This window comes from Pantoea folii, from assembly GCF_056678875.1.
In genome coordinates, this window is sequence record NZ_JBWXON010000014.1 from 114,775 (window position 1) to 171,694 (window position 56,920).

Consider the following 56,920-nt stretch of genomic DNA (forward strand, 5'->3'; position numbering starts at 1 on the left):
CCCTCACGCGCCTGTAAAAAATCTCCTGTCGATCACATGAATAAACATCACGTGCTGGCGGCCGCCACTTTTCTTCCGGTGACCGTCTGAGGTCGGTAAATCATCTATGATGACCAGAAAGTTATTAGCCCGCACCGCGCTCAGGTGCGGGCTAATATTTTTCTGGCGGAAGCCAATTGGCTGCGCGGTTTCAAGCCATCGAGCGACTGTTTAATGGCAGCGCATGAAGCAGAGCGGCACAGTGCTATCATTTGCGCTACCTGGCAGATGAGATTGCATGGCAGAATAGCCGCTGGTTTAACAGGAGGGTAGGTGATGACCGACGAAATCGACCAGCGTATCTACGAATTAGTGCGACGCTACGACGGTGTCTATCTGTTTAAACAAAAAACGTTAACACCGCAGATTGATATCGATACCGATCTTAACTTCGAACGAGAAGAAGCGCAGGCGTTGATGGACGAGTTCTTCAGCGAATTTGCGGTAGATCGCGGCGGTTTTTTGATTGATACCTACTACCCGGACGAACCGTCACTGGCGCAGATCCTGAATCCCTTTAACAAGCGTGAAGTCCCCGTAGTGCCTGATTTTACCCTGAGCATGCTGATTGAATCCGCCAAAGCGGGGCGTTGGCTGTATGAGTAATACCAACGCCGCGCGATCATTTCACATGCACGGCAAAACCACTTTCTCCTTCCGCTAACGACTCTTTCAGTGTTAACGCGGGAATTGTGTAGTCGCCGCCATTCTGCTGACGAAAGGTAATCGGTGCCGTGTCCGCCAGCGTATCCAGCCGTGTGGCCAGGGTATCGCACCAGCCAGCAAAGCGTTCTTGAGCGGACTTTTGCACCCGATAAAAAACCAGCGGCGGCAACACGCTAAAGCCAGGATAGAACAGCATGCCGTGCTGAATCGGGAATAACAATTGATCCATCGGCCCGTTGATACCGCGAGGGCTATAATGCGATTCCCAGCCACCGGTGGTCACCACCAGCATCGCGCGTTTGCCTGCCATATTGCCTTCGCCGTAACGATCCCCCCAGTGCTCTTCATTGTGTTCGCCGACACCGTAAGCAAATCCATTGGCATATACCCGGTCAAACCAGCCTTTCAAGATGGCGGGCATGCTGAACCACCACAGCGGAAATTGGAAAATTACCGTATCGGCCCAGCGCAGTTTCTCCTGCTCTGCGGCAATATCGGCAGGCTGTAACTGTTGCTCAAAAGCAGAACGGGAATCCAGCGTGGCGTCATAGTGTGCGCCCACCAATGGCGCCAGTGTATCTGCAGCATCAAGCTGAGCTTTCCACTGCATGGCATAAAGGTCGGATACCTGCACCCGGTGGCCCGCTTGTTGGAGGTAAGTTACGGCAAAATCCTTCAACGAACCGCTCAGTGAACGCGGTTCTGGATGGGCATACACAATCAGTACATTCATGGCTGAGTCCTGTGAGTTGAAAACAGCTGCAGGTTATGACGCTGCTGGATATAGTGGAAATCAATTACTCAAATCGCAGGTATAGTCACAGTGAATATCAATGCGCTGGATTTGAATCTGCTGCAGACACTGGATGTTCTGCTGCAGGAGTTGAACGTAACGCGAGCGGCGCAGCGGCTGAATTTATCGCAACCCTCGGTGAGTGCGCAGCTGGCGAGGTTGCGCACGGTATTCGATGATCCTCTGCTGTTGCCGGGGCCGCGCGGTATGTTGCCCACTGCGCGCGCTGAAGGTCTGCGTGAACCGCTACGAAAGGCATTGGAGGGATTAACGCGTGCCGTGGCTCCGCTGGAGGCCTTTAACCCGACCAATGCTGAAGACACCTGGCGAATAGCTGCCACCGATTACATGTCCACAGCCTTAGTGCTGCCCGCGCTCAATAACATTCGCGAAGCCGCGCCACAAAGTCGGATGGCGGTCTTTGCGCTTCACCCACCGCAGGTCGCTCACCAACTGGAGAAAGGGGCGCTGGATGTGGTGTTTCACACCGGTGACAATGCGCCAGCGAACCTGCATCAACGCAAGTTGTTCAGTGAGCGCTACGTGCTGGCGAGTCGGCGAGACCATCCACAGTTACAACTGGCACCGACGCTCGATCAGTTCTGTCAGCTGGAATTTGTGCTGATCTCGCCTGATGGTGGCGGGTTCAATGCCGCAACTGATACCGCGCTGGCAAAAGTGGGACGCTCGCGTCGTGTCGTGCTGTCGGTTCCGCATTTCCTGTTTATGCTGGAAGTGCTGGCGAACAGTGATTTGGTCGCTGTGCTACCCGAGCGGCTGGTGCGCAGTGCCGCACATCTTCACGTCTTCACTCCACCACTGGAGATTCCCGGCTTTGATATTTTAATGTTGTGGCATCAACGGCTCCACCGCGATCCTGCCCAACAGTGGCTTCGCCAGCAAATTGTGGCATCGCTGTAGATCGGATATCAGCGCAAAAAATTCACTTCTCCCGCGCACTAAAAATCATCACACTAGCCACCTTTACCGTTATGGAGTGATGGCATGAAAACCCGATTGCTGCTGGCGTTCGCGCTGCTCACCAGTTTGAGCGTGCCATTGCTGGCAGATGAAGATGGCGTCTCCTTCAGCCATAAAGACTGGGAACTCGCCTGCGACAATACCTTAACCTGCCGCGCTGCGGGTTACAGCGCTGAAGAGGGCGCGGGTGGTTCAGTCCTGCTCACACGTGAGGGCGGGCCCAATGCACCGACCCATGGACGCGTGGTGCTGGCCGATACTGGCGATGATGACTCCAGGCAAGTGGATGCACTGGCGCTGTGGATTGATGATCACGCGCAGGGCGAGGTCACCAAAGCCGAGAACGATGAGTGGACGCTGACCGATGCGCAAACGCTGGCGCTGATTAATGCTATCAAAGGCAGTGGCAAAGTGGAGTTTCGCGGGGGCGAGGAGCCGTTCGAGCTTTCCAGCAATGGTGCCTTTGCCACGCTGCTGAAGATGGACGATGCGCAGGGCCGTCTGAGTACGCCAGGCGCACTGGTGCGCAAAGGCAATAAGCCTGAAAACAGTGTTCCCGCAGCAGTGGCGATGCCGGTGATCCAGCAGGTCAAGGTCGAAAAAGCCGCGCCGCGTCCGTTGAGTGCGGATGAGCTGGCGTTGCTCAAGCCGAAGCTGATTGCTTCGCTGACCGATGACGACAGCTGCGATAATCTGGACCCTACGGATGATCAACCTGAAGAGGGCGCTGAGCCGCTCACGTTAACGCCAGTGGATGATACGCATGTGCTGATTGCCGCGCTGTGCTGGCGCGGTGCCTATAACGAAGGCTATGGCTATTGGCTAATGGATCGTGCGTTGCAGGGTAAACCTCAACTGATCACCGATTCCGGTTCAGATTACAGCGAAGGCATGATTTCCGAGGCACAGAAAGGGCGCGGCATTGGCGACTGCTGGAGTACAGCGGCCTGGGTATGGGATGGCAAGGATTTTGTGCAGAGCAGTGATGCTACCACCGGCATGTGTCGTGCGATTCGCGCTGGCGGTGCATGGCAATTGCCGACGCTCGTTACTGATGTGAAGCCCGCATCCTGAGTTTACGGGGCGTGCTCTGGCGCGCCCCTCTCATTATTTCGCGTTATTTACCGCAACACTGCTTGTACTTTTTGCCGCTGCCGCACGGGCAGGGATCGTTACGACCGGTTTTCTCGCCCGCGAAGTGTGGCAGTTGGGGTTCCGGATCGGGCTGTGCCATGCGCTGTTCCTGCCAGTATTCATGCAACTCCAGCGCCGCCGGGCGAATGGCGTCAATGCTGGCCTCAAACTCCTCTGGCGAGAACGCTTCACGCTTTGCCAATTGCGCTTCACTGCCGTGCAGCGTGATGGCGGCCATCGCCGGGTGCAGGCTCTCTGGCAGTTGATCCCAATCTTGATCTAACGCTACGCCGCGCAGATAGCCATAACACCAGTCTTCCACTACGGTGAACTCCTGACCTTCCATCTCCTGCATGCCAAACAGCGGGTCAAACTGATCCGGGAACTCCGCCAGACGTTCGGCAATGTCGTTAAAGTGCTGGAAAATCAGCGACATAAAGCGATCCATTTCACGCTCGTTGGACCATTTTGGAATGTGCTTCTTGTCACCCCACATCGCCACCAGCCACTCGCTCGGTTCGATATCGTTCGGGCCGGAGAGCAGAGCCGTCAGCATGCCATCCAGCTCGGAAGTATCCACCACCGACTGTTCATTGCCGTATTTCTCCAGCATATCTTCCAGCCAGTTCAGTTCTTTCTCGGTTAACGGGCCTTGGTTCATACGGCATCTCCTGTGCGGTGCGGGTAGGCAAAGTTTTGACGGCGCGATTATAGCGGGAAGCGGCACGGATTTACCGCTTTTTGCATATCGATTGCTGAAGCTTTCCTAAAAATCATTCGCCATAACATATTGCGCAACAGTATTGGCTGGAATGGAACGCCAATGGCAGCGTAAACGCAGAACTTTACTGCGTTAAGGACCAAATTGTATGGCAGAAACATTGCCGGTGCTGGATTTGGCACTGCTGGAACTCCCGGATGCTGACCAGTCGCCTTATCTCGCCGAACTGCGCACCACGGCGCGCGATGTCGGTTTTTTCTACCTGATTAATCATGGCATCAATCCACAGTTGCTGCAGAACGTGCAAAGCATCACCCAGGCGTTTTTTGCCCTGCCGGATGAGGAGAAGCAGCATGTCTCGATGATCCACTCACCGCATTTCCGCGGCTACAACCGGGCTGGCGTGGAATATACCCGTGAGCAACGCGACCAGCGCGAGCAGTTTGATATTGGCGCGGAACGTGTGGCGTTAGTGTTACAAGCGGGCGATCCCGCCTGGAAGCGTCTGCAGGGGCCAAATCTATGGCCAGAGGCGCTGCCGCAACTCAGGCCAGTGATCCACGCCTGGCAGCAGGCGATGACCGGGATTGCACTGCGCCTGTTGCGTGCGTTTGCCAAATCGTTGTCGCTGCCGCCAGATGCATTTGATGCACTGTACGGCACGCATCCCAACGAGCATGTGAAACTGATTCGTTATCCCGGCCAGGCCAGCGATGCCAGCCAGCAGGGCGTCGGCGCGCACAAAGATTCAGGCTTCCTGACGTTTCTGCTACAGGATGAGCAGCCCGGCTTACAGGTTGAAGTGACGCCGGGTCACTGGGTGGATGCATTGCCGAAACCGGGCGCATTTGTGGTGAATATCGGCGAATTGCTGGAGATTGCGACCAATGGTTATCTGCGAGCCACGGTTCACCGTGTGGTATCGCCACCTGCACGCAAAGAGCGTGTTTCCATCGCCTTTTTCCTCGGTGCACAGCTGGATGCCGAAGTGCCGATTTATCAATTACCGCCGCAGCTGGCGGCAGAAGCGCACGGGCCGACCAGCGATCCCACCAATCCCTTGCTGCGTGAAGTGGGCTGGAACTATCTCAAAGGGCGTTTGCGATCGCATCGTGACGTGGCAGCGCGTTACTACGCCGACGCCCAGAACACCGTTCAATCATAATAAAAGTAAGGAAAGCACATGACTAAAAAGGTGATAGCAACCCTGGCACTGCTCTCGGTATTCAGCACTTATGCTTCGGCAGCGGCTTTGCGTGTGGCGGCCGATCCGGTGCCACACAGTGAAATCCTCAACCACATCAAACAAACCGATAAAAAGCTCGATCTGAAGGTGATTGAGCTCAACGGCAATCTCAACGCCAATGAACTGTTAGCGCGCGGCGATGTGGATGCAAACTACTTCCAACATGTGCCTTATTTGCGCGATCAAGAAAAAGCGTTGGGGGAGAAGTTTGCAGTGGTGGCGACGGTGCATATTGAGCCGTTGGGTATTTACTCGCATAAAGTTAAATCCCTGAAAGATCTGCCTGATGGCGCGCAGGTCGCGGTGCCCAATAATGTCACCAATCTCAGCCGTGCGCTGTATCTGCTACAGGATAGCGGTCTGATTAAGCTCAAGGGCAGCAACGCCAGTTCGCTGGTGACGACGGCAGACATCAGTGACAATCCGCATCATCTCAAGATCATTGAAATCGAAGCGCCACAGCTGCCGCGTGCACTGGATGATGCGCAACTGGCGATCATTAACGGTAACTACGCGTTGCAGGCGGGGTTAGTGCCATCGAAAGATGCGCTAGCGCTGGAGCAGGCAAAAGATAATCCGTATGCGAACGTGCTGGTGACGACGCCAAAACTGGCCCATGATCCGCGGATTCTCGAATTAGCCAAAGATCTGGAGTCAAAGCAAACTGCTGAATTTATCAACCAGCACTATCAAGGTTCGGTGATTCCGGTTAACCCATAATCCCCCCTCGCCACCTGTTTCTGGCAGGTGGCGATTCACCTCTTCTGTGTTATATTTCGCCACAAACACCCATCGCACGTTTTGCTAAAAATAAAAAATATCTTATAAATCAATTGCTATGAAAACTTTCACCAGGAATAATCGGTGATGCGCTGCATCATTCCGCGATCGCTGCTGTTGTGCTTCAGTTTGCTATTGAGCGCCTGTGGCACGCTGTCACAAACTTCTGCGCCGGTCGGCGATAAAGTCTATCTCTCCCATGCGACTTTCAATGAAAACGTCGATGACATCGTGCGGCACTACATGCAGCAGAAGCAGGTGTCGGGCATCAGCATTGCGATTATCCATCAGCGTCAGCCTGCAAAGTTTTACAGTTTTGGCGTGACCGATGCGGTGCACCGTTATCCGATCACGCCGGATACGCTGTTTGCGCTTGGTTCGCTCAGCAAAGGCATAACGGCGGAGGTGATCATTGAGCTGGTAGATCGCGGCGAGCTGCGCTGGAACGATACGCTTGCTACGCTGCTGCCGCCGGAAGTGCCGCTCAGTGAGGATGCAAAACGCATCACGCTGCTGCAACTGGTCACGCACACCTCTGGCCTGCCGCGTCAGGATATGGATTTGCCGATGTTTATGAAATTCATGGCGTATCTGCGCAGCGGTGAGAATTTTTACGGCAACCTCGATAGCGATGCAGTGCTGAGCTATCTGGCTGATTTTGACGCACCAGCAAAACCCGCGGCGCAGTATTCCAATCTGGGCTATGCGCTGCTCGGCTATATTCTGAAGCATCGTCTGCATCAGGGCATCGAAAGCCTGGCGCAACACAATCTGTTCCAACCCCTGGGCATGACCAGCAGCAGCTTCAAACCACAAAGCCTGCGTGGCTATCCGATGCGTGCGCTGGGCCATGCGGGCGACCAGCCAAAGCTGATTCCGCGTGGTGAGTTGACGCCGGATTGGGCATTCAGCAATAACATGGTGGCCGCCGCCAGTTTGTATAGCAACGCACGTGATTTAATCCGCTATCTGGATGCGCATCTGCACAATGACGCCAGCGCACCCATCAACGCCGCTTTTGCTCAGGTTAATCAAGGCTATGAGCAGCATGGCAACCAGTCTCAAAATATTGCCTGGGTCACGGACACCTACGGTCAGCAAAAAATCACCTATCAGGTGGGCTATATTGGCGGCTACTCCAGCTTTATCGGTTTTGATAAACAAAATGGCAATGCGATTGTGGTGCTGCAAAATGCCTTTAACTGGAGCAACTATCTGGGCATTGCTCTGTTGATGGACCTGGCACAGAAGAATCAGGCAGAGTAACGAACATGGTTGCTTGCAATTTTACTGCGCCAAAAGTCGCTTTTGCTGAGGTATGCTGTGCAGCGAAATTTGACGCGCAAAGCGCGCCGGGGGAACCTTCTGCGTGCTGCACTTGTCAGTAAATTGGACAGTTAATAATTAACCAGAGTGGAAATCACCAATGCGCAGGACACACGTCACCCTTCTTTCTGCAGGAATTTTTCTGGGCGCTTTGAGCCTGACTCCAGCCGCACTGGCTGAAGGCGAGCAAACGGATAACGTACCACCGCCACCTCAGGTGCAGCAGACCGCACCCGACGCACAAACTCAGGCTCCGGCAGTGGATGCCCCGGCCAGCAATGAACCCGCGGAATCCAGCGGCGATGTGGCACCGATTCGCCCATCGCAGAACGGGATGCAAGATGCCCCTGCCGGGCAAAATAATTACGACCTGAATACCATCATTATCGACTACAAAGAGTACAAAGTCGGTGATGTGGTACCTGATGAGTATCGTAAAAAGCAGTACACCATTGTGGAGTGGCAGCCACGCCACCTGCCAGCACCGCAGCCTGGTACACACTGGGCTTATATCAATGCCAACTACATCCTGATCACCGACGACAGCGGCAAGATTGTGATGGGTAAATCTGGCGACATCTTCTTCAAGGGTTAATCCCTCCCTTTGTGTGGCGGCCGTCAGGCTGCCACGCTTCCTACCGATCCCTCCTCCTTCAGATTCATCCTCTCGGGTGCTTTTTAATGCGCCGGAAAAGTGGCACGCTGCTCATTACGCTTTCACTGACAAAGGAACTGAACCATGACGCAACACATCAATGCCTACGGACAACCAGTCGGTGCACCATTGCCAGATTGGCAACCGCGCAGCTGGCCCTCTTATGAGACTTTCAACGGCCAATACTGCCGTCTGGAACCTTTAAGTGCGGAACGCCACGGTCGCGATCTTTACGCCGCCTATGCGCTGGCCATTGATGGCGGTGACTGGACTTATATGTTTGCTGAGCCCTTTACCCGTGAGGCGGAGTATCTGGCTTATGCGCGCAAGATTGAGCAGGGTAAGGATCCGATGCATTTTGCGGTGATTGACCTGCGCAGTCAGCGTGCGGTGGGCACATTGGCGTTGATGCGCATCGACACCGCGCACGGCGTGGTGGAAGTGGGGCATGTGGCATTTTCACCGCTGCTCAAGCAAACCTCTATGGCAACAGAAGCGCACTATCTGCTGATGCGTTATGCCATTGAACAGTTGGGCTATCGTCGATACGAATGGAAATGCGACAGCTGTAATCTACCTTCACGCAAAGCGGCATTGCGGCTGGGATTCCAGTTTGAAGGCCTGTTTCGCCAGGCGATTGTTTATAAAGGGCGCAGTCGTGATACCTGCTGGTTCTCGATTATTGATGGCGAATGGCCGCCGCTTAAGCAGGCATTCGAACGCTGGCTGGCAGCGGAGAATTTCAATGCAGAAGGGACGCAGCGCATGAAACTGGAAGCGCTGCGTTAAGGCTGTGAAGGGCCGGGCTGCCCGCCTGGCTCAGCTGTTTAAGAGATATTTTGTCGTCATGGCAATCAGTGCGGTGGCGATTGTGAGCAGAACGCGTCTGATCCAGATGTTGTCTTGTTTTAACTCGGTAAAACCAATTTGCATACGTTGGTCTAACGCGTTGATTTTAATGTCTTGCTGATTGAACCGTTCGTCGATTTTTTCGAATTTCTCATCGATTTTTGCGAATTTCTCATCAATTATTTCAAACTTTTCATCGATTCTTGCGAATTTCTCATCGATCTTCTCAAACTTTTCATCGATTCTTGCGAACCTCTCATCGATTTTATCGAATCTTTTATCAACTTTATCAAACCGCTCATCAATACTTTTTTCGAGCACATCAAACCGCTCATCTATACTTTTTTCGAGCACTTCAAACCGCTCATCAATACTTTTTTCGAGCACTTCAAACCGCTGATTCACGCCGTGAAATTGTAATTTAACCTCGTTTTGAAATTGGTCTAAGCGGCCTTCGAGAGCATCGAGTCGGTTATTTGTCGCGCTTTGTGCCCGGATCAGGCTTTCTGTTGCCTGTGACAAATCAAATTTGGTTAAGGCATTTTCCTGCTGCATATCAGCAAAAATCTCCACCATTACCTCAGCCTGTCTATCGGCGACGCCTGCATCCTGTAACGCTTTATAGGCTTTATGCGTGTTAATCATGGTCAGTATCATCCTTTCATTCCTCTGGTGTCCTTCCGTGAAAATGAAAGCCTATCCAGCAGGTGATAGTTTCACAATGTGATGAAATGGATTTTGCGCGGCATCTCGAAAAAAATCAATGCTTACAATAAGTAACGAAAACAACTAATAAAAAAAGGCCTGCGCATTGGCAGGCCTGCATGGGGGGGAAATGGCTTAATTTTGCAGATGTGGAATAATTTTTATCTCCACCATACCAATGCCCAATTTGCGCGGATCCTGCCCGGTAATATTGCCAACGTTAGAGAGTTGCGGCTCCGGTGGCGCAATAATCAGGTTGTGACTGCCGTTGGGATTGCTGAAGTGCAGTGTGGTGGTTGAGAAATCATCGCCCAGATTCAGCATCTGCTCTTCATTACCGACGCGAACTGGAATCAGTCGATGCGCATTGGGTCCAAAAGCGCGCGCGGTGATCTGCACATCAAAGCGAGACGGTAAAGGTTCGACATATTCTATGTTCACTTCAGGTGCCAGATTCGCATTTGACCAACGTCCCCAGCTTTCGGGGCGCGAAATTCCAGTGAAATGCTTCACGCTGTCGGGTGCGCCTGGCACCGTCAGCAGGAATCGGTCGGCGTTATAGCGAATCGCATTATCTTCCACGCGAATCTGCTGCTCGTTGAGTTGATAAGTCGCGGCACTCACCTCGACTTTCGGGAATTGCGCTTTGCCCTTCCACTGCGGTTTATCGATGCGCGTTACCGTCGGTTTTGCGCCCATCTGGCCCATGGCGACACAGAGATCGGTAGAGAGGGCCAAATCAGGCTGCCATAAGCGGCCCATCTTGAAGCAGCGATCGACCCAGACGAATTTATCCGAGGCGGTAAAGTCCGCGAGCTGGTAGCGCAGTGGAGCAGAATATTCACCTTCTGGCAGTGGCTCGACGCGATCCTGCCCGACGCGGAACAGAATCGGCAATTTGAAGGTTGATCCCGAGAAGCTGAAGGTGTTTTTGGGCTGATCGATGGTGAAGACATCCATCTTACTGGGGAATTTCCACAGCTGAATGATATCGGCTTTCCATGCCGTCACCTTCTGCGCCATGTCTTCAAACTGAGCCGATAAAGATGTTGAAGAGAGGCCGCTGCGGCCGAGTCCAATTGCCTTATCACCACCCAGAATATCCAGCACCGTGGCACCGTTATCCAGGGTGCTGCGTTTGCCATCCAGCACTTCCGCCTGTGGCTCGTCACCACGAATCACCATAAACAGATCGCGGCGCGGCTGCTTAATCAGATACTGATGCGCAGTGTTATTCATGGCCAGATGATCCGAACTGACCACGATGATGGTGTTTTTAAACCATGGCGACGCTTTGATACGCGCAATCAAACGCGCGACATGCTCTTGTGAGCATGCCACAGCGCTGAAGGATTGATTGGGTTTTCCATCGTAGCTGTAACTTTTACGCTGACAGCTGCGCGAGATAAAGCCGTCAGGATGATGGGTGTCCACCGTCAGGGTAAATAAGGCAAAACGCTTTTGCTGACGTGAAAGTTCTTCATACTTCTCAAACACTTCGTCCATCACCGTGTCATCGTAAAAACCCCAGTTGTTGCGGTAGCCAGGATCGGCAACCCGGCTCTTTAACTCTTCTGAACCATACATATGTGCGGGCGAAAAGCCGTGTGACAGCAGGAAGGTGTCCTTGCCCGCAAAGCGTAAATCCGCGCCCTGAATAAACCAGTTTTCATAACCGGAGTTCTTCAGGATATCGCCGAGGCAAATATTCTGTGGATAGAAGCTGGAAAGCGAGGCCGAGGCGTTGCCATCAAAAGGCGCAAACAGGGGAATACCGCATTGCGAAGCCACCATCCCCGCGATGGTGTAATCGGTGCCTGGCAACTGTTCGGTTTCACTGAAATCGATGCTCTGGTCTTTTTCGCGACTCAGTTCCGGCGCGAGTCCGGGGAAAGCATCTTGATCAAAATAGGTGCGTTCAAGGCTCTCCCCGTAGATGTACACCAGGTTAAGTTTGGGTTCGGGAATGGTTTTATTGGGCCTCTTATAATAGTTATCGAAATCAGAGTCGGCCAAACGTGAGTGCGAGGCAATAAGATCTTTCACCTGACGAAAAGCAGGTGTGGTTTGCACCGAACCTGCAGCGCAGGCGATAGCCAGTAAACTCCAGCCTAAATGATGCGGCCGTCTACGGCGGCGTAGCAGCCAGGAAAGCAGGCAAAACAGCAAAAACAGGCCAATGATTAATCCAATGGCGGGCACCACATATTTACTGACGCCGGCACCTGTCAGGCTGTTGGTCAGGGTATACAGCACCGCATCGGTGATGCCATCGCCGGTAAAATAGTTGCTGGCAAACAGCGTGGCATTGAGCACGATAAACAGCGTGAGCAACACTAAGATCAGGATAAACCAGAATTTATTTCGCCCGGCTTTACAGGAGTAAACGGCGATTGCCGTTAAAAAGAGTACAACCGAAACCAACTCGGACAAGGTTTGATCCTCACATAAATTAGTGACGCCATCCCTGCGCCCTCGGCCCTCTTTGGGGGTTATGCGTCAATTTATATGGGCTGTCACAGTGCTGCAACATAACCACACAGAATTGTGCGGCGGGTTCCGATCCGTTTAAGGCAGGTTTAGATTGACTATGGTTTGACCTGGCAGCAACGCACGCGTCGCTGCCAGCGAGGGGCGAGGAGGGATCAGAGCTTGCCAGTCAGATACTGCGCTTCGCCGTCGGCAAAGCTCCAGTCGCCTTTGCTGTTAGTGATAAAACTGATCATCAGATCGTTGCCCTGCACGCCACAATTTTCCTGCAACTCGCGCGCTAGCTCTGCCATGAAGAGCGTTTTCTGTTCTTCGCTTCTTGGGCTGGTGTACACGCGCACCATCACCAGGTTATCGGTCCGCTCGAAACCCAGCCCGGTATCCTGAAACACCATTTGATAGCGTTTATTCTCATGAACAATCTGATAGCGATCCCGCGCGGGTACTTTAAACGCGGTTAATACCGCGCGGTGCGCAGCGTCCAGCAAGGTACGAATTTCTGATTCAGAACGGCCCTGAATCACATCAAAAGTCAGTAACGGCATAAATAAACCCTCGTTTTTGCTCACAAGATAAGAGTAGGATGTGGCTTTATGCTGCCGCTTGCTGCAGGAAAGAAAAAGCGCGCTGGTTGAAATGATTATTTATTATTTTGAACAATCCATATGAAAGAAATCAAAACTGATGCACTGTGGGTGCATTTGCACTGGCTAACGGTGCTGGCTGAACTGGGCAGTTTTACTCGTGCAGCTGAACGATTAGATGTCAGCAAAGCGGCCATGAGCCAAAAGATTAAAGAGCTGGAAGAGATGGCGGGGGTGTCGCTGGTGCAGCGCACCACGCGCAGCGTGCGTCTAACCTCGGCAGGCGAGAAGCTGGTGGATGAGTTGCGCGATCCTTTCGCGCGCATCGCCCAGAGCTTTTTCAGCGTGCGCGATGAGGCCGGGCCAGTCCGCGGCCTGGTGCGTGTCAGCGCGCCGGTGGCGTTTGCACGTCAGCAGCTGGTGCCGATTATCGGTGATTTTTTGCGAGAGTATCCGCAGGTGCGGCTGCAGTTGGATGTTACCGATCGCTTAGTGTCGTTAGGCAGTGAAGGATTTGATCTCGCCATCCGCCACAGCCAGACATTGCCCGAAACCCATGTGGCGTTGCCGCTGTGTGAGACGCGCGCGCTGTTAGTGGCCTCGCCGGCTTATCTGGCGCAAAACGGTGTGCCTCAGGTGCCAGAATCGTTGCAGCAACATAACTGCCTCTACTACCCGCGTGGTCTGGAATCCCCACAATGGCGTTTCCGCCCGGTGAGTGGCGGCAGTGAATCCGTGCAGGTGAAAATTCAGGGTAATTTTGCCACCAATAACAGCGAATCAATCCGCGATGCCGCGTTGCAAGGGCTGGGCATTGCCATGCTGCCCGATTTCAGCGCCGCAGCGGCGCTGGCAGCAGGCACGTTGCAACAGGTTCTGCCGCAGTGGCAAACCGTGGATGCTTTTGCCGATCGGCTGTGGGTGGTGCGCCCGTATGCGGCACAGGTGCCACGGGCGGTGACCACCTTTATCCACTGGCTACGCGCGCGCTTTGTTGATGGGTGAAGCCAACGCCATCGCCGCATGCGGCTGCATCATCTCACCCAGCAGGCTGCTGCGGTTGTAATTGCCTAAACGCAGGTTGAAGTCGAGGTGCATCTGTTCGTTACCGCTGAGCTTAATCACCGGTGGTGGCGTCATAGGACGCTGGTTGAACAGGATGGCCTGTGCAAACGCCTCGCTTTTCCAGCCGCTCAAACGCTGATAATAGTAAGCGTTGGCTTCACATTTGCGCAGATAGAGATTCACCCGACGATATTCCCGCATCGCCGCCTGTTGTGCCAATGAACCCAACTGCTGCTGCGGTTGATCAATTTTCTGGGTCAGGAGTGAAAAGTCATCGCGCTTGTTGAGCTCGTTGAAATAATTCTGCTCACCCAGATGTTTGATAGGGGCGTATTGCTTCTGCCATTCACGAATAAACGGGTTATTCGGAGCCGCCGCCAGAAACCAGTTTTCAATCACTGGCGCCAGATAATTGACGGTGGAGTTTTCACGATAATAACCAATCACATCCATGCAGCGCTCTTGATGAGCACGATGTACCCATGAGAGATCTTCAAATAACAGCGTGCTGCAATCAATGGCAATACCGCCGTAGCGCAACAGCAGTTCCAGACGAATGACTTCGCTTTTTTGCTGTTCGCTTAATAATGTTGAGGTGAAAATAAAATCAGGTAAAACTTCTTTTACCGTTAATCGATTGAGCAAATAGATATCGTGATCAGGATTATCTTTGCGCAGCTTTTGAATATTTAACATCATGGATTTCGGTAAATATTCATTATCCCAATACATCCACACTTTTTTCGGTATTTCTGGCAGCGACTTTTCGCCAGAAAACAACACGATATTGTCCTCTTCGCTAGGATCGTACTCCGGCGCGCAGAGCGCAGTATGCTGTTTTTTCTGCAGTAATGTCTGGCTGGTAAAAGCGATTCTTTTCCAGTTCTGCCAGAGCGCGAGCGCTGGCTGGAGACGTTTTTTATTCATGGTGCACCTGATTATTGTGATTATGGTGGCAAGGATTCCCTGATGCTGGCAGCTTATGCGCTCTTATGTTTCCTCACGGCTGTGTGTAAAAAGTACTCACATCAGCTTAATAAAGCATTCTGGCCTTAGAGGCTATGACTTTTTTTTTCTTTCAGATAAAACGGAAAATGAAGGATCCGTTAAGGGTAAAATTTCCCGGAAATAATTGAATGGCCGACTGATTTTATAATTAATCATCATTAGGACTATTCCTAATAAAATAACTTGGCCTTGGCGCTGGCTGCGGCTTAGATAAAAAATACCCGCATTCAAATGGTTTAAAGCGGCTACATTTTTCGCTGGCCTGGCAGGGATTTGCCCCTTCCTGATGCAGGTTAACTACGCTTAGACGAGGTGGTTAACACAAAGGAGGCACTATGCAGCCACACAACCGTGGATTACTGGCGGTCGATAAGCAGGGGAATCGGGTTCTGTTTCTCGATCCCGACACCTTTGCCGTGCAACAGGAGCTGAATGCGTTTCCGCCGCGTCCGCATGAGCTACTGATGTTGCCTGAGCAAGAGAAAGCCTATGTGCCGATCTATGGTGACGGCATTCATGGAGACAATCCCCACCCCGGTCACAAAGTGGCGGTGATCGATCTACGCAAACGCCAGATCAGCGGTTTTATCGATTTATCTCCGTTGCAGTCGCCCCACAGTGGCCAATTGGGCCGCGATGGAAAAGTCTACCTCTGCTGTGAAAACAGTGCGGCCGTGGCAGTCATCGATCCCGTTACCGATAGGGTGGAGAAAATGATTAAGCTGCCATCGCACAATGCGCATCGTCTGACGCTCTCACCCAGCGGGCGTAAATTGTTCACAGAGAACGAAGAAGACGCTAGCATCACGGTGGTAGATCTGTGCGAGGCAGACGGGCGCATTATTGACAACATTCTGCTGCCGGGGCCGATCTCCGGTATTGCGGCCTCGCCGAAGCATCCTTATCTGGTCGCTAGCGCGGCCGACGCGCCGTTACTGTATGTGGTCGATCGCCAAAGCCATCGTATTCGCCAGCGCATTAAACTCACGGCCCATCAACAGCCCTGCCAGGTGGTACGTTTTAGCGCCAACGGTGAGCGATTGGTAGCAATTGGCGATCAGGAGCCGCTCATCACACTGTTTGATGATTTACTCAATCCGTTGGGGGATGTTCCGGTCGGCAACAAACCGATGGATGGCTGTTTTAGTGCTGATAATCGAACGCTGTTGATTGCCAATGAAGGCGATGGATCATTAAGCGTGATTGATTTGCTGCAAATGAAAGTGATAGCGACCCCGAACGTCGGAAAAGGCTGTGAGGTGCTGAGTTACTTCCAGTTGAACTGACGGCGGGGCATCTCCTTGTGGCAACGTTCGCCAGGCACCTGATCGCGACGTTTGATTGGACGTAACAGGGTTAAATAAACGGGCGGTGGTAAATCGCGCTGCTCCAGTGGCGGCTGCTGGCATGTTTTTCCGCCTGCCAGCCGCGTTTACGCAATTCCCGGGCGATCATTTTGTTCATGATGCCGTGCCCCACCAGTAACACCGTTCCCTGTTTTGATAACGTGACCAACTTATCTGCCGCCTGACGCGCCCGTGCTCGGGCATGAGTCAACGATTCCACATGCCCGGCGTAACCGCATAACCATAACAGTCGCAAAAGCGCGAGCCAAACGGTCAGCGGCAGGTGCAGGCGTTCGAACGGCAGCAGCGGAATGGCCACTTCACTGAAAACCTCATCCACCTCATGCGGTTGCAGGCCGAGACGCGTGAGCGATGAACGCGCGCGGGGTAGCGGGCTGGAGGCGATCACGCGGGCCATTCGAGCGATGGCCATACTGCGTGGCGGCGGCGAGTCGCAAATGTCAGCCAGGTCATAGCCTTCACACCAGTCGGCCAGCGCTCGCGCAGTAAAGCGCCCGCTGACCGGATGGTCAGGTTTACCGTGTCGCATGAGGATGATGGTCATAGGCGCCCTGTGTGATTTTTACCCAGTGTAATGCAGGTTATAGCTGAACCGCACTGGCGAAAGGGTTTTAAGATTAATTCGCAATTGTCATTAAAGCTTAACTGATTTGTGCGAAAAAAAGCGCGATGAAGGATCAGCCACAACTCAGCTAATGATAAGCAACGCTCGTTAATTACATTGAGGTTAATGCGCTGCTGTTGGTTTGGATGAGCTGTAATGTTATGAATTAACGCCATTTTTGCTTTCTAATCCCGAGCTACAGTGAAGATAAATTAATTATTTTCACTTTTATCACTTGATTTATCTACGCGCGTAGATAGACTGTGTCCACAGTGATAACTCACGGTGCCAGAGACAAAGTTGGCCTTGAGATGACGTGGTTACATTTGCCTTACTAATGCGATCGATGAAAAAAACATCGACGAGAACAGGCGAATGAGTGAATTCCAACACCAGGGAGTTCTTTGACTTTCATCCAGGTTTGCCTACTGAACGTCTTCACCGGGGAGTTCCGCTTGTTGCAAGGGAACCGTCCCACGGAAGGGCGTTTGCTGTTTTCACCTATATCAGGGAAAAGGTCATGACGGTACATCAGTCCGTTTCGCAACAAACTTCACTGAGCACCTCTTCAGCTGCTGACATGCGGCTGGAAACCTCTTCTGGCCGCAAAGATTTCTGGCGCGCCACCTTCTCTTGCTGGCTCGGCACGGCAATGGAGTATGCGGATTTCGCACTCTATGGCCTGGCAGCAGGCATCATCTTTGGCGATGTGTTTTTCCCCAATGCCACACCCGCTATGGCGCTGCTTTCCAGTTTTGCCACCTGGTCCGTCGGGTTTATTGCACGTCCAATTGGTGCGCTGCTGTTTGGCTGGATCGGTGACCGCAAAGGTCGCAAGACCGTGATGATCGCAACCATCATCCTGATGGGCGCATCGACAACCTTGATTGGTCTCATCCCTTCTTACGCCACGATCGGCGTCTGGGCACCCGCTTGTCTGGTGCTGTTGCGCTTTACCCAAGGGTTGGGCGCCGGTGCGGAACTGTCTGGTGGCACCGTGATGCTGGGCGAATATGCCCCGGTTGCGCGTCGCGGTCTGGTCTCTTCCGTGATTGCCCTCGGCTCGAATAGTGGCACGCTGATCGCTTCGCTGGTGTGGCTTGCCGTGATTCAGATGGATAAACAAACCTTGCTGGATTGGGGATGGCGTATTCCGTTCCTCAGTAGCGTGCTGATTGCCGTGGTCGCGTTATGGCTGCGTCGCCATCTGCGTGAAACCCCGGTGTTTGAGCGCCAGCAGGCGCAACTGCAGGCAGAGCGTAGCGCCACATTGCAGCATGCCGCCTCCGAGGTTGATACCCGCAGTTTCTGGCAGCGCAGCCGTGCGTTCTGGACGATGGTCGGCTTACGTATCGGCGAAAACGGTCCTTCCTATCTGGCGCAGGGCTTTATCGTCGGTTATGTCGCGAAAGTGCTAATGCTCGATAAGTCGGTGCCAACGACGGCGGTGTTTATTGCCTCGCTGCTGGGTTTCCTGATTATTCCGTTTGCCGGTTGGATGTCTGACCGCTTTGGCCGCCGTATCACCTATCGTGGTTTCTGTCTGCTGCTGATGATTTACGCCTGGCCGGCATTCAGCCTGATGGACAGCCGTGACCCGGCGATTGTGATCCCGGTGATGGTCGTAGGCATGGCGCTGGCCTCGCTCGGTATTTTTGGGGTGCAGGCCGCGTGGGGTGTGGAAATGTTTGGTGTCAAACACCGTTACACCAAGATGGCGGTGGCAAAAGAGCTGGGGTCTATCCTTTCTGGAGGGACAGCACCTTTGGTGGCTGCGGCGCTGTTATCGTTAACCGGACACTGGTGGGCGATTGCCGTGTACTTCTCGGCGATGGCGACCATCGGTTTTCTGACCACGTTTGTGGCACCGGAAACGCGTGGGCGCGATCTGAATCTACCGGAAGATGCGATCTGACGCGCAACACGCTGTAAGTGAAACAGTGCCATTGGCCGGTTATTCCGGCCAATGGCATTCATGCAGAGGCAAGAGCATTGGCGAAATCCCCAGGCGGAAATGTAACACGTAGCGATGTGGCGAAAGCCGCCGGCACCTCAGTGGCAGTAGTGAGCTACGTGATTAACAACGGACCGCGCCCGGTGGCGGAAGCCACGCGGCTGGGCGTGCTGGAAGCTATTAAACAGACGGGCTATCGACCGAATGCGGTGGCGCGAGCATTGGCATCCGGCAGCACCAAAACCTTTGGCCTGGTGGTGCCGAATATCAGCAACCCCTTCGTGGCTTCGATGGCGCATATGCTGCTGCAGGAGTCGCTGGATCACGGCCACGTGATGCTGCTAGGGGATGCCGGAGATGATCGCAAGCGTGAGCTGGAACTGATTCAGGGCTTGCTGAATCGTCAGGTGGATGGCCTGTTTTATACCAGTGTCGACCGCCACCCATACATTGATGTGATTCAGGCCAGTGGTACACCGCTGGTGATGCTGGATCGCGTTGCCCCCCGTCCTGGCGTGAGCATGTTGCGGGTCAATGAGCGCGAGGCCTCGCGTCAGGTGACTGAACATCTGCTCAGTCACGGTTATCAGCAGGTTGGCATGATCAGCGGTCCGCTGGAGATGCTGAATGCCCAGGATCGTATTCAGGGCTGGCGCGATGCCATGGCAGAGAAAGGCCTGCAGGCAGATGAAGCCCTGATTTTTCCTGCCAGCTACTCGCGACAAGGCGGTTATGACGCTACAAAACGTATGATTGCCAGCGGACAGGTGCCGCGCGCGCTGTTTACCAGCAATGAGGGCCAGGCGATTGGCTGTATCCGTGCGCTCTCTGAACACGGTTTGCGCGTGCCGCAGGATGTCGCCCTGGTGTGCTTTAACGGCACCGATCAATCCGCGTTCCATGTCCCGACATTGACGACCGTACGTCAACCGCTGCGGGAAATGGCACGCAGCGCTATCGCCATGCTGAAAAATGGGGATGGCGAAGCCCAACTGGCAGAGTTCCCTCACTATCTTGAAATCGGTGAGTCCTGTGGCTGCCTGCTTACTCAACAAAAATAAACCTATAACATCATGAAAAGACTGATTATTGATTGTGATCCGGGAAACGGAATTGCAGGGGCGAATACCGATGACGGCCTGGCGCTGGCACTGGCGTTGGCATCACCTTCGCTGTCGGTTGAACTGATTACCACCGTCACGGGCAACACGCCGAGTGCGTTAGGGGCGCAGGTTGCCAAAGATTTACTCCAGCGATTAGGACTCAATGTTCCCGTGGTGCAGGGCGCGTTACAGGCACTCCGCGAAGACCCCGCCCCCTGGCGCGCACGCCTCGATGGCGTCAAGGATGCGAACCTCGCTGAACTGTGGCGGGGCGTGCGTAAGCCGCAGTTGCTCGCGGCAGATGGCAATGATGCCGCAGGCGTAATGGGCCAGCTGATTTGCGATAATCCCGGCGAATTTACGCTGGTGGCGATCGGTCCTCTGACTAACGTGGCGCAGGCGTTGCAGCGTTATCCACAGATGGCTGAATCCGTGGCAGAAATTGTGATTATGGGCGGTGTGTTCGCTTTAGATGATTACATTAAAGACACCAACTTTGGTCTGGATCCCGAAGCGGCGCATCAGGTGCTGCACAGCGGTGCAGCCATCACGCTGGTGCCGATGGACGCCACGACGCAAACATTGATGACCCATCAGGATCTTAATCGTCTGACGACCAACGATCATCCGTTACCGCAATTTGTCCGTGAAACGTTGCGCCCGTGGATTGATTACTCGATTCGCACCCGCCATCTGCCAGGCTGCTGGATCCACGATGCGCTGGTGATTGCCTGGCTATTGAATCAGCGCGTGGCGGATGGGGTGGATTACTTTGTCGATATTGAGTTACGCGCTGGCGCAACGCGCGGCAAGAGCTGGCGGTATCGGTCGCCACTGCGCCTGGACATTGGCGTGCCGGAGCAGACCGGGGCATTGGTGCACGTGATGCAGAACGTCAACAATCCGTTGCTGCTGGAGATGATTGAGAAGGCGTTTAATCAACTGCAGCGCTGAATGCCCATAGATGGGTGCGGCATACTGAGCCGCACCCGTCTTCCTGCCATACCGCCAGGAATTTGCCTTTTCAGATGGCACTGCTGTACGGCGGTGCCATGTTTCACTCGATGACACGCTTCCTTACACCGCGAATCACTCCCTGACAATTCCCCGCCGCAGCCCCCCTTTCTGACATGCTATAAACAAATAGTTAACACAATAATAACCAGCGAAATCATTCGCCGGATAACGTTCCAATAAATTCTGGTCAATGAACCGGAAGCTAATCAGACAGGATACCCCTATGTTCAACTGGACTGCGACCCAGCGAAACGTGGCGTTTGCCAGTTTCGCCAGCTGGACGCTGGATGCGTTCGACTTCTTTATCCTGGTGTTTGTACTCAGCGATCTTGCCCAGTATTTCAACACCAGCGTCTCCGATGTTTCTGTTGCCATTATGCTCACGCTGGCGGTTCGACCAATTGGCGCGCTGATTTTTGGCCGTCTGGCTGAGAAGTATGGCCGCCGCCCGATTCTGATGCTCAATATCGTGATGTTCTCACTGTTTGAGCTGCTCTCTGCATGGTCACCGAACTTCACCGCCTTCCTCGCCTTCCGCGTGATTTACGGCGTGGCGATGGGCGGCATCTGGGGCGTGGCATCGTCACTGGCAATGGAAACCATTCCGGATCGCTCGCGTGGGCTGATGTCCGGCATCTTCCAGGCGGGCTACCCTTGTGGCTACTTGCTGGCCTCGATCATTTTTGGGCTGTTTTTCGAGTCGGTAGGCTGGCGCGGCATGTTCCTGATTGGCGCATTGCCGATTCTGCTGCTGCCGTTTATCTATTTTAAAGTGCCGGAATCCCCGGTCTGGCTGGCTGCACGCGAGCGTAAAGAGAGCACGGCGCTGCTGCCGATTATTCGTCAGCACTGGAAAATCTGCATCTACATGGTGCTGCTGATGGCGTGCTTTAACTTCTTTAGCCATGGCACCCAGGATCTCTATCCTACTTTCCTGAAAGTGCAGCATCAGTTTGATCCGCACACCGTGAGCATCATCGCCATCAGCTATAACATTGCGGCGATGCTGGGCGGGATTACCTTTGGTGCGCTGTCAGAACGCATTGGCCGTAAGAAAGCGATTATCCTTGCCTCCTTCCTTGCGCTGCCGGTGTTGCCGCTGTGGGCGTTCTCCAGCGGATCCTGGATGATTGGCATCGGCGCGTTCCTGATGCAGTTTATGGTGCAGGGCGCGTGGGGCGTGGTGCCGACCTATCTTACCGAACTGGTGCCTGCGAATGCACGCGCCGTGCTGCCGGGCTTTGTTTACCAGTTGGGTAATTTGATTGCCTCGGTCAATGCGACCTTGCAGTCACGCATTGCCGAGGCGCACGGTGGCAACTACGGCCTGGGGATGGCGATCGTTGCCGGTACGGTGGCGGTGCTGATTTGCGTGTTTGTCGCCTTTGGGCGAGAGACGCGGGGTATTGAAATATCGGGTGCGGTGGCGCGCGAACAGCGTTAAAGCGCCTCGCAGACGTCGACCCATTTCGCCGCAGTCAGTTCAGCCATGCGCTGCGGCGAAATGCGCACTGCGCTGTGAATCGAACCTGCCGCGGGCAGCACTTCATCAAAACCGCGCAGGGTCACATCACAATAAACGGTCAGCGGATTTTCCAGTCCAAAGGGGCAGACGCCGCCCACCGGATGCCCGGTCCAGTTCACCACCTCATCCACACTCAACATGCGGGCCTTAGCGCCGAGTGCGGCTTTCAGCTTGCGGTTGTCGAGGCGGGCATCACCGCGCGTGACGATCAGCACAATGGCATCCTTCACTTTCAACGACAGGGTTTTGGCGATTTGCCCCGGCATCACGCCATGGACGCGTGCGGCCAGTTCTACCGTGGCGGTGCTTTCCGGCATCTCGATGATGTCGATATCCGGTGCATGTTCGGCAAAGAAGTGCCGTACCGACTCCAGGCTCATTTTTTTCTCCGGTAAAAACAGAGCCTAAAAGCTGCCATAAGGGGGGAAAAGTGTAAACGGGATAAAAAGAGAATCTGTAACAGAATGCGCGCAGGTTAAACCACTTTTAACGTGCAGTTACCACAGCGTTCCACGTCCGGAATGCGATAGCGCTGGCAGCAACTGCGACGTTCCATCTCGCCATGACGCGGGATCATGGTGCGATAAAGCGGATTGTCGCTGCCATCCAGCAGCGTCTGGGTGAAGAACAATGCCTGTTCCAGCTGAGTGATGACGGGCGCGGATAACTGGCCTTTCAGTTCACCGAGGAACCAGTAAAACGAATAACCCATGTTGTTCCAGATGAGTTTGGCGTTGATATCACCTTGCTGCGTCATGCCGTTGACAGCCGGGATCAGGCATTGCTGAATCAGGCGGTCAATGCGCTGCTGTGCACTCAGGTAACGCGCCTCTTCATCTTCCTGCACATCAATCCAGAAAGCACAGGGATGGCCGTTTTCATGAAATTCCACATGAATCAGATGGGGTGCGCACTTCAATGCCCGCGGCTCCTGCAGCAACATTAGCATCAGCGGGGCCAACAGCAAGCCAAAATACCATTGTGCCCAAAGTGACTGCAGCGGTTTGGCTTCCTGTTGCACATCAGGGTGATTGCGATAGAGATAATCGCTATAGCGCTGTGTCAGGCGACGATAGTGCAGCGGAGTGGACCACTCGGCCAGCGTCAAGGTCCCTGCGGGAGCGGCCTGGCCGAGTTTGACGTTATCCAGCATGTAGCTTCGTTGATCACGCATCAGATCTTCCAGTGCGCTCGCTAAGCTGCGGTCGCTCTGCATAAAGATCAGAGGATGGTCGCTAAAGCGATGATCCTGACGCGTGATGATGGTCATGCCGGTCCTGAGTGATAACGGGAATCGTGAGACAAATGATAATCGTTACTGTCAATGCGAACAAGATGTCATCAAGCGATGCAGGGGGATGGCGCCACTTATCAGGATCCGATGCCGCTCCGTGATAAATGGCTTCGCTCATCTACCGGTTACATCAGGTCATTACTGACTTGCGTCAGCCTCGGCAAATCTTCCCAGGCGAGTATGGTGTTACGCCCCTGATTTTTCGCGACGTATAATGCGCGGTCAGCATTTGCCACCGCCTGGTCAAACTCATCGCCAAAAATAGGCGCGATCCCGGCACTGATGGTGACATGAGTGGAGACCTTTTCATTAAAGCGATGCGGGATTTCGAGGTCCACTACGTACTGACGAATGCGCTCCGCCAGCTTCATCGCAATCGATGCGTTAACGTTGGTCATCAGCACCAGAAACTCTTCACCGCCATACCGTGTTACCACATCGCGTGAACGCACGGCATCACGAATGGCAACCGATACCCGCGCCAGCGCCTGATCGCCCATCGCATGACCGTAGTTGTCGTTGTAGGCTTTGAAGTGGTCAATGTCCAGCAGCAGTACGTAATGACTGCCCGCGTGGTTTTCCAGGATGGTGTCGAGGCGATTTTTCAGGCCACGGCGGTTATACAAACCAGTGAGCGGATCCAGCATACTCAAATCGCTAAAACTCTCTTTTTCCTCATATAACTGGCTAACCAGTCGTCGGGTAAAAGTATCAAAGCGGCGGCGCATTAAATGATGCAGCGAGAAACCAATCAACGGCAGCGTGATCGTAAAAATGATCATCATTAAATGCTGACCATCATCTAATAACAATACGGTTAATACGGGGGGCGTAATGTGTAAACAAAATGCGATCAAATAATCACTGAGCGCAATGGCACTGACAAAAAATACGCTTAACAAGCTGATTATTAAAAAACTGCCATCAAAATAAAAAACCTGATGATACCTGTGGTTAATGTGCCATGCCCAGAGCGCACCTAATATCATGGCAACAGGATTTAATAGCGGTAATTTCCGTTTTGGCATCATCAGACAAACGGTCAGTAATGTCAGGCTGAAAGCCGCGACAATCCCTACTGGCAGCGAGCTTACCGGGCTATCTGTGCCTAAAAAAGGTAACAGGCAAAAAAGCGAAACGGCGACATTTAAAAACAAAAAGAGCATCAGCGAAAGCCGATATTTGCTGTGTTTCAACTCATCATAAGATTGTAATTTCATTATTATTACTCTTCACAGCCCTGAAATATCAAAGCGCTACCCGTGGGAAATACTCCCGCAAATCGGATAGTGAGCACGTTATTGACGTGTTATCGAAATAGTTATCGGCGGCAATTTAGCATTTTCCAGTAAATCTGTCATCCAACGCATCCCTCGATAAAAAATTCGCTGCAAGATGAGAAATATTGTCATATGATAATACGAATATTTATCATTTGAGGGTTGCGCGATGATCATGGCGATGATGGCTGCCTGCGGCTTATGGGGCGTGAGCTGGATGATGGGTAAGCGGCTAGACAGCGGTTGGGGAGTCTTGTTGCCCTGTGCGGCTTTACCGATTTTTGCGCTGTGGGAGCCGAGTTTCAGCCAGTGGCGCGTGGTGATGATTGTTGCGCTGTTGCTGACAGTAGTGATGTTGTTCCATCATCGTCTGCGTCATTATTTGCTGCTGCCTTCTTGTCTGGCATTGGCGGGCGGGGCGGCGGCGGTCACCGTGAATTTCCATATCATCTGATCCTGCTTTCAGGATGACAGAAACGACAACATCACGCTCAGTGCGTGATATTTTCTTTTGATTCAAATGGGGATTTTACTACCAGAAGGGGCAGGCAATTCAGACAACGTGGTGCGAAGGGAGGGACTTGAACCCTCACGTCCGTAAGAACACTAACACCTGAAGCTAGCGCGTCTACCAATTCCGCCACCATCGCATTGTGTTGTCTTTACTTGTCTTGTTTATACCATCGCATTGGTGCGAAGGGAGGGACTTGAACCCTCACGTCCGTAAGAACACTAACACCTGAAGCTAGCGCGTCTACCAATTCCGCCACCATCGCTCAGTGCTATGATATAAACTTTGTGATTATTGGTGCGAGGGGAGGGACTTGAACCCTCACGTCCGTAAGGACACTAACACCTGAAGCTAGCGCGTCTACCAATTCCGCCACCGTCGCGTACCCTGCAACACTCTAAAGTATTGCTAACCACGGAGGCGCATTCTAGAGATTTTACTCTTTGCGTCAATACATATTTCACGACGATGAAACGATTGCTGCAAAAAACAACATTTTCACCGTCGGGAAGCGCAAAATGGGTTATTTACGCGCTTTGGTGCCGCGTCCGTAGACGGCTCGGTAGACCTTAAAGCGTCCGGTCTGCGCCAGCACTTCGTGGTTACCGAAGGTCTCATCCAGAATCTGCGGATAGGGTAGGAAGGCGTTAGCCACAATACGCAGTTCACCGCCGCTGTTCAGATGCTTCAAGGCACCACGAATCAGCGTGTTGGCCGCATCAAGGCTGGTTTGCAGGCCGTCATGGAACGGTGGATTAGAGATGATCATATCGAAACGGCCTGTGACATCCGAGAAGACGTTACTGGCGAACACTTCCCCTTCCAGTTCGTTGGCGGCCAGCGTCAGTTTACTGGCTTCAATCGCTGCGGCATGCACATCACACAGCCACAACCGCACGCGCGGGGAGATTTGTGCCATCACGGTGGCCAGCACGCCGCTGCCGCAGCCGATATCCAGCACTTTGCCACGGAAGTGCGGCTCCAGCGTGGAGAGCAGGAGATCGCTACCGATATCCAGACCATCGCGGCTGAATACACCCGGCAGCGTGTGGATGGTGAGGTGCTCGATCATGTAAGTATTGCCGTAGCTGCTGGCATCAAAGGTTGGCTGTGTATCCAGACGACCATGATAGAGACCGCAACGACGTGCACTGTCGACTTTTTCCAGTTTCGTCCAGTCTTCCAGCATGCCTTCCGCACTGCGCACGCCACTGCGGTTTTCACCGACCACAAAGATATCGCAGCCGACCGGCATCAGCGACAGCAGGTTTTGCAGCTGGAACTGCGCTTCCGGCTTGTTCTTCGTCCAGAAGTAAACCAGCGTATCGCAGCCTTCAACATCGGCGGCAGTGGCCACCATGCTGTAAACCGCACGTTCACCGAGGCGACGGCTCAGGTTCTGCCAGTGATGGTACTGCTGGGTGTGCACGCGCGTTAATGCGGTTTCCAGCTGGGCGGGCAGGTCATCCTGCAGGTCGCCAGCAAACAAAACATGGCGGGCGGTAAATTCATCACTGTGGCGCAGAATGACTTCGCTGGCCGGGGTAAAAGCAGACATGGAACGCTCCTGTTAAATCAGAGCGGGGATTATAGTGCTTTGTTGGCGCATGTTCGATGGGTTTGCTAGCATAGCGTCGCATTCTGGCAGCATAACGGGTAATAGCATGAGCACAAGGCGCGACTGGCTTCTACAGCAAATGGGGATTACGCAGTATCAATTGCGGCGTCCGCGCGTGCTGCAGGGTGAAATTGCCGTGACGCTGGCCCCGGACACCCGCCTGGTGATGGTAGCGGAACATGCTCCCGCGCTGCAGGAACCCTTAATTCGCGATGTCCTGCATGCCCTGAATATTCAGCCTTCGCAGGTGATGACGCTGACGCCGGAACAGCTGCCGATGCTGCCTGAGCAGGTGGATTGTGCCGGTTGGTTGCTGGGCGTCGAGAGCGAATACACCTTTAACGGCATCACCTTTTCCACCGCCGTTTTCAACGAATTAATCAGCAGTGGTGCGGCAAAACGCGCCCTGTGGCAACAGATGTGTAACCATGACAGCCATCTCTTTAGTCACCCCTGAAGACCAGCCGCAGCTGCTGGCCATTGAACGTCGCAGCCACGCCTTTCCGTGGAGCGAGCAGACGTTTGCCAGTAATCAGGGCGAACGTTTTGTGAATTATCGTCTGGAAGCCGAGGGTAAACTGGCAGGGTTCGCCATTACGCAAGTGGTGCTGGATGAAGCCTCGCTGTTCAACATTGCGGTCGATCCCGATTTTCAGCGCCGTGGCTATGCGCGCCAGCTGCTGCAGCATTTGATTGCTGAACTGGAAAAGCGCGAAGTGCTGACGCTGTGGCTGGAAGTGCGAGCCTCGAATCACCCGGCAATTGCGCTGTATGAGCAACTTGATTTCCATCAGGTCAGCGTACGACCCAATTACTATCCCACCGCCAACGGCCGTGAAGATGCCATTATCATGGCGCTCACTCTCTAAAAAGGGACACTATGTTAAACGACTGGGACTGCATCCTGTTTGATGCGGATGACACACTTTTTCATTTTGACGCTTACGCCGGTTTACAGCGCATGTTTGCCAGCTATGACGTGCACTTCAGCGATCAGGATTACGCCGATTATCAGGCGATCAACAAACCGCTGTGGGTCGATTATCAAAACGGCACCATTTCAGCCTTGCAGCTGCAAACACGTCGTTTCACCTTGTGGGGTGAGAAACTCAGCGTCGCGCCTGAAGTGCTGAACAGTGATTTCCTCAGTGCCATGGCAGATATTTGCCTGCCTCTCGACGGTGCTGCTGAGTTGCTCAATGCGCTGAAGGGAAAGGTGAAGATCGCCATCATTACCAACGGCTTCACCGCTTTGCAGCAGGCGCGTCTGGAACGTACCGGATTCCGCGAGTTCTTTGATGAGCTGGTGATTTCTGAGCAGGTCGGCGTACCGAAGCCGGATGTGGCGATTTTCGACCACACGCTGGCGTTGCTTGGCAACCCGGATCGCAGCCGCGTGTTGATGGTCGGTGATACCCCTGAGTCTGACATTCTGGGCGGGATGAATGCCGGGCTAAAAACCTGCTGGATCGATCACGGCACGCGTCCACTGCCTGAACATATCAAACCGACCTGGCAGGTGAAGACGCTGGCTGAGCTGCAGGCATTGCTGACAGAACGCTAAAAGTATCTATTCACCGTTAACGTTGTGATGATTGGAAGAAGCTCGCTGTGCGGGCTTTTTTTATGATAAAATCTATGCATAAATCTATTCACTAATCTATTCATCAGGCGCTGATAGGGTGAACGACAATGGTCGATCTGCAAAGCTTGCTGCTGGCGGGACCGCTCAGTGCAGCCGATTTACTGCAACGCTCTGGCATCAGTCAGGCGACGTTGTCGCGGCAATTACGGCAACAGCCCCAAATCGTGAGATGGGGCAGAGCCCGCGCGTCGCGCTATGCCTTGCTCCGTCCGATTCGCGGTGAAGACCGCTTCCCGCTGTATCGCATCTCTGCACATGGCCAGGCGCAGCCCGCAGGCACTTTGTTACCGACCTGGCCGCAGGGCAGTTGCCTGCATAACGATGAGCAGGGGCGAGGCCACTTTTACGAAGGGTTGCCGTGGTTTTTACAGGATATGCGCCCGCAAGGTTTTATTGGTCGTCAGTGGGGCAGAGAGAATGCCCATCCATTGGGATTAAATGACGACATTCGCCTGTGGAGTGACGATCAGTGTTTAATGGCGCTGGCAAGCGGTGGCGTCGACATGCCAGGCGCATTCATCATCGGTGAGCGCACCTATCAGCGTTGGTTAGAGCAGGAAGCACCGCGCGCCATCAGTGAAGAAGAGAAAGCGTCATCTTACCCGCAGCGAGCACTGCATGCGCTAAGTGGCGATGAGCCAGGGTCATCGGCGGGCGGCGAGCAACCGAAATTTCTCTGCTATGCCACGACAGCGAATGGCGATCGTCACTGTCTGGTGAAATTCACTGTGTCGCGCCACAGCGATAATGCGCAGCGCTGGCGTGATTTGCTCCGTGCGGAACATCTGGCATTGCTGCATCTTCAAGCCGCAGGGGTGACGGCGGCGCAAAGCCAATTGATTGCAGGTGAAGAGCAGCTATTTCTTGAAGTACAGCGTTTTGATCGCATCGGTGAGCGTGGTCGACGCGAGATGAGTTCACTTGAGGCCGTCAGCGCAGAGTTTGTTGGTTATCAACAACACTGGCCTGCTGCACTGCGTGAACTGCACCATCAGCAGCGCATTGATGATGTCGCTTTAGAGCATGGCACCTTGCAATGGGCATTTGGTTGCCTGATTGGTAACAGTGATATGCACGCAGGGAATTTATCTTTCTTCACCGACCGGGAAACATTCAATCTGACACCTGCCTACGACATGCTGCCAATGGCACTGGCTCCTAACTCGCAGGGGCATATGCGTGATGAACTGGCATTAAAGTTAGATATCTCATTACCGGGTGAAGTGTGGCGCACAGCTTGTGGAATGGCGAAAACATACTGGCAGGCGATTGCAGATGACGAAACGTTCAGCGCCAATTTCCAGCGTATCGCCACGCAAGCATTGCAGCAGTTGGATACGCTGGATGAGACCATCCATAAAATGGCTTAACGGCTTTTTTCATTCTCTGAGGTGGTGGCCGCTTCTTCTTCCTCTCGTTCCTTATCCTCTTTCACCGCGCGGCTGGCGGTGAGCAGGAACGGCGATTGCTGCCAGCGGGTGCGGCGGTCGCGCAGCAGCGTACGAGTGAGGATGATGCCAATCGCCAGCGCCAGCAGCATCATCAACCGCAAAATGTTGGTGGTGTTGTCCACCTGGCGTGATTCGGTGACCAGCACGTGGGTATCCAGCGTCACGCGCAGAAAGCCCTGCGGTCCCTCTTTGCCTTCCAGCGGCTGCACGATTTGATGGTTGAAGTAGCTGCCGGCACGTTTACCATCCAGCGCCAGACGATCGCGCACGTTAATGCTTTCGCCGCTGTGCGCCACCAGGCTGCCGTCGTCGGCATACACCGAGGCATCCAGAATGCGGCTGTTATCGGTCATCTGATTAAGGATGGCTTCGATTTGCGTACGGTTGTCGTCGCTGTTGTCCATCAGCGGTTTGAGGCTAAATGCCACCTGGCGCGTCAGCGTATGCGCGAGTTCTTCCACCTGCTCAGAGCGGGCCATTTGGTGGCCGAGACTGAACCAGGATGCCCCTTGCATCAGCAGCACTAACAGGGCCAGCGAGATAAGAACAATCACCGTGCGATGCAGGCGAAATTTCAGTGCGGTTTTAACCATCAGAAACCCGTGTGACGTAACAGCAGAAAGGCTGGCAATTATGTTGCCAGAACCCGCGCAGACAAGGTAGCCTCTTGCGTGGTTTTGTTGTCCCTACAGGAGCTGTAATGCCAAATCGTCTTACCTGGTGCGATCTGCCCGCCGATGTTTCACTCTGGCCGGGTCTACCCCTCTCTCTCAGCGGTGATGAAGTGATGCCGCTGGATTACCGTGCCGGTCGGACTGGCTGGTTGCTGTATGGGCGCGGACTCGATAAACAAAAACTGACCGATTATCAGCATCTGCTGGGTGCGGCGATGGTGATCGTCAGTGCCTGGAATGTCGATGAGTATCAGGTGGTTCGTCTGGCCGGTTCGCTGACGCCCCGTGCGACCAAACTGGCGCACGATGTGGGATTTGATGTGGCGCCGCTTGGCAAGATCCCGCATCTGAAAACCCCAGGATTGCTGGTGATGGATATGGATTCCACCGCGATTCAGATCGAATGTATCGATGAGATCGCCAAACTGGCGGGCTGCGGCGAGCAGGTGTCAGAAGTCACCGAACGCGCGATGCGCGGTGAGCTGGACTTCAAAGCCAGCCTGCGTGAGCGCGTGGCAAAACTGGCGGGCGCTGATGCCAACATCCTTAAGCAAGTACGCGATACGCTGCCACTGATGCCAGGCCTGACCACGCTGGTGCATAAACTGCAGGCGCTGGGCTGGCAGGTGGCGATTGCCTCCGGCGGCTTCACTTACTACGCCGATTATCTGCGTCAGACACTGCATCTGGCGGCGGCCGTCGCCAACGAGCTGGAAATGCGCGATGGTAAGCTGACGGGCGAAGTGCTGGGGCAGATTGTTGATGCGCAATTTAAAGCCGATACCCTGAAAAATCTCGCCGAGCGCCATGACATTGCGCCAGAACAAACTGTCGCGATTGGCGATGGCGCCAACGATCTGCCGATGATCAAGGCGGCGGGATTGGGTATCGCTTACCACGCTAAGCCCAAAGTGAATGAGCAGGCGTCGATCATTATCCGCCATGCCGATTTGATGGGTGTGTTCTGCATCCTGACCGGCAGCCTGATTCACGAAGAGCGTTAACTGAGGATTTGATTTGGCCAAAGCGGCAAAACGCGCCTTCGTTTGTAACGAGTGCGGCGCAGATTATCCACGCTGGCAGGGGCAGTGCAGCGCCTGCAACGCGTGGAACACCATCACCGAGGTGCGTATTGCCGCCTCGCCTGCAGCAGCGCGTAACGAGCGTCTGAGCGGCTATGCCGGTAGCGCGGGACCCAGCCGGGTGCAAAAGCTGTCCGAAATCAGCCTCGAAGCCGTGCCGCGTTTCTCCACCAGCTTCAAAGAGTTTGATCGCGTGTTGGGCGGCGGCGTAGTGCCAGGCAGTGCGATTTTGATCGGTGGTAATCCGGGAGCCGGTAAATCGACGCTGCTGTTGCAGGTGATGTGCAAGCTGTCCGAAGGGATGAAAACCCTGTATGTCACCGGTGAAGAATCGCTGCAACAGGTCGCAATGCGCGCCCATCGTCTGGGATTACCCACCGAAAACCTGAACATGTTGTCGGAAACCAGCATCGAGCAGATCTGTCTGATCGCCGAGCAGGAGCAGCCGAAACTGATGGTAATCGACTCCATCCAGGTGATGCACATGGCGGATATCCAGTCTTCGCCCGGGAGCGTAGCGCAGGTGCGTGAAACTGCCGCTTACCTGACGCGCTTCGCTAAAACACGCGGCGTGGCGATTGTGATGGTCGGCCACGTGACCAAAGATGGCTCGCTGGCCGGGCCAAAAGTGCTGGAGCACTGCATCGACTGTTCAGTGATGCTGGATGGCGATGCCGATTCCCGTTTCCGCACGCTGCGCAGTCATAAAAACCGCTTCGGTGCGGTGAACGAATTGGGCGTGTTCGCCATGACCGAGCAGGGCATGCGTGAAATCAGCAACCCGTCAGCCATTTTCCTGTCACGCGGCGATGAAGTCACCTCTGGCAGTTCGGTTATGGTGGTGTGGGAAGGTTCGCGCCCGCTGCTGGTGGAGATTCAGGCGCTGGTGGATCACTCGATGATGGGCAACCCGCGTCGCGTTGCGGTTGGCCTGGAGCAAAACCGTCTGGCGATTTTGCTGGCAGTGCTGCATCGACACGGCGGTTTGCAGATGGCGGATCAGGATGTGTTCGTCAACGTAGTCGGCGGTGTGAAAGTCACCGAAACCAGTGCTGACCTTGCGCTACTGCTGGCAATGGTATCAAGCTTGCGCGATCGTCCGCTGCCGCAGGATCTGGTGATCTTCGGTGAAGTAGGGCTGGCCGGTGAAATTCGTCCGGTACCCAGCGGTCAGGAGCGCATATCCGAAGCGGCCAAGCACGGTTTTAAGCGCGCGATTGTGCCGGCGGGCAATGCACCGAAAAAAGCCATCGATGGCATGAAAGTGTATAGCGCCAAAAAGCTGGCGGATGCACTGGCGATATTGGACGAGCTGTAATTTCGCCGGGCGGCATACCTGCCGTCCCCGCCATTCACCGTCAATGTAGCGTGCGCATTCATGCGCATCTTGATAAACGTACCGCACAGACTTTGCCCTCTCACGTAAACGGGAGAGGGCCGGGGTGAGGGCCAGCGCATACCCCATCCCATTATTTCCCATGCAGGAGGCACCAAATGTCATCGTTCGACTACCTGAAAACCGCCATACGCCAGCAGGGTCACACGCTGCAGCAGGTTGCAGATGCCAGCGGGATGACCAAAGGCTATTTAAGCCAGCTGCTGAATGCCAAAATCAAAAGCCCCAGCGCGCAAAAGCTGGAAGCACTGCATCGATTTCTTGGGCTGGAATTCCCCCGTCGTGACAAAACCGTTGGCGTGGTGTTCGGTAAGTTCTACCCACTGCACACCGGCCACATCTATCTGATCCAGCGCGCCTGCAGCCAGGTGGATGAGCTGCACATCATCATGGGGCATGACGATCCGCGCGATCGTGAGCTGTTTGAAAACAGCGCCATGTCACAGCAGCCAACCGTCAGCGATCGTCTGCGTTGGTTGTTACAGACCTTCAAGTACCAGAAGAACATCCGCATCCACTCGTTTGATGAAGAGGGGATCGAACCTTATCCACACGGCTGGGATGTGTGGAGCGAAGGGGTGAAGAAATTCCTCTCCGAGCAGGGCATTGAGCCGGATTGCATTTACACCAGTGAAGAGCCGGATGCGGCGATGTATCAACAGCATCTCGGCATCTCGACGGTGGTGATCGATCCCCATCGATCCTTTATGAACATCAGCGGCGGGCAGATTCGCCAGGATCCCTTCCGCTACTGGGAATATATTCCCACCGAAGTGAAGCCGTTCTTTGTGCGCACCGTGGCGATCCTTGGCGGGGAATCCAGCGGAAAATCGACGCTGGTCAACAAGCTGGCAAATATCTTCAATACCACCAGCGCGTGGGAATATGGCCGCGACTATGTCTTCTCGCACCTCGGTGGCGATGAGATGGCGCTGCAGTATTCTGACTACGACAAGATTGCCTTAGGGCAGGCGCAGTACATTGATTTCGCAGTGAAATACGCCAGCAAAGTGGCGTTTATCGATACCGATTTTGTTACCACACAGGCGTTTTGCCTCAAGTATGAAGGGCGCGAGCACCCGTTTGTGCAGGCGCTGATCGATGAGTACCGTTTCGATCTGGTGATTCTGCTGGAAAACAACGTGCCGTGGGTGGCAGACGGTTTGCGCAGCCTGGGCAGCTCAATGGATCGCCGCGAATTCCAGTCGATGCTGGTGACCATGCTGCGTGAAAACAACATTGAGTTCGTTCATGTGAAAGAGGATGACTACGATACGCGCTTCCTGCGCTGCGTTGAGCTGGTGAAGCAGATGCTGGGGGCTTAACCTTACAGCAATAATAAAGGCGCCAATCGGCGCCTTTTTCACATCATGACAATTACTTCGCCATACGCTTGTACTTGATACGCTTTGGCTCCAGCGCGTCAGCGCCGAGGGTGCGTTTCTTGTACTCTTCGTACTCGGTAAAGTTACCTTCGAAGAACTCTACCTTACCTTCATCCTGATAATCGATGATGTGGGTGGCGATACGGTCGAGGAACCAACGGTCATGCGAGATCACCATGGCACAGCCTGGGAACTCCAGCAGGGCGTTTTCCAGCGCGCGCAGGGTTTCGATGTCCAGGTCGTTGGTCGGTTCATCGAGCAGCAACAGGTTGCCGCCAACCTGCAGCAGTTTCGCGAGGTGCAGACGACCACGCTCACCACCGGACAGTTCGCCAACGCGTTTGCCCTGATCGGTGCCTTTGAAGTTGAAGCGGCCGACATAGGCACGGCTTGGCATCTCAACGTTGCCGACGCGCATAATGTCCTGACCACCTGACACTTCTTCAAACACGGTTTTCGAATTGTCCATCGCGTCACGGAACTGGTCCACAGACGCCAGCTTGACGGTTTCGCCCAGCTCGATGGTGCCAGAATCGGGCTGTTCCTGACCGGACATCATGCGGAACAGGGTCGATTTACCGGCACCGTTCGGGCCGATGATGCCGACAATCGCGCCTTTCGGCACCGAGAAGGTCAGATCGTCGATCAGTACGCGGTCGCCATACGATTTGCTCAGGTTGGTCACTTCCAGCACTTTGTCGCCGAGGCGCGCACCTGGTGGAATGAACAATTCGTTGGTTTCGTTACGTTTCTGGTATTCGGTGTTGTTCAGCTCTTCGAAACGCGCCAGACGGGCTTTGCCCTTAGACTGACGGCCTTTCGCGCCCTGACGTACCCACTCCAGCTCTTTTTCAATCGACTTACGACGCGCCGCTTCAGAAGAAGCTTCCTGCGCCAGGCGCTGATCTTTCTGTTCCAGCCAGGAAGAGTAGTTACCTTCCCACGGAATACCTTCACCGCGGTCCAGCTCCAGAATCCAGCCTGCAACGTTATCGAGGAAGTAACGGTCGTGCGTGATCGCCACCACGGTGCCTTCAAAGTCGTGCAGGAAACGTTCCAGCCAGGCCACGGATTCTGCATCCAGGTGGTTGGTCGGTTCGTCGAGCAGCAGCATGTCTGGCTTTTCGAGCAGCAGGCGGCACAGCGCGACGCGGCGGCGCTCACCACCGGACAGGTTGCCAATTTTGGCATCCCAGTCTGGCAGACGCATCGCATCAGCAGCACGGTTCAGCTGGGTGTCGAGGTTATGGCCATCGTGCGCCTGAATCACTTCTTCCAGACGACCTTGTTCGGCAGCCAGTTTGTCGAAATCGGCATCAGGATCGGCATACAGTGCGTACACTTCGTCGAGACGCTTCAGCGCACCAACCACTTCAGAAACCGCCTCTTCCACAGATTCACGCACGGTGTGCTCTGGATTGAGTTTGGGTTCCTGCGGCAGATAGCCGACTTTAATGCCCGGTTGTGGGCGTGCTTCCCCTTCGATATCGGTATCAATACCGGCCATGATGCGCAGCAGGGTGGATTTACCCGCGCCGTTCAGGCCGAGTACACCGATTTTGGCGCCAGGGAAGAAGCTAAGAGAGATGTTCTTCAGAATGTGACGCTTCGGCGGAACCACTTTGCCGACGCGATGCATGCTATAGACGAATTGAGCCACGTTGTAATGAGCCTCTGGTCTGTGAATGGTGGAACCTCAGATGCTGAAGTTTAGCCGTTTTCACCTGGCAATCACAGCCGCATGGCGTTGAATCTTCTGGAGTGGGGTTGAACAGGGGATAACTGATTGATTCTCACTCAACAGTCGCTATGCTGCTTTTTTGCCTGGAAAACGGAGGGGGTTCGATGAAAGTGCTAATTGCTGCAGATGAACATGCCTGGGGCGGTTTAATTCCGGCCATTCGTCAGACGTTACCGGATATGGAGTTTATTGCCTCGGCGGGCCATGCGGCGGAGAGTCTGGCCGGTTTTGATGCGCTAATTCCTGGTATGTGCCGGGTGGATGCCCGACTGATCGCCACGGCCGATCGCCTGAAGCTGGTGCAGCAGGCGGGTGTCGGGCTGGAAGGTGTCGATCTTGAAGCGGCCAAAAAGGCCGGCATTATGGTGGCGAATGTTCCCTCCGACCATTCCGGTAATGCCGATTCGGTGGCGGAATTGGGGATCTGGATGATGATTGGGCTGGCACGTCGCCAGCATGAGATCGCCGATTGCCTGGCGCAGCAGAGACTGGGTCAACCCATTGGCTTAGGCCTGATGGGCAAAACCGTGGGACTGGTGGGGCTGGGCGGCATCGGCAAAGCTTTGGCGAAGCGACTTGCTCCGTTTGGTATGCGCATGATCGGGGTAAAACGTGAATCGGATGAAGCTTTTGCGCGTCAACATCAACTCGACTGGGTCGGCAATATGGCGCAGCTGCCGGAACTGTTGCAGCAAGCCGATTTTGTCGTGCTCAGTCTGCCTGACAATGCTGCGACGCATAACATCATTAATGCCGATGCGCTGGCGCAGATGAAACCAGACAGCTTCCTGATCAACCTGGGACGCGGTGGACTGATCGAGAAACAGGCCTTTCTGGCAGCGCTGGAGACAAAAAAATTGGCTGGAGCCGGGCTGGATGTGTTCTGGCAGGAACCACCCGATCCACAAGATCCGGTGTTCCGCTATAACGTGATCGCGACGCCACACATTGGCGGCGTCACCGATGTCTCAATGAAGGGAATTATCAAAGGGATCTGCAATAACTTGCGCCGTCTGCGCGACGGCGACGCGGTGATCGATCGCAAGGCATAATTTTAAGGCAGGCGCAGCGGGATGTTATGTTGCGCCAGCCAGCTCTTCAGCGCCGGTTCTGGCGCGCTGTCACTCACCAGTAAATCAAAACGGCGTAGCTCGCCAATGCGCGCGGGCAGCACTTTGCCAAATTTGCTGCTGTCCGCCACTAACACGCGCGTGCGCGAACGCAGCATGGCGTGATGTTTCATCGCTAGCTCATTGATGTTATAGCAGGTTGCGCCCTGTTCCGGATCGATCCCCGCGGCTGAGATAAAGGCCAGCGTCGGGCAGAGATCGTCGAGGATCGAGTGCGCGCCAATCGGCGTAAACAGCGCGTTATCGGCATGAAACTCGCCGCCACTCAATATCACATTACAGGCGGGTTTCTCTTTCAGCGCGAGGAAGGTGTTCATGGCGCAGCAAATCGCGGTGAACGCCAGCGTGTCCGGAATTGCATCTACGATATAAGGCAGGGTGGTGCCACAGTCGAAAAACACCGTGTCATTTTCGCTGATCAAACTGGCTGCGGCCTGCGCCAGGCGCTGTTTGCGTGCGGCGTTTTGCCCGTGCTGGTCAGAGACGAAATAGTGCCCGGCATGGCTTTTCGGATCGCTGACAATGTAGCCCCCGAGCAGGACCACCGTCGAAGCTGGCTCAGTCAGATCGCGACGAATAGTCATCTCTGAGACGCCCAACAGTTGCGCCGCATCTTTCAGGTGCAGCTTATCGGTGCGCTTCAGTGCTTGCGCCAGCTTGTGAATACGTTCTTCGCGCCGGGTTTCCATGAGCATCTCTGTGTTATGGCTATCCTGAGGGGGAAAAGTTTACCCGTCGGCGCGAGAGAAGCGCCACCGACAAACCAAGGTAAATTTCTCATATTTTAATGATTTGCGACTTATCTAGCCGGCAGTTTTTCAATCTTACCTGTAATGAAATCGCCCCGCAAACTTCCCACACCGCGCTGAAAGCGTCAACGGCGCTGATGTTGTTTTGTTAAAATAATAACATCGTTGCGGGCCTTTCTGTCAGAAAAATCGTTTTCATACGCTGCTCAGGATGTGAATTTTGTCACACAGATCACTTTGTATACCTGTTAGTGTGATTTAAATAACATTTAAATGCTAAAAATTCACCGGGGAGTAAACAATGGATATCGCGGTTATTGGGTCAAATATGGTGGACCTCATTACCTACACCAATCAGATGCCGAAAGCGGGCGAAACGCTGGAAGCGCCTGATTTCGCCATCGGCTGTGGTGGCAAAGGCGCAAATCAGGCGGTGGCCGCGGCGAAAATGGGCGGCAGCGTGATGATGGTGAGCAAAGTGGGTGACGATCTGTTTGCGCCGAACACCGTGGCGAACCTGAAACAACAGGGCGTCGATACCCAATTTGTCACCACCGCGCCGGGCACTTCCAGCGGCGTGGCGCCGATCTTTGTTGATGATCAATCGCAGAACCGCATTCTGATCATCAAAGGCGCCAACCAGCAGCTCAAACCGGCCGATATTGATGCGGCGGCCGAGGGGCTGAAAGCGTGCCAACTGATTATCCTGCAACTCGAAATCCCGCTGGAAACCGTTTATTACGCGATTGATTTTGCCCGTCAGCACGACATCAAAGTGATCCTCAACCCGGCGCCGGCAGTGGCGAATCTCGATATCGATTACGCCTGCAAGTGCGACTTTTTTATGCCTAACGAAACCGAACTGGAGATCCTCACCGGCATGCCGGTCGGAACCGATGATGAAGTGATCCGTGCAGGCCAGACGCTGCTCAAGCGCGGCCTCAAAAACCTGATTATCACCTTGGGTGCGCGCGGTTCACTGTGGATGGCGGGCGACACGCTGCATCAGGTCGCGCCAACGCTAGTGAAGGCGGTGGACACCAGCGGTGCCGGTGATGCCTTTATCGGCTGCTTTGCGCACACGCTGGTGAAGACCGGCGATATTCCCACGGCGATGGCGCAAGCCTCGGCCTATGCCGCCTGCAGCGTCACTGGACGCGGCACGCAACGTTCCTACCCGGACGCGGAAACCTTCCAGCGTTTTCTCAACCTAAACTGAGGTCGAGTCATGCAACAGAATATTGTTCAGCAATCTGACGGCTATCTGAATAAGACGCCACTGTTTCAGTTCATTTTGCTCTCGTGCCTGTTCCCATTGTGGGGTTGTGCCGCGAGCTTAAACGATATCCTGATTACGCAATTCAAAAGCGTATTTGCGCTGAGCGATTTTGCCAGTGCGCTGGTGCAGAGTGCCTTTTACGGTGGCTACTTCCTGATCGCGATTCCCGCCTCGCTGGTGATCCGCAAAGCCACTTACAAGCTGGCGATATTGATGGGATTGGTGCTGTATATCGTCGGTTGCGTGCTGTTCTATCCGGCGTCACATATGGCGACTTACACCATGTTCCTCGCGGCGATCTTCGCCATCGCCATTGGCCTCAGCTTCCTCGAAACGGCCGCCAACACCTATAGCTCGATGATTGGTCACCGCGATCACGCCACGCTACGTCTTAACATCAGCCAGACGTTCTATCCGATTGGTGCGCTGATGGGCATTGTGTTGGGTAAATATCTGGTGTTTCAGGACGGCGAAAGTCTGCATACGCAGATGGCGGGCATGAATGCCGAGCAGGCGCATGCCTTCCGCCTGAGCATGCTGGAACACACGCTGGAGCCGTACAAATATCTGGTGATGGTGTTAGTGGTGGTGATGCTGCTGTTCCTGTTTACCCGTTATCCGCGCTGCAAACCGGCGTCGAGTGAAAAGTCACTGCCGTCACTGGGCGAAACCTTTCGCTATCTGGCCGGTAATCGCCACTTCAAACGCGGCATCGTGGCGCAGTTCCTCTATGTCGGGATGCAGGTGGCGGTGTGGTCCTTCACCATCCGTCTGGCGCTGACGCTGGGCGCGACGAATGAGCGTCACGCCTCTAACTTTATGATTTACAGCTTTATCTGCTTCTTTATCGGCAAGTTTGTCGCCAACTTCCTGATGACACGCTTCCGTGCAGAAAAAGTGCTGATTGCCTACTCGGTTCTCGGTGTGATCACCCTCGCGTGGGTGATGTTTGTGCCAAACTTTACCGCCGTATACGCGGCAGTGTTTGTCAGCGTGCTGTTTGGACCCTGCTGGGCGACGATTTACGCGGGCACGCTGGCCACGGTGGATAACAAGTACACCGAAGTGGCAGGTGCGTTTATCGTCATGTCGATTGTCGGCGCGGCGTTTATCCCGGCGATTCAGGGCTTCGTCTCCGATCATCTGGGATCGATGCAGCTGGCCTTTGGTGTGTCGCTGTTGTGCTTCGCCTGGGTGGGTTTCTATTTCTGGGGCGAACTGCGCCATAAAAATCAGGCGATGCAGGCAGGTCGTCTGGTTGAGGAGATGCCATGAAAACCCGTTTACCGCTGCGTCGTGAGCAGTTCCATGAAACCACGAGTACGCTGTTGCACAATGACTATTTCCACGTCGAGCTGTTTCGCTATCCGGCGGGTGTGGAAGCGGTACGCATCCGTAACCAACGCGGCACGGTAATCGTGCTGCCGTTTTACGGTCAAATGGTGTGGGACGCGACCTTCGATGGTCATTTCCTTACCATGGGACATAGCTTCAAACAGCCACTGCTGGGCAGCTCGATTATCGACACCTACGGCTGTTTTGCCTTCCATTCCGGCCTGCTGGCGAACGGCTGTCCGGCGCCGGATGACGACCATCCGCTGCACGGTGAAATGGCCTGCGCGCGCATGGACAGCGCATGGATGGTGCTGGAGCAGGATCGCGTGTCGCTGGAAGGGGAGACCGAATATGTGAAAGGCTTTGGCCATCACTATCTGGCCTCTCCAGCGGTGCGTTTGCACGCTAACACGCCGCGTCTGCAGATTGAGATGAACGTCACCAATCTGGCGGGCGCACCAATGCCATTGCAGTACATGTGCCACTTAAACAGTGCCTGGCTGGCCAATGGCCGCTTTAAGCAGTCGATCCCGCAGGATGCTTTCAAGCTGCGCACCTCGATCCCGGCGCACGTGAAACCGACGCCGCAGTGGACCGCCTATACCGATCAGCTGGCGCGCGATCCACAGGCATTACAGCAGTTGGATCAGCCGGAGATGTGCGATCCGGAGATCGTGTTCTTTGCCGACGATCTGCCGCAGTACGGCCATGAGGTGCAGTTCGAACTGCATGCCCCGGAAGGTTATGCCTTGATGACGCGCTTCGATAGCCGACAATTCCCCCACGCCACACGCTGGCTGCTGCACAATCACGATCAGCAGGTTGCGGCTTACGTGCTGCCCTCAACTTGTCGGCCTGAAGGATTTAAGGCGGCACAGCGTGCTGGAACCTTGATTGAGTTGGCATCGGGCGAGCAACGCCATTTCAGTGTGGAGACCGGCATTCTCTAATCGCAGGCGGCCCTTGTGCCGCCTCAATTTTTACCGCTTCGCTATTCACGAAACTGTCACGCAATATCCTTGCCAATCCTATAAAGCCAACTGCCCGGTTGGACGATAACCCCTGCGACATTCGTCACATTGGTTCTCCTCTCTCTTTACCAGGGTTCAGATTTATGAAGCTCAATCAGTTTAAAATTGGCCAGCGGCTGGGTTTTCTCGCCACGCTGCTGTTGCTCGCCACATTGTTGATGGGACTGCACGGACTGCAAGTCAATATGCAGGCGCTGGAAAACAATCAGGACGTGATGGCACGTGAAGTCCTGATTGCCGACAGCATCGACACCGCGCGCAGTGCGCAGGTGCAGTTCAAGATACAGGTGCAGGAGTGGAAAAATACCCTGTTGCGCGGCACCCAAGGGCAGGAGACCTTCGATAAGTACAAAAAGGCGTTTTTGAAAGAGAGCCAGCAAACGCAGGCGCTGATGAGTAAGCTGAGCCAGATTCAGACGTCGCTGGGGTTACCTGACGCTCCCGTGGAACAGGCGCGCGCGGTGCATGCCGGGCTGGAGAGCAAATATCTGGCGGCGCTGGAAAACTACAGTATCAGCGATATTAACAGTGCGGCACGCGTTGACCATCTGGTCACCGGTATCGACCGCGCACCGACACAGCAAATTGACGATCTGGTGGCTGCCACGCTGAAACGCGCGCAGCAGATGCATCAGGAGATAGAAGCTAACAACCTCGCCCATTACCAGAATACCCGCATGCTGCTGCTGATAGCGATGGGCTGTATCTTGCTGGTTGGTGTGTGCATTACGGCCTGGCTGGTGCAGAGCATCACGCGTCCGCTGAAGCAAGCGATCAACGTGGCGAAAACTGTGGCAGCGGGTGACCTACGCACCCAGATTGAGGTTTCAGGACGCGACGAAACGGCACAGCTGATGGCGGCGCTGCGTGATATGAACCACAACCTGACGCGCATTGTCACGGGTGTGCGTTCCGGCACTGAAGCGATTGCCGACACCACCGACCAGGTGGCGCACGGCAGCCGCGAGCTCTCGGCGCGCAATGAAGCGCAGGCCAGCGCATTGGAAGAGACCGCCGCTTCAATGGAACAGCTGACGTCAGTGGTGAAAAACAATGCCGATAATGCACGGCATGCCAGCGATATCGCGCGCGATACCCGCCAGCGCGCCGGCGAGGGCGGCGAGGTGGTGGAAAAAGTGGTGGTGGCGATGGGCGAGATTCACCAGTTCTCGCGTGAGATCAACGAGATCGTGACGGTGATCGATGGGATTGCGTTCCAGACCAATATTCTGGCACTGAATGCGGCGGTCGAAGCGGCACGCGCTGGGAATGATGGGCGCGGCTTTGCGGTGGTGGCGTCGGAAGTGCGTGCGCTGGCACAGCGCTCCGCTTCTGCAGCGCGTGATATTCGTGGTCTGACCGATCGTTCAGTGAGTTTGATTGCGCAGGGCAACACGCTGGTGAAAGGCGCGGGATCGTCGATGCAGGAGATTGTCGAGAGCGTGAAGCAGCTGTGCGAGCTGATGGAGAACATCTCATCCGCTAGCGCGGAGCAGAGCGTGGGTATTGAGCAGGTGAACCTGGCGGTGACGCATATGGATGCCGCCACCCAGCAGAACGCCACGCTGTCGCAGCAGTCCGCCCAATCGGCACGCGCGCTGAATCAGCAGGTCGGCTCGCTGGTGGAGAATATCAGCGTATTCCAGTTGGAGTCGAAGCCGGCTCAGTAACGTCTCGCAACAAACTACGCCGTTACACCGATAGGTATTGAGTCGTAGGGCGCCATCAATGGCGCCCTTTTCGTGCACTCTACAGTTAAAAGTTAAATCGCCACTAATCCGCGCACGCCTTCTGCTTCCATATTGGATCCCGCGCCGCGTTGCACGATCTCTCCGCGCGACATCACCAGATACTGATCGGCCAGCTCGGCGGCGAAATCGTAAAACTGCTCCACCAGCAGGATCGCCATATCACCACGCTGGGCCAACTGACGGATCACTGCGCCAATCTCCTTGATCACCGACGGCTGGATCCCTTCGGTCGGTTCATCGAGGATCAACAGCTGTGGCTTGCAAGCCAGCGCACGACCGATCGCCAGTTGCTGCTGTTGCCCACCGGACAGATCGCCGCCGCGTCGGGCCTTCATTTCGCGCAGCACCGGGAACAGCTGGTAAATCTCCTCGGGCACGGATTTGGACTGCGATCCCGAGAAGCGTGCCAGCCCCATCAGCAGATTCTCCTCCACCGTCAGGCGCGGGAAAATTTCGCGGCCCTGCGGCACATAAGCAATACCCGCTTGCACACGCTGATGCGGCTTACGGCTGTTGATCACCTTATCCTGCCAGCGAATCTCACCGGATTTCGCCGGGATCAGCCCCATCAGGCATTTCAGCAGCGTGGTTTTACCCACGCCGTTGCGGCCCAGCAGGCAGGTAATTTCGCCCGGTTTCGTCTCAAACGAAAGACCGCGCAGAATATGGCTGCCGCCATAATATTGATTCAGTTCGGATACTTGCAGCATCTTAGCGCCCCAGATAAACGTCGATGACCCGATCATTCGCCTGCACTTCGCGTAACGATCCCTCTGCCAGCACCTGGCCCTGATGCAGTACCGTGACGTGATCGGCAATCGTCTCGACAAAGCCCATGTCGTGTTCCACCACCATCAGCGAATGCTTGCCTGCCAGACTGCGGAACAGCTCGGCGGTGTACTCGGTTTCTGCGTCGGTCATACCCGCCGCGGGTTCGTCGAGCAGTAGCAGATGCGGGTCCTGCACTAACAACATGCCGATTTCGAGAAACTGCTTCTGACCGTGCGACAACAAGCCCGCTTTGCGCTGCCGCTCACCGCTCAGCCGCAGCAGTTTTAGCACCTCATTGATGCGATCCTGCTGTTCGCCGTTGAGTCGTGCACGCAAACTAGCCCACACCGACTTATCGTTTTTCAGCGCGATTTCCAGATTTTCGAATACGGTGAGCGCTTCAAAAACCGTGGGTTTCTGGAACTTGCGGCCAATGCCGGCCCGGGCGATCTCCACCGACGACATGCGGGTGAGATCGGTATCCTGGTCATAGATCACCTGCCCGTTATCGGGACGCGTTTTGCCGGTGATCACGTCCATCAGCGTGGTTTTGCCCGCGCCGTTGGGGCCGATCACACAGCGCAGTTCACCGACGCCGATCTTCAGCGACAGATCGGTGAGCGCGCGGAAGCCATCAAATGAGACGTTGATCTTCTCCAGTTGCAGCACAGGATCGCTCTGATCGCGATGGCGATCGGCGGGATGGGGTTGGGTAAACAGTTGCTCAGTCATCACGCCTCCGGCGCAGCAGGCCAATCACACCACGCGGCAGGAACAGCGTGACGAGGATAAACATCAGGCCGAGGAAGAACAGCCAATATTCCGGGAAGGCGACGGTGAACCAGCTTTTGGCCCCGTTCACAATCGCGGCCCCTAAAAGCGGGCCAATCAAGGTGCCGCGCCCGCCGAGTGCCACCCAAATAGCGGCTTCAATCGAGTTGGTCGGCGACATTTCACTGGGATTGATAATGCCGACCTGCGGCACATACAGCGCGCCCGCAAGACCACACAACACCGCCGACAGCGTCCAGACAAACAGCTTGAAGCCTTTAGGGTCGTAACCGACGAACATCAGGCGGTTTTCGGCATCGCGTACCGCCGTCAACACTCGCCCAAACTTACTGCGCGCCAGTGCGAAGCCAATGCCAAGGCTGATTAACAACAGCAGCACGGTGGCGACGAACAGTCCAATGCGCGTGCCGGTGGCGGTAACGTTAAAGCCGAGCAGGGTGGTGAAACCGGTAAAACCGTTGTTACCGCCAAAGCCCGTTTCATTGCGGAAGAACAGCAGCATGCCGGCATAGGTCAGCGCCTGCGTCATGATCGAGAAGTAAACGCCTTTAATTTTTGAGCGGAAGGCGAAGTAACCGAACACCAGCGCCAGCAAACCCGGCGCCAGCATGATCAGACACAGCGCCCAGGCAAAATGTTGCGTGCCGGCCCAAAACCACGGCAGCTCACTCCACGACAGGAACGACATAAAGGCCGGTAAGCCCTCGCCCGATGCCTGGCGCATCAGGTACATGCCCATCGCATAGCCGCCTAATGCGAAGAACAGACCGTGTCCAAGAGACAGCAATCCGGCATAGCCCCATACCAGATCCAGCGCTACCGCGACGATGGCGTAGCAGAGGATTTTGCCGATCAAGGTCAGCGTGTAAGTAGAGATCGCCAGCGGATGCGTGGCGGGTAATAGGGCGCAGAACGGCAGCACCAGCAGCAGCAAGGAGATCACGATGCCGAGGCTGATGCTGAGGCGCGGCGCTTTGCGCGTCAGCGTTAACGTCAGGGGTTGGCTCATCAGTCTATTACCCTCCCTTTGAAGGCAAACAGGCCCTGTGGACGTTTCTGAATGAACAGTACGATCAGCACGAGGATGAGGATTTTACCCAGTACCGCACCAATCTGCGGTTCCAGCACTTTGTTAAGGATGCCCAGGCCGAAGGCCGCTACCACGGTGCCCGCCAGCTGCCCCACGCCGCCAAGCACCACCACCAGGAAAGAGTCGATGATGTAACCCTGTCCCAGCTCCGGGCCGACGTTGCCGAGCTGCGACAGCGCCACGCCTCCCAGTCCAGCAATGCCAGAGCCCAGACCAAACGCCAGCATATCGATGCGCCCGGTTGGCACCCCGCAGCAATCGGCCATCGCGCGATTTTGCGTCACGGCGCGCACGCTCAGGCCCAGACGGGTTTTATTGAGCAGCAGCCAGGTCAGACCCAGCACGGCAAATACAAACAGGATCACCGCAATACGGTTGTACGGCAGCACCAGGTTAGGCAACACTTGCCAGCCGCCAGACAGCCAGCCTGGGTTAGCCACTTCCAGGTTCTGTGCGCCAAACAGCATACGCACCAGTTGGATCAGCATCAGACTGATGCCCCAGGTGGCGAGCAGGGTTTCCAGCGGGCGGCCGTATAAATGGCGAATGATGGTGCGTTCCAGCAGCATGCCAATGCTCGCAGTGATCAGGAATGCCACAGGCAGCGCCAGCAGCGGATACCAAGCCAGCCACTGTGGTGCGAACTGCTGGAACAGGTTTTGTACAAACCAGGTGGCGTAAGCGCCGAGCATCAGCATCTCGCCGTGCGCCATATTGATCACGCCAAGCAGGCCGTAAGTGATCGCCAGACCCAGCGCGGCTAGCAGCAGGATCGAGCCGAGTGACAGGCCGGTAAACGCCTGACCGAAGAGATCGCCCCACATCAGGCGATGTTTGATTTGTTGCAGGCTCTCCGTGGCCGCGGCGCGCACCTGCGCATCGGGTTCGTTGCTGGCCTGCGTTAAGCGATTGAGGCTGGCCTGCATATTTGGGTCGCTGGACTCACCGAGCAGCGTGACGGCTTTGAGGCGCACGCGGGCATCCGGGCTGGCAAGTTGCAGATTAGCGGCGGCCATGACGAGCACGGCGTGAACCTGAGTGTCTTTTTCCACGGCGAGACGCTGTTCGATCAGCGGCAACTGATCGGCGGCACCGTCGTTTTGCAACTGTTGGGCGGCACGCAGGCGAATCGCGGGATCCTCGCTCACCAGCTGGTGGGCGGCGAGGGCGCTGGCGATTAACACGCGCAGCCGGTTGTTCATAAACAGCTTTTTGGTGTCACCCGTCGGCTGTTGTGCGCTATCCAGCGGGATGAGTTTGTCATCCTGCTTGCTAAACGGCTGTTTGTTCTGGTCGATGACCATGCTTTCGTTGCGCAGTGCCTGCAACAGCGGCAAGCGGCTGGCCTGCGCGGTGGCCGCCCATTGTTGCAGCAGGTTGGCCTGTTCAGTGCGGCTGGCGGCGGCGAAATCCGCGCCATCGCCCGCCTGGGCGAGCCACGGCAGGAGCAGCAGCAGACAGCAAAGATAACGGCGGATTGTCATGATGATGATCCTGTATGTCGTTGGGCTTGGGCGCGGTGGATGACCTCACCCTAACCCTCTGCCGCAAGCGGGAGAGGGGACCGATCCAGCAAAGAACGCTGATAATCACATTCGGCATCCTCTCCCATACTTTGCCAGAGAAGATCCGCAGGCGGCTGATGCCTTTGCCCTGGCTCCATTACAGAGCCGGATCGGGCACCAGCGCGCGTTTTGCTTATTACTTCGTCGATTTCACCGGATAATCCGGTTTCTTATCATTACCGGCGATGTACGGGCTCCACGGCTGGGCACGCACCGTTTTATCGGTCTGCCACACCACGTTGAACTGACCGTTCTCTTCCACTTCGCCGATCATCACGGGCTTGTGCAGATGGTGGTTGGTTTTATCCATGGTCAGCGTGAAGCCGTCCGGTGCTTTAAAGGTCTGTCCGGCCATCGCCGCACGCACTTTGTCCACATCGGTGGTACCCGCTTTTTCTACCGCCTGCGCCCACATATGGATGCCGACATAAGTCGCTTCCATCGGGTCATTGGTGACCACGGTGCCTGCGTTCGGCAGGTTGTGCGCTTTGGCATAAGCACGGTAATCCGCCACGAATTTCGCGTTAGTTGGGTTATCCACCGATTCGAAGTAGTTCCACGCGGCTAACTGACCGACCAGCGGTTTGGTATCAATCCCGCGCAGTTCTTCCTCGCCGACCGAGAAGGCGATCACCGGAATATCCGTGGCTTTAATGCCCTGGTTAGCCAGCTCTTTGTAGAACGGCACGTTGGAGTCACCGTTGATGGTGGAGATCACGGCCGTTTTGCCACCGGCAGAGAACTTCTTGATGTTAGAAACGATGGTCTGATAGTCGCTGTAGCCAAACGGCGTATAGACCTCTTCGATGTCTTTATCCTGAATGCCTTTGGTGTGCAGGAAGGCGCGCAGAATCTTGTTAGTGGTACGCGGGTAGACGTAATCGGTACCCAGCAGGAAGAAGCGTTTGGCGCTGCCGCCGTCTTCGCTCATCAGGTATTCCACCGCCGGAATCGCCTGCTGGTTGGGTGCCGCACCAGTGTAGAACACGTTTGGCGACATCTCTTCGCCTTCGTACTGCACCGGATAGAACAGCAGGCCGTTCAGCTCTTCAAACACCGGCAGCACTGACTTACGTGAGACCGAAGTCCAGCAGCCGAACACCGCCGCGACTTTATCCTGTGTTAACAGCTGACGCGCTTTTTCCGCGAACAGCGGCCAGTTAGACGCCGGATCGACCACCACCGGTTCCAGCTTTTTGCCCAGCACGCCGCCTTTGGCGTTGATTTCATCAATGGTCATCAGGGCCACGTCTTTCAGCGGCGTCTCGGAGATCGCCATGGTGCCGGAAAGCGACGACATGATGCCGACTTTGATGGTATCAGCGGCCTGGGCACCAAAGGTAAAGCCCAAACTGGCCACGGTGGCGGAGAGCGCAAAAGCTTTTAGCAACGAACGTCTTTTCATCGTTAACCCTCTAAATGTGTTAGTGTTTTTATTCAATGGGTTGAAGCCGGGCCTGCTGTAACATATGCAATGTGATCTTTCTGACCTCTGCCTTACTGACGGCAATGTGGTCGGTTAAAATGCGTTGTGCCTCCTCGGTTTGTTGCTGGAAAATCGCCCGTAAAATCTGAGCGTGTTCGCGGTATGTCGCATCTACCCGGTCGTCACGGGTAAAGTCGAGACGACGGATGATGCGGATCTTTTCGGTCAGTTCGGCGTGGATGCGTGCCATCTCCTGATTGCCCGCGGCGGCTACCAGCGCCATATGAAAGGCTTCGTCGTGCGCCGACACCGCTTTGCCATCCTCCAGGCGTGGCGCATCGGTCCAGAAACCTTTCAGTTCGTTCAGGATTTCCGCACAGGCCAGCGGCGGCAGCGCGCACAGGCGGCGCACTGCTTCGCGCTCCAGCACGGTGCGGAAGTCGTACAGCTCTTCGAAGTATTCGAAGTCGAACGGCTTCACCTGCCAGCCGCTGCGGAACCACACTTCGACATAGCCCTCGCGCTCCAGCCAAAACAGCGCCTGACGTACCGGCGTGCGGCTCACGTCGAGCCGATCGGCGATTTCGTTTTCGCTAAAGCGGTCACCGGGCATTAAACGAAACTCAAAAATGTCCTGTTTCAATGCCTGATAAACCTTCTCCGCCAGCGCTTCCGGGCGGCCTTTGCTGCGTGGGCTTTGATGCATACGAGTTCCTTATTCCAGCCACAGCAGGGTGTCGCCCGGACTCACCGGACGTCCTGCCTGACAGGCAATGCGTTTCACCGTGCCGGCCTGCGGCGCGACAATCGCCAGTTCCATTTTCATCGCTTCGACGATGATCAGCGTCTGACCGGCTTCCACTGCGTCCCCCGGCTGCACCAGCACTTTCCAGATGTTGCCGTTCATATCGGCACAGACCGCTAGCGCATCTTCGTCGGCTTCCGGGGCCATCAGCGTCTCTTCACTGGTCAGCGGCGCGTTCTGCTCTTCCTGTGCCCACAGCGTCACTTCCTGTTCGAAAGCGGCTGACTGGCGCTGACGGAATTCGGCAATTGAGTCGGCGTGTTCAGCGAGGAATTGCTGGTGGGCAGCAAAATCAAACAGCGTCTCTTCGATGCGTACCGTGGCGCGGCCTTCGCGGAAGTCATCGCGCAGTTGCGTGAGTTCATCTTCGGTCACCGGATAGAAGCGCACCTGATCGAAGAAGTGCAGCAGCCATGGCTCATCCGCCGCGAACTGGTCGTTCTTGAGGAATTTGTTCCAGATTGGCAGCGTGCGGCCCACCAGCTGATAGCCACCGGGTGAATCCATCCCGTAGATGCACATGTACATGCCGCCAATACCGACTGTGCCTTCGGCGGTAAAGGTACGTGCCGGGCTGTATTTGGAACTGAGCAGGCGATGGCGCGGATCGATCGGTACTGCGCATGGTGCGCCGAGGTAGACATCGCCCAGGCCGAGAATCAGATAGCTGGCATCGAAAATGGTGTCGCGCACCGCTTCGCGACTCTCCAACCCATTAATGCGCTGAATAAAATCAACGTTGTTCGGCAGCCATGGTGCGCTAGCGCGCACGGTTTCCTGATAACGCTCAACCGCACCGAGCGTGGCGCTGTCTTCAAATGCCATTGGCATCCAGACGATGCGCGAAGGCACTTTCAGCTGGCTGACATCGCCGAGTCCGGCTTCCAGTTCCAGCAGCAGATTCATCAGCTGTTTCTGGCTGAGGATCAGGCTGTCATAGCGCACCTGCAATGAACGCACGCCAGGCGATAGCTCTTCCACGCCAGGCACCGCACGTTCACGCAGCGCATTCATCAGCAGGTGCACACGCAGACGCAGCGCCAGATCCAGCACGTTGTCGCCGTACTCAATCAGCACATATTTATCACCGGCCTGGCGATACACGGCAGCAGGCGTGGTGTCTGTGGCGGGCAGTGCGGCCAGCAAGGTCGCAGAGCCGATGTCACTGGTCGCCAGCGAAGGCACCTCGAAGGCTGGCGCATGGGTACTGCGCAAGGTTTCCACGCTGTGCGCCTGGGCTTTCTCCAGCGCCACCGCTTCGTCGGCGCTGATTGGATGGAAGCGAATGCGGTCGCCCGGTTTCACCTGACCGACTTTCCACAGCTCCGCTTTGGCAATCGTCACCGGACAGACGAAGCCACCAAGGCTCGGGCCGTCATGGGTCAGGATCACCGGGAAGTCACCGGTAAAGTTCACCGCGCCAATTGCGTATTCGCAGTCGTGTACGTTGGAAGGGTGCAGCCCGGCTTCGCCGCCGTTGGCACGCGTCCAGGTCGGTTTGGGTCCCACTAAGCGCACGCCGAGACGGTTGGAGTTGTAGTGCACCTGCCAGTCGCTGGCAAAGAACTCGTCGATGGCAGCCTGGGTGAAGAAATCCGGCGCGCCGTGCGGGCCGTACAGCACGCCGATGCGCCATTCGTTGCCATAGTGCGGCACCAGCGCGTGATCGAGCGCTTGCGGTTCACTGATCGGCGCGGGCGTGGTGCAGGCGGCCAGCAGCGGCTGGGAGATCGGCAGCATATCGGCGATGCGCAGGGTGCGTCCGGCATGACCGCCAAACTGGCCGAGTGAGAAGGTAGAACGGCTGCCCAGATATTCCGGCACATCGAAGCCGTTGCGCACCGCTAAATAGGTGCGGCAACCGCTTTGCGCACGGCCTAACGTCAGCGTCTGGCCTGCTTTTACACTGATTGGTTGCCAGTAATCGAGGCTTGCGCCATCCAGTTCTGCCGGGCAATCTGCGCCGGTAAGGGCAATGACTGCGTCGCTGTGGAAACGCAGTGTCGGGCCTTGCAAAGTAAATTCCAGCCCGGCGGCGCTGTCGTGGTTGCCGGCAATGCGGTTTGCGAGGCGGAAAGCGAAGTCATCCATCGGGCCTGAAGGTGGCACGCCAATATCCCAATAGCCGAGGCGGCCAGGGAAATCCTGGATGCTGCTGAAGGTACCGGGTTGCAGCACTTCAATTACGCTGGCAGACGGCGTAAAGCTGTCGAGGAAACGCGTCCAGACTTTGCCGCTGCTGAACGCTTCGGTGGCCACAATCTGGCGCAGATAATCGAGGTTGGTGGCGATGCCGTGCAGCTGTGTGGCATCCAGCGCCTGCTGCATTTTTGCCAGCGCCGCTTCACGCGTGTCGGCGTGAACAATCAGTTTGGCAACCATCGGATCGTAAAATGCTGAGACTTCGGTGCCGGTATCGATCCAGCCATCGACGCGCACGCCATCCGGGAAACTGACGCCGGTCAGGGTGCCGGGACTTGGCTGGAAGTTTTTCAGTGGATCTTCAGCATAGATACGTACTTCAATCGATGCGCCTTTGGGTGCCTGCTGCAGTCGCGCCCAGTCGATGGCATCACCGGCGGCAACTTGCAGCATGCACTCCACCAGATCGAGGCCGGTGACACACTCCGTCACTGGATGCTCCACCTGTAAACGGGTGTTCACTTCGAGGAAGTAGAACGCGTCCTGTTCGGCGTCGTAGATGTATTCCACGGTACCGGCGCTGCGATAGCTCACTAACTCGCCCAGACGCACGGCCGATGAGAGCAGCGCCTCACGCGTCGCCTGCGGCAGGTTCGGTGCCGGGGTCTCTTCCACCACTTTCTGGTTGCGACGCTGTAATGAGCAGTCACGCTCACCGAGGGCAATTACTTTGCCGCTGCCGTCACCAAAAATCTGCACTTCAACGTGGCGCGCGCGGTCGATAAAGCGCTCCAGGAACACGCCTGCATCACTGAAAAACTGTTCGCCGAGACGACGTACGCTCTCCCATGCATTGCGCAGCGCATCGGCGTCGTCACAGCGGGTTAAGCCAATACCGCCGCCGCCCGCCGTGCTTTTTAGCATCACCGGATAACCGATGTTTTCTGCCGCGCTGAGCGCCTCTTCCAGCGAGTTGAGCAGCGGTGTGCCAGGCGTCATCGGCACACCTGCGCTAGCCGCCAGTTCACGCGCGCGGTGCTTCAGGCCAAACTCGCCAATCTGCTGCGCCGTCGGACCAACGAACGCAATCCCCGCCTCTTCACAGGCGGCGGCAAACGGCAGGCTTTCGGAGAGAAAGCCGTAGCCCGGCCAGATGGCTTCTGCGGCGGTCTCTTTAGCAGCAGCCAGAATTTTATCGATGCGCAGATAGCTGTCGCTGGCTTTGTCACCGCCGAGGGCAATCGCCACATCGGCTTCTTTGACATGGCGCGCGTTACGGTCGGCATCGGAGTAAACGGCAACGCTTTTCACGCCGAGGCGCTTCAGGGTGCGAATCGCACGGCAGGCGATTTCGCCACGGTTAGCGATCAGGACGGTGCTGAACATGGTTATTTACTCCCCTGAGAGGCCAGCCAGTTGCGCCAGCCGCCAAATTCGGTAATTTCCAGCGCCTGCGACAGCACCGCCGGTTCACAGATAAAGCCTTTCACCACGCGACCATCAGCCAGCGTCAGAGATCCAATGCCGAGCGGTGCCGGGATTTCCGCCACAAATTCGCCAAAGCGCGCGAGTGGGATATCCCACAGTTCCACGGTGATGGCGGCACCACTGTCACCGCGCAGCAGGCCGGGTTTTTTGATCGGACCATCGAGCAGGGCAAACAGGCGGTAGTGGCTGGCGGTTTGTGTCTCTTCCACCCACACCGCATCGCGGGTGGTGAGCTGGAAATTCAGCGGCATGCCGGTGAGGTGCGCACCGACCACTGCCACGCGTACGTGATCGGCAGACACCGGGAAGGCGGTGTATTGAGCGGGCTGAGCTTTGCCGGTCGCGCCTAACGTCAGCGCCATCTGCTGTTGCCACTGAATGCCGAAGCCTGCCAGCGCGCGATCCTGCCAGGCAGACGCAATCAGCGTGATGCCCGCAGGCAGGCCATCGGCGCGGAACGGACCAGGCAGCGCCAGTGCGCTAAGGTCAGCAAGGTTAGTGAAGTTGGTGTAGGTGCCAAACTGCGAGTTGTAATGCACCGGCTCCTGCTTCATCTCTTCCAGCGTATGAATGGTTGGCGAGGTCGGCACCACTAGCGCATCAAACTGCGCCAGGGTTTGCTGGATTTGACGCGTCAGCTCAGCGCGCAGGTATTCCGCCTGATAAGCCTCGACGGCGGTGTATTTCAGGCCACTGCTGACAATACCGTACACCACCGGGTCCATCTCTTCCGGGCGATTGATCATCTCACCGACAGCGACAGTGCGCTCGGCAACCCACGGGCCGTAATAAAGCTGTTCCGCCAGTTGGTGGAATGCGGTGAAGTCGATAGGGTGCAGTGTCGCGCCGCCCGCTTGCAGTTGCTCCAGCGCACGTAACCAGGCTGCTTCGGCCTGCTTATCACCAAAGAATTCAGGCATGGCAGGAATGGCGAAATCAGGTCGAGCCTTAAAGCTGGCAGGCGCGGTGTGCGGATTGTTGCGTGAGTAGGCGTCTCCCGCATCGTAACCGCCTGCGGCGGTGGCAACGGTGAAGGCATCTTCCACCGTCAGAGCGAAGACGGAGATGGTGTCATTCAAACGGCAAGCAGGCACTACGCCGCTGGCCGAGAACCAGCCTTTGGTCGGTTTCAGACCGACGATGTTGTTAAAACCTGCCGGGACGCGACCGGAACCGGCGGTATCGGTGCCCAGCGAGAAGCCCACCAGGCCGCGCGCCAGCACCGAAGCAGAACCGGAGCTGGAACCACCGCTAACATACTCGGGGTTAAAGGTGTTGCTTACCGCACCGAACGGAGAACGCGTGCCGACTAACCCAGTGGCGTATTGGTCGAGGTTGGTTTTGCCGATCACCACCGCACCGGCCGCTTTAAGCTGTGCGACCACAAAGGCATCAGTTTCAGCCGTATAGGTTAAGGCCGGACAGGCGGCACTGGTCGGCCAGCCTGCCACATCGATATTGTCTTTCACCGCAAACGGCACGCCAAACAGCGGCAGCGCAGCGGGATTGCGCAAATAACTCGCCAGCAAGGGTTCGATTTGCGCTTGCAGCTGTGCGGGCGAGGCGACATACAGCCAGGCATTATCCTGCTGATCGATAGCGTCGAGGTGGGCTGCCAACAGCGCGCTAATGCACTGCGGGTCCTGCTGATAGCGATGTTGCCAATCCTGAAGCGTGTATCCGAAGGTTGCTGCCATGAGTGAATTCCAACTGGTATACAAGATGGAATTCAACAGAGCAAAGCGCGTGCCATTTTTGTAAGTAAATGAATAGCTGTAGCTAATTGATATGACATAAGATTTTGTGATGATAATTTGCACAGTCACAGCGCAGACAGTGTGCAATCACGGTGCGCCTGCGTAAATTTTGTGAAGAACATGGCAAGAGACCGTTGGCCTGGTTAGCATGAGTTAAGTCTGGCATGAGTTGGATCGCAGCAGAGAGGAGAGCAGAGTGGAGAAGTGGCGTAACTGGATGATAGGGATCTGTCTGGTCAGCACGGCCAGCAGCGTGTGGGCCGACTCGCTGGATCAACAAAGACAGCGCTATGCGCAAATCAAACAAGCCTGGGATAACAATCAAATGGACCAGGTCTCGCAGCTGATGCCAACGCTGCAGGATTATCCGCTCTATCCGTATCTGCAATACCGTTTGCTGGCGCAGGATCTCGATCAAGAGACGCCGCTGGCGGTGAAGAATTTCATTCAGCAATATCCAACGCTGCCACCGGCGCGTTCACTCTCGACACGCTTCGTCAACGTGTTGGCACATCGTCAGGACTGGCAGGGCGTGCTGAGCTTTAGCCCGGATGAGCCCAAACCGGTGCACGCGCGCTGTAACTGGTATTACGCCAAGTGGGCTACCGGCCAGCAGCAGGTGGCGTTTGATGGCGCGAAATCGATCTGGCTGCGCGGTTCCGCGTTACCGAATGACTGCGATCAGCTGTTCTCGGTGTGGCAAGCGTCCGGACAGATGTCGCCGATCACCATTCTCGAACGTATTCGCCTGGCGATGAAAGCCGGCAACGACAGTCTGGTGAATTATCTGGCGAAAATGCTGCCGGCGGATTATCAAACCACTTCCAGCGCGCTGATTGCGCTGCAGCAAAATCCGCAGACCGTCACCACTTTTGCCAGCAGCCTCGGTCCGACCGATTTCACTCGTATGGCCACCAGTTATGCCTTTGCCCGCGTCGCGCGTGAAGACATGGATAATGCGCGCATGATGATCCCGCAACTGGTGCAGGCGCAAAAAATGAGCCCGGCGGAAGAGCAGGATCTGAAGGAAACTGTCGTGTGGCGCATGATGGGCGCCGATCTGACTTCCGAGCAGGCGCGCTGGCGTGATGCGGTGGTGATGAACAGTGAATCCACCGCG

The 56,920-nt window shown here is 55.4% G+C and carries 52 protein-coding genes and 3 tRNA genes (2 of these 55 running past the window's edge); 30 read left to right on the plus strand and 25 right to left on the minus strand.

Annotated features, from left to right (window positions below):
* Both flhC and AC1MDE_RS16835 read left to right on the plus strand, forming a co-directional pair.
* Positions 1–90, plus strand: partial view of a flagellar transcriptional regulator FlhC gene (gene flhC / locus AC1MDE_RS16830; protein WP_058959412.1) — the final stretch only. Its footprint begins 489 nt before the window's first position; 90 of the gene's 579 nt are visible here — the last part of the coding sequence; its start codon lies beyond the left edge, outside the window; it ends in the stop codon at positions 88–90.
* Between the two features lie 225 nt (positions 91–315).
* Positions 316–645 carry a DUF1493 family protein gene (locus AC1MDE_RS16835; RefSeq protein ID WP_081946746.1) on the plus strand — a complete coding sequence of 110 codons (330 nt, stop codon included), beginning with the start codon at positions 316–318 and terminating at the stop codon, positions 643–645.
* A gap of 16 nt (positions 646–661) precedes the next feature.
* Here AC1MDE_RS16835 and AC1MDE_RS16840 read toward each other — a convergent pair whose 3' ends face one another.
* Complete coding sequence (locus tag AC1MDE_RS16840; RefSeq protein WP_058959411.1) at positions 662–1,438, minus strand: NAD(P)H-dependent oxidoreductase; 777 nt, start codon at positions 1,436–1,438, stop codon at positions 662–664.
* Positions 1,439–1,528: 90 nt separating this feature from the next.
* Between AC1MDE_RS16840 and AC1MDE_RS16845 the strand changes: the two genes are divergently transcribed.
* Positions 1,529–2,419, plus strand: coding sequence for a LysR family transcriptional regulator (locus AC1MDE_RS16845; protein WP_479401188.1), 891 nt, complete (start codon positions 1,529–1,531; stop codon positions 2,417–2,419).
* A gap of 84 nt (positions 2,420–2,503) precedes the next feature.
* Positions 2,504–3,553 (plus strand): DUF1176 domain-containing protein, encoded by a 1,050-nt coding sequence (locus AC1MDE_RS16850; RefSeq protein ID WP_480344863.1) that lies wholly within the window; start codon positions 2,504–2,506, stop codon positions 3,551–3,553.
* 43 nt (positions 3,554–3,596) lie between these two features.
* Here AC1MDE_RS16850 and AC1MDE_RS16855 read toward each other — a convergent pair whose 3' ends face one another.
* On the minus strand, positions 3,597–4,274 hold the full coding sequence (locus tag AC1MDE_RS16855) for a YecA/YgfB family protein (RefSeq protein ID WP_480344865.1): 678 nt from the start codon (positions 4,272–4,274) through the stop codon (positions 3,597–3,599).
* Between the two features lie 208 nt (positions 4,275–4,482).
* On the opposite strand from AC1MDE_RS16855, the gene AC1MDE_RS16860 reads away from it, so the two are divergent.
* The 5 genes from AC1MDE_RS16860 (at position 4,483) to AC1MDE_RS16880 (ending at position 9,130) form a co-directional block, all read left to right on the plus strand.
* The gene (locus AC1MDE_RS16860; RefSeq protein WP_480344867.1) at positions 4,483–5,499 is read left to right on the plus strand and encodes an isopenicillin N synthase family dioxygenase; all 1,017 of its coding nucleotides are present in this window, start codon (positions 4,483–4,485) and stop codon (positions 5,497–5,499) included.
* A gap of 18 nt (positions 5,500–5,517) precedes the next feature.
* Positions 5,518–6,300 carry a MetQ/NlpA family ABC transporter substrate-binding protein gene (locus tag AC1MDE_RS16865; protein WP_058959406.1) on the plus strand — a complete coding sequence of 261 codons (783 nt, stop codon included), beginning with the start codon at positions 5,518–5,520 and terminating at the stop codon, positions 6,298–6,300.
* 147 nt (positions 6,301–6,447) lie between these two features.
* Positions 6,448–7,626, plus strand: a complete 1,179-nt coding sequence (locus AC1MDE_RS16870; protein WP_058959405.1) for a serine hydrolase domain-containing protein — start codon at positions 6,448–6,450, stop codon at positions 7,624–7,626.
* 160 nt (positions 7,627–7,786) lie between these two features.
* On the plus strand, positions 7,787–8,281 hold the full coding sequence (locus AC1MDE_RS16875) for an RcnB family protein (protein WP_034826295.1): 495 nt from the start codon (positions 7,787–7,789) through the stop codon (positions 8,279–8,281).
* 144 nt (positions 8,282–8,425) lie between these two features.
* On the plus strand, positions 8,426–9,130 hold the full coding sequence (locus AC1MDE_RS16880; RefSeq protein WP_058959404.1) for a GNAT family N-acetyltransferase: 705 nt from the start codon (positions 8,426–8,428) through the stop codon (positions 9,128–9,130).
* A gap of 30 nt (positions 9,131–9,160) precedes the next feature.
* On the opposite strand, the gene AC1MDE_RS16885 is transcribed toward AC1MDE_RS16880, so the two are convergent.
* The 3 genes from AC1MDE_RS16885 to AC1MDE_RS16895 form a co-directional block, all read right to left on the minus strand.
* Positions 9,161–9,835: a hypothetical protein gene (locus tag AC1MDE_RS16885; protein ID WP_480344871.1), complete on the minus strand. Its 675-nt coding sequence runs from the start codon at positions 9,833–9,835 to the stop codon at positions 9,161–9,163.
* 195 nt (positions 9,836–10,030) lie between these two features.
* Positions 10,031–12,328 carry a phosphatidylglycerol--membrane-oligosaccharide glycerophosphotransferase gene (gene opgB, locus AC1MDE_RS16890; RefSeq protein WP_480344873.1) on the minus strand — a complete coding sequence of 766 codons (2,298 nt, stop codon included), beginning with the start codon at positions 12,326–12,328 and terminating at the stop codon, positions 10,031–10,033.
* A gap of 212 nt (positions 12,329–12,540) precedes the next feature.
* Entirely contained in the window at positions 12,541–12,930 is a 390-nt protein-coding gene (locus tag AC1MDE_RS16895; RefSeq protein WP_034826287.1) for a tautomerase family protein, read from the minus strand.
* A gap of 120 nt (positions 12,931–13,050) precedes the next feature.
* On the opposite strand from AC1MDE_RS16895, the gene AC1MDE_RS16900 reads away from it, so the two are divergent.
* The gene (locus AC1MDE_RS16900) at positions 13,051–13,974 is read left to right on the plus strand and encodes a LysR family transcriptional regulator (RefSeq protein ID WP_045832974.1); all 924 of its coding nucleotides are present in this window, start codon (positions 13,051–13,053) and stop codon (positions 13,972–13,974) included.
* Here the strand turns inward: AC1MDE_RS16900 and AC1MDE_RS16905 are convergent.
* Positions 13,948–14,961 (minus strand): glycosyltransferase family 32 protein, encoded by a 1,014-nt coding sequence (locus tag AC1MDE_RS16905; protein WP_058959400.1) that lies wholly within the window; start codon positions 14,959–14,961, stop codon positions 13,948–13,950. The genes AC1MDE_RS16900 and AC1MDE_RS16905 overlap by 27 nt on opposite strands.
* Positions 14,962–15,377: 416 nt before the next feature.
* Here AC1MDE_RS16905 and AC1MDE_RS16910 point away from each other — a divergent pair, with 416 nt between their 5' ends.
* Complete coding sequence (locus tag AC1MDE_RS16910; RefSeq protein ID WP_058959399.1) at positions 15,378–16,328, plus strand: YncE family protein; 951 nt, start codon at positions 15,378–15,380, stop codon at positions 16,326–16,328.
* 70 nt (positions 16,329–16,398) lie between these two features.
* Here AC1MDE_RS16910 and AC1MDE_RS16915 read toward each other — a convergent pair whose 3' ends face one another.
* The gene (locus AC1MDE_RS16915) at positions 16,399–16,953 is read right to left on the minus strand and encodes a histidine phosphatase family protein (RefSeq protein WP_058959398.1); all 555 of its coding nucleotides are present in this window, start codon (positions 16,951–16,953) and stop codon (positions 16,399–16,401) included.
* Positions 16,954–17,533: 580 nt separating this feature from the next.
* Between AC1MDE_RS16915 and AC1MDE_RS16920 the strand changes: the two genes are divergently transcribed.
* From AC1MDE_RS16920 to AC1MDE_RS16935, 4 genes are all read left to right on the plus strand, one after another.
* Positions 17,534–18,928 (plus strand): MFS transporter, encoded by a 1,395-nt coding sequence (locus AC1MDE_RS16920; protein ID WP_058959397.1) that lies wholly within the window; start codon positions 17,534–17,536, stop codon positions 18,926–18,928.
* Between the two features lie 77 nt (positions 18,929–19,005).
* On the plus strand, positions 19,006–20,028 hold the full coding sequence (locus AC1MDE_RS16925) for a LacI family DNA-binding transcriptional regulator (protein WP_480344876.1): 1,023 nt from the start codon (positions 19,006–19,008) through the stop codon (positions 20,026–20,028).
* Positions 20,029–20,040: 12 nt separating this feature from the next.
* On the plus strand, positions 20,041–21,024 hold the full coding sequence (locus AC1MDE_RS16930) for a nucleoside hydrolase (RefSeq protein ID WP_038649259.1): 984 nt from the start codon (positions 20,041–20,043) through the stop codon (positions 21,022–21,024).
* Between the two features lie 253 nt (positions 21,025–21,277).
* Positions 21,278–22,531 (plus strand): MFS transporter, encoded by a 1,254-nt coding sequence (locus tag AC1MDE_RS16935; protein WP_182057222.1) that lies wholly within the window; start codon positions 21,278–21,280, stop codon positions 22,529–22,531.
* Here the strand turns inward: AC1MDE_RS16935 and AC1MDE_RS16940 are convergent.
* The 3 genes from AC1MDE_RS16940 to AC1MDE_RS16950 form a co-directional block, all read right to left on the minus strand.
* Positions 22,528–22,992 carry a YbaK/EbsC family protein gene (locus AC1MDE_RS16940; RefSeq protein ID WP_034826269.1) on the minus strand — a complete coding sequence of 155 codons (465 nt, stop codon included), beginning with the start codon at positions 22,990–22,992 and terminating at the stop codon, positions 22,528–22,530. The genes AC1MDE_RS16935 and AC1MDE_RS16940 overlap by 4 nt on opposite strands.
* Before the next feature lie 95 nt (positions 22,993–23,087).
* Positions 23,088–23,882 (minus strand): siderophore-iron reductase FhuF, encoded by a 795-nt coding sequence (gene fhuF, locus AC1MDE_RS16945; protein WP_058959395.1) that lies wholly within the window; start codon positions 23,880–23,882, stop codon positions 23,088–23,090.
* 149 nt (positions 23,883–24,031) lie between these two features.
* On the minus strand, positions 24,032–25,126 hold the full coding sequence (locus AC1MDE_RS16950; protein WP_034826268.1) for a GGDEF domain-containing protein: 1,095 nt from the start codon (positions 25,124–25,126) through the stop codon (positions 24,032–24,034).
* 229 nt (positions 25,127–25,355) lie between these two features.
* Between AC1MDE_RS16950 and AC1MDE_RS16955 the strand changes: the two genes are divergently transcribed.
* Complete coding sequence (locus tag AC1MDE_RS16955; RefSeq protein WP_034826266.1) at positions 25,356–25,640, plus strand: DUF1435 domain-containing protein; 285 nt, start codon at positions 25,356–25,358, stop codon at positions 25,638–25,640.
* A 109-nt stretch (positions 25,641–25,749) separates the two neighbouring features.
* On the opposite strand, the gene AC1MDE_RS16960 is transcribed toward AC1MDE_RS16955, so the two are convergent.
* The 4 genes from AC1MDE_RS16960 to rsmC form a co-directional block, all read right to left on the minus strand.
* A tRNA-Leu gene (locus tag AC1MDE_RS16960) sits at positions 25,750–25,836 on the minus strand.
* A 39-nt stretch (positions 25,837–25,875) separates the two neighbouring features.
* A tRNA-Leu gene (locus tag AC1MDE_RS16965) sits at positions 25,876–25,962 on the minus strand.
* Positions 25,963–25,992: 30 nt separating this feature from the next.
* Positions 25,993–26,079: transfer RNA gene (locus tag AC1MDE_RS16970), tRNA-Leu, on the minus strand.
* A 141-nt stretch (positions 26,080–26,220) separates the two neighbouring features.
* The gene (gene rsmC / locus AC1MDE_RS16975; RefSeq protein WP_058959394.1) at positions 26,221–27,255 is read right to left on the minus strand and encodes a 16S rRNA (guanine(1207)-N(2))-methyltransferase RsmC; all 1,035 of its coding nucleotides are present in this window, start codon (positions 27,253–27,255) and stop codon (positions 26,221–26,223) included.
* 106 nt (positions 27,256–27,361) lie between these two features.
* Between rsmC and AC1MDE_RS16980 the strand changes: the two genes are divergently transcribed.
* The 4 genes from AC1MDE_RS16980 (at position 27,362) to yjjJ (ending at position 30,330) form a co-directional block, all read left to right on the plus strand.
* On the plus strand, positions 27,362–27,772 hold the full coding sequence (locus AC1MDE_RS16980; protein WP_058959393.1) for a DNA polymerase III subunit psi: 411 nt from the start codon (positions 27,362–27,364) through the stop codon (positions 27,770–27,772).
* The gene (gene rimI, locus AC1MDE_RS16985) at positions 27,744–28,184 is read left to right on the plus strand and encodes a ribosomal protein S18-alanine N-acetyltransferase (protein WP_058959392.1); all 441 of its coding nucleotides are present in this window, start codon (positions 27,744–27,746) and stop codon (positions 28,182–28,184) included. Before AC1MDE_RS16980 ends, rimI begins: the two co-directional genes overlap by 29 nt.
* A gap of 11 nt (positions 28,185–28,195) precedes the next feature.
* Positions 28,196–28,879 carry a pyrimidine 5'-nucleotidase gene (yjjG, locus tag AC1MDE_RS16990; protein WP_058959391.1) on the plus strand — a complete coding sequence of 228 codons (684 nt, stop codon included), beginning with the start codon at positions 28,196–28,198 and terminating at the stop codon, positions 28,877–28,879.
* 128 nt (positions 28,880–29,007) lie between these two features.
* Positions 29,008–30,330, plus strand: coding sequence for a type II toxin-antitoxin system HipA family toxin YjjJ (gene yjjJ, locus AC1MDE_RS16995; RefSeq protein WP_058959390.1), 1,323 nt, complete (start codon positions 29,008–29,010; stop codon positions 30,328–30,330).
* On the opposite strand, the gene AC1MDE_RS17000 is transcribed toward yjjJ, so the two are convergent.
* Positions 30,327–31,004, minus strand: coding sequence for a YtjB family periplasmic protein (locus AC1MDE_RS17000; RefSeq protein WP_480344882.1), 678 nt, complete (start codon positions 31,002–31,004; stop codon positions 30,327–30,329). The two genes, yjjJ and AC1MDE_RS17000, sit on opposite strands and share 4 nt — an antisense overlap.
* A gap of 107 nt (positions 31,005–31,111) precedes the next feature.
* Between AC1MDE_RS17000 and serB the strand changes: the two genes are divergently transcribed.
* From serB to nadR, 3 genes are all read left to right on the plus strand, one after another.
* Positions 31,112–32,089 (plus strand): phosphoserine phosphatase, encoded by a 978-nt coding sequence (serB, locus tag AC1MDE_RS17005; RefSeq protein WP_058959388.1) that lies wholly within the window; start codon positions 31,112–31,114, stop codon positions 32,087–32,089.
* A gap of 13 nt (positions 32,090–32,102) precedes the next feature.
* Positions 32,103–33,485, plus strand: coding sequence for a DNA repair protein RadA (radA, locus tag AC1MDE_RS17010; protein WP_038649226.1), 1,383 nt, complete (start codon positions 32,103–32,105; stop codon positions 33,483–33,485).
* 176 nt (positions 33,486–33,661) lie between these two features.
* Complete coding sequence (nadR, locus tag AC1MDE_RS17015) at positions 33,662–34,888, plus strand: multifunctional transcriptional regulator/nicotinamide-nucleotide adenylyltransferase/ribosylnicotinamide kinase NadR (protein ID WP_058959387.1); 1,227 nt, start codon at positions 33,662–33,664, stop codon at positions 34,886–34,888.
* A 52-nt stretch (positions 34,889–34,940) separates the two neighbouring features.
* Here the strand turns inward: nadR and ettA are convergent, their stop codons facing one another.
* Positions 34,941–36,608, minus strand: a complete 1,668-nt coding sequence (ettA, locus tag AC1MDE_RS17020) for an energy-dependent translational throttle protein EttA (protein ID WP_072017012.1) — start codon at positions 36,606–36,608, stop codon at positions 34,941–34,943.
* 185 nt (positions 36,609–36,793) lie between these two features.
* Here ettA and AC1MDE_RS17025 point away from each other — a divergent pair, with 185 nt between their 5' ends.
* Positions 36,794–37,741, plus strand: a complete 948-nt coding sequence (locus AC1MDE_RS17025) for a 2-hydroxyacid dehydrogenase (RefSeq protein ID WP_479398002.1) — start codon at positions 36,794–36,796, stop codon at positions 37,739–37,741.
* A 2-nt stretch (positions 37,742–37,743) separates the two neighbouring features.
* On the opposite strand, the gene deoR is transcribed toward AC1MDE_RS17025, so the two are convergent.
* Positions 37,744–38,508, minus strand: coding sequence for a DNA-binding transcriptional repressor DeoR (gene deoR, locus AC1MDE_RS17030; protein ID WP_058959460.1), 765 nt, complete (start codon positions 38,506–38,508; stop codon positions 37,744–37,746).
* Positions 38,509–38,869: 361 nt separating this feature from the next.
* Between deoR and rbsK the strand changes: the two genes are divergently transcribed.
* From rbsK to AC1MDE_RS17050, 4 genes are all read left to right on the plus strand, one after another.
* Complete coding sequence (rbsK, locus tag AC1MDE_RS17035) at positions 38,870–39,787, plus strand: ribokinase (protein ID WP_058959386.1); 918 nt, start codon at positions 38,870–38,872, stop codon at positions 39,785–39,787.
* Between the two features lie 9 nt (positions 39,788–39,796).
* Complete coding sequence (gene fucP, locus AC1MDE_RS17040; protein WP_058959385.1) at positions 39,797–41,122, plus strand: L-fucose:H+ symporter permease; 1,326 nt, start codon at positions 39,797–39,799, stop codon at positions 41,120–41,122.
* Positions 41,119–42,132 carry an aldose 1-epimerase family protein gene (locus AC1MDE_RS17045; protein ID WP_058959384.1) on the plus strand — a complete coding sequence of 338 codons (1,014 nt, stop codon included), beginning with the start codon at positions 41,119–41,121 and terminating at the stop codon, positions 42,130–42,132. Before fucP ends, AC1MDE_RS17045 begins: the two co-directional genes overlap by 4 nt.
* Positions 42,133–42,296: 164 nt before the next feature.
* Positions 42,297–43,883, plus strand: a complete 1,587-nt coding sequence (locus tag AC1MDE_RS17050) for a methyl-accepting chemotaxis protein (RefSeq protein WP_479398004.1) — start codon at positions 42,297–42,299, stop codon at positions 43,881–43,883.
* A gap of 92 nt (positions 43,884–43,975) precedes the next feature.
* On the opposite strand, the gene urtE is transcribed toward AC1MDE_RS17050, so the two are convergent.
* Genes urtE through urtB form a run of 4 tightly spaced genes read right to left on the minus strand, consistent with a single transcriptional unit; the run spans position 43,976 to position 48,101 of the window.
* Positions 43,976–44,674: an urea ABC transporter ATP-binding subunit UrtE gene (urtE, locus tag AC1MDE_RS17055; protein ID WP_038649204.1), complete on the minus strand. Its 699-nt coding sequence runs from the start codon at positions 44,672–44,674 to the stop codon at positions 43,976–43,978.
* 1 nt (position 44,675) lies between these two features.
* A complete protein-coding gene (gene urtD / locus AC1MDE_RS17060) occupies positions 44,676–45,467 on the minus strand; it encodes an urea ABC transporter ATP-binding protein UrtD (RefSeq protein WP_058959383.1) in 792 nt (263 codons plus the stop codon).
* Complete coding sequence (gene urtC / locus AC1MDE_RS17065; RefSeq protein WP_479398005.1) at positions 45,460–46,536, minus strand: urea ABC transporter permease subunit UrtC; 1,077 nt, start codon at positions 46,534–46,536, stop codon at positions 45,460–45,462. Before urtC ends, urtD begins: the two co-directional genes overlap by 8 nt.
* Entirely contained in the window at positions 46,536–48,101 is a 1,566-nt protein-coding gene (gene urtB, locus AC1MDE_RS17070; protein ID WP_480344883.1) for an urea ABC transporter permease subunit UrtB, read from the minus strand. The genes urtC and urtB overlap by 1 nt, the downstream gene beginning before the upstream one ends.
* Before the next feature lie 14 nt (positions 48,102–48,115).
* On the opposite strand from urtB, the gene AC1MDE_RS17075 reads away from it, so the two are divergent.
* Positions 48,116–48,343: a hypothetical protein gene (locus AC1MDE_RS17075; RefSeq protein WP_153012260.1), complete on the plus strand. Its 228-nt coding sequence runs from the start codon at positions 48,116–48,118 to the stop codon at positions 48,341–48,343.
* On the opposite strand, the gene urtA is transcribed toward AC1MDE_RS17075, so the two are convergent.
* From urtA to atzF, 4 genes are read right to left on the minus strand one after another with little or no spacing between them, the layout of a single operon-like run.
* Positions 48,319–49,587, minus strand: coding sequence for an urea ABC transporter substrate-binding protein (urtA, locus tag AC1MDE_RS17080; RefSeq protein ID WP_167139160.1), 1,269 nt, complete (start codon positions 49,585–49,587; stop codon positions 48,319–48,321). The genes AC1MDE_RS17075 and urtA overlap by 25 nt on opposite strands.
* Before the next feature lie 28 nt (positions 49,588–49,615).
* Positions 49,616–50,314: a GntR family transcriptional regulator gene (locus AC1MDE_RS17085; protein WP_479398007.1), complete on the minus strand. Its 699-nt coding sequence runs from the start codon at positions 50,312–50,314 to the stop codon at positions 49,616–49,618.
* A gap of 9 nt (positions 50,315–50,323) precedes the next feature.
* Complete coding sequence (uca, locus tag AC1MDE_RS17090; RefSeq protein ID WP_479398008.1) at positions 50,324–53,941, minus strand: urea carboxylase; 3,618 nt, start codon at positions 53,939–53,941, stop codon at positions 50,324–50,326.
* A 2-nt stretch (positions 53,942–53,943) separates the two neighbouring features.
* Positions 53,944–55,740, minus strand: a complete 1,797-nt coding sequence (gene atzF / locus AC1MDE_RS17095) for an allophanate hydrolase (protein ID WP_058959459.1) — start codon at positions 55,738–55,740, stop codon at positions 53,944–53,946.
* A gap of 256 nt (positions 55,741–55,996) precedes the next feature.
* On the opposite strand from atzF, the gene sltY reads away from it, so the two are divergent.
* A protein-coding gene (gene sltY / locus AC1MDE_RS17100) for a murein transglycosylase (protein WP_480344884.1) crosses the window boundary here: on the plus strand, positions 55,997–56,920 show its 5' end (the start). The gene runs 996 nt beyond the window's last position; 924 of the gene's 1,920 nt are visible here — the first part of the coding sequence; it begins with the start codon at positions 55,997–55,999; the stop codon falls past the right edge of the window.

Excerpts from the sequence above, each read along its gene's own strand:
- AC1MDE_RS16835 (WP_081946746.1), top strand. The coding sequence starts at position 316 with ATGACCGACGAAATCGACCAGCGTATCTACGAATTAGTGCGACGCTAC.
- AC1MDE_RS16840 (WP_058959411.1), bottom strand. The coding sequence starts at position 1,438 with ATGAATGTACTGATTGTGTATGCCCATCCAGAACCGCGTTCACTGAGC.
- AC1MDE_RS16850 (WP_480344863.1), top strand. The coding sequence starts at position 2,504 with ATGAAAACCCGATTGCTGCTGGCGTTCGCGCTGCTCACCAGTTTGAGC.
- AC1MDE_RS16855 (WP_480344865.1), bottom strand. The coding sequence starts at position 4,274 with ATGAACCAAGGCCCGTTAACCGAGAAAGAACTGAACTGGCTGGAAGAT.
- AC1MDE_RS16860 (WP_480344867.1), top strand. The coding sequence starts at position 4,483 with ATGGCAGAAACATTGCCGGTGCTGGATTTGGCACTGCTGGAACTCCCG.
- AC1MDE_RS16865 (WP_058959406.1), top strand. The coding sequence starts at position 5,518 with ATGACTAAAAAGGTGATAGCAACCCTGGCACTGCTCTCGGTATTCAGC.
- AC1MDE_RS16870 (WP_058959405.1), top strand. The coding sequence starts at position 6,448 with ATGCGCTGCATCATTCCGCGATCGCTGCTGTTGTGCTTCAGTTTGCTA.
- AC1MDE_RS16875 (WP_034826295.1), top strand. The coding sequence starts at position 7,787 with ATGCGCAGGACACACGTCACCCTTCTTTCTGCAGGAATTTTTCTGGGC.
- AC1MDE_RS16880 (WP_058959404.1), top strand. The coding sequence starts at position 8,426 with ATGACGCAACACATCAATGCCTACGGACAACCAGTCGGTGCACCATTG.
- AC1MDE_RS16885 (WP_480344871.1), bottom strand. The coding sequence starts at position 9,835 with ATGATTAACACGCATAAAGCCTATAAAGCGTTACAGGATGCAGGCGTC.
- AC1MDE_RS16895 (WP_034826287.1), bottom strand. The coding sequence starts at position 12,930 with ATGCCGTTACTGACTTTTGATGTGATTCAGGGCCGTTCTGAATCAGAA.
- AC1MDE_RS16900 (WP_045832974.1), top strand. The coding sequence starts at position 13,051 with ATGAAAGAAATCAAAACTGATGCACTGTGGGTGCATTTGCACTGGCTA.
- AC1MDE_RS16905 (WP_058959400.1), bottom strand. The coding sequence starts at position 14,961 with ATGAATAAAAAACGTCTCCAGCCAGCGCTCGCGCTCTGGCAGAACTGG.
- AC1MDE_RS16910 (WP_058959399.1), top strand. The coding sequence starts at position 15,378 with ATGCAGCCACACAACCGTGGATTACTGGCGGTCGATAAGCAGGGGAAT.
- AC1MDE_RS16915 (WP_058959398.1), bottom strand. The coding sequence starts at position 16,953 with ATGACCATCATCCTCATGCGACACGGTAAACCTGACCATCCGGTCAGC.
- AC1MDE_RS16920 (WP_058959397.1), top strand. The coding sequence starts at position 17,534 with ATGACGGTACATCAGTCCGTTTCGCAACAAACTTCACTGAGCACCTCT.
- AC1MDE_RS16930 (WP_038649259.1), top strand. The coding sequence starts at position 20,041 with ATGAAAAGACTGATTATTGATTGTGATCCGGGAAACGGAATTGCAGGG.
- AC1MDE_RS16935 (WP_182057222.1), top strand. The coding sequence starts at position 21,278 with ATGAACCGGAAGCTAATCAGACAGGATACCCCTATGTTCAACTGGACT.
- AC1MDE_RS16940 (WP_034826269.1), bottom strand. The coding sequence starts at position 22,992 with ATGAGCCTGGAGTCGGTACGGCACTTCTTTGCCGAACATGCACCGGAT.
- fhuF (WP_058959395.1), bottom strand. The coding sequence starts at position 23,882 with ATGACCATCATCACGCGTCAGGATCATCGCTTTAGCGACCATCCTCTG.
- AC1MDE_RS16950 (WP_034826268.1), bottom strand. The coding sequence starts at position 25,126 with ATGAAATTACAATCTTATGATGAGTTGAAACACAGCAAATATCGGCTT.
- AC1MDE_RS16955 (WP_034826266.1), top strand. The coding sequence starts at position 25,356 with ATGATCATGGCGATGATGGCTGCCTGCGGCTTATGGGGCGTGAGCTGG.
- rsmC (WP_058959394.1), bottom strand. The coding sequence starts at position 27,255 with ATGTCTGCTTTTACCCCGGCCAGCGAAGTCATTCTGCGCCACAGTGAT.
- AC1MDE_RS16980 (WP_058959393.1), top strand. The coding sequence starts at position 27,362 with ATGAGCACAAGGCGCGACTGGCTTCTACAGCAAATGGGGATTACGCAG.
- rimI (WP_058959392.1), top strand. The coding sequence starts at position 27,744 with ATGACAGCCATCTCTTTAGTCACCCCTGAAGACCAGCCGCAGCTGCTG.
- yjjG (WP_058959391.1), top strand. The coding sequence starts at position 28,196 with ATGTTAAACGACTGGGACTGCATCCTGTTTGATGCGGATGACACACTT.
- yjjJ (WP_058959390.1), top strand. The coding sequence starts at position 29,008 with ATGGTCGATCTGCAAAGCTTGCTGCTGGCGGGACCGCTCAGTGCAGCC.
- AC1MDE_RS17000 (WP_480344882.1), bottom strand. The coding sequence starts at position 31,004 with ATGGTTAAAACCGCACTGAAATTTCGCCTGCATCGCACGGTGATTGTT.
- serB (WP_058959388.1), top strand. The coding sequence starts at position 31,112 with ATGCCAAATCGTCTTACCTGGTGCGATCTGCCCGCCGATGTTTCACTC.
- nadR (WP_058959387.1), top strand. The coding sequence starts at position 33,662 with ATGTCATCGTTCGACTACCTGAAAACCGCCATACGCCAGCAGGGTCAC.
- AC1MDE_RS17025 (WP_479398002.1), top strand. The coding sequence starts at position 36,794 with ATGAAAGTGCTAATTGCTGCAGATGAACATGCCTGGGGCGGTTTAATT.
- deoR (WP_058959460.1), bottom strand. The coding sequence starts at position 38,508 with ATGGAAACCCGGCGCGAAGAACGTATTCACAAGCTGGCGCAAGCACTG.
- rbsK (WP_058959386.1), top strand. The coding sequence starts at position 38,870 with ATGGATATCGCGGTTATTGGGTCAAATATGGTGGACCTCATTACCTAC.
- fucP (WP_058959385.1), top strand. The coding sequence starts at position 39,797 with ATGCAACAGAATATTGTTCAGCAATCTGACGGCTATCTGAATAAGACG.
- AC1MDE_RS17045 (WP_058959384.1), top strand. The coding sequence starts at position 41,119 with ATGAAAACCCGTTTACCGCTGCGTCGTGAGCAGTTCCATGAAACCACG.
- AC1MDE_RS17050 (WP_479398004.1), top strand. The coding sequence starts at position 42,297 with ATGAAGCTCAATCAGTTTAAAATTGGCCAGCGGCTGGGTTTTCTCGCC.
- urtE (WP_038649204.1), bottom strand. The coding sequence starts at position 44,674 with ATGCTGCAAGTATCCGAACTGAATCAATATTATGGCGGCAGCCATATT.
- urtD (WP_058959383.1), bottom strand. The coding sequence starts at position 45,467 with ATGACTGAGCAACTGTTTACCCAACCCCATCCCGCCGATCGCCATCGC.
- urtC (WP_479398005.1), bottom strand. The coding sequence starts at position 46,536 with ATGAGCCAACCCCTGACGTTAACGCTGACGCGCAAAGCGCCGCGCCTC.
- urtB (WP_480344883.1), bottom strand. The coding sequence starts at position 48,101 with ATGACAATCCGCCGTTATCTTTGCTGTCTGCTGCTGCTCCTGCCGTGG.
- AC1MDE_RS17075 (WP_153012260.1), top strand. The coding sequence starts at position 48,116 with ATGTCGTTGGGCTTGGGCGCGGTGGATGACCTCACCCTAACCCTCTGC.
- urtA (WP_167139160.1), bottom strand. The coding sequence starts at position 49,587 with ATGAAAAGACGTTCGTTGCTAAAAGCTTTTGCGCTCTCCGCCACCGTG.
- AC1MDE_RS17085 (WP_479398007.1), bottom strand. The coding sequence starts at position 50,314 with ATGCATCAAAGCCCACGCAGCAAAGGCCGCCCGGAAGCGCTGGCGGAG.
- uca (WP_479398008.1), bottom strand. The coding sequence starts at position 53,941 with ATGTTCAGCACCGTCCTGATCGCTAACCGTGGCGAAATCGCCTGCCGT.
- atzF (WP_058959459.1), bottom strand. The coding sequence starts at position 55,740 with ATGGCAGCAACCTTCGGATACACGCTTCAGGATTGGCAACATCGCTAT.